This window comes from Rhodococcus quanlei, from assembly GCF_055231015.1.
The window spans coordinates 228,022-285,692 of sequence record NZ_JBUYWD010000012.1; the positions used below are offsets into that span (position 1 = coordinate 228,022).

General features: G+C 65.4%; 42 protein-coding genes, 1 tRNA gene and 1 riboswitch (2 of these 44 only partly in view). Of the genes, 24 read left to right on the forward strand and 19 right to left on the reverse strand.

Annotation, left to right across the window (positions count from 1 at the left end; genetic code table 11):
• Positions 1–493 carry the 5' portion of a methionyl-tRNA formyltransferase gene (locus ACZI8Q_RS11835; RefSeq protein ID WP_463373719.1) on the reverse strand. The gene continues 443 nt to the left of window position 1, outside the view, so 493 of the gene's 936 nt are visible here — the first part of the coding sequence; its start codon is at positions 491–493; the stop codon falls past the left edge of the window.
• A gap of 145 nt (positions 494–638) precedes the next feature.
• Between ACZI8Q_RS11835 and ACZI8Q_RS11840 the strand changes: the two genes are divergently transcribed.
• The 4 genes from ACZI8Q_RS11840 to ACZI8Q_RS11855 all read left to right on the forward strand — a co-directional run bounded on the left by ACZI8Q_RS11840 (position 639) and on the right by ACZI8Q_RS11855 (position 20,012).
• Positions 639–1,442 (forward strand): alpha/beta fold hydrolase, encoded by an 804-nt coding sequence (locus ACZI8Q_RS11840; RefSeq protein ID WP_463373720.1) that lies wholly within the window; start codon positions 639–641, stop codon positions 1,440–1,442.
• A 122-nt stretch (positions 1,443–1,564) separates the two neighbouring features.
• Positions 1,565–18,241 carry an amino acid adenylation domain-containing protein gene (locus ACZI8Q_RS11845; RefSeq protein WP_463373721.1) on the forward strand — a complete coding sequence of 5,559 codons (16,677 nt, stop codon included), beginning with the start codon at positions 1,565–1,567 and terminating at the stop codon, positions 18,239–18,241.
• Between the two features lie 173 nt (positions 18,242–18,414).
• The gene (locus ACZI8Q_RS11850) at positions 18,415–19,764 is read left to right on the forward strand and encodes a lysine N(6)-hydroxylase/L-ornithine N(5)-oxygenase family protein (protein ID WP_463373722.1); all 1,350 of its coding nucleotides are present in this window, start codon (positions 18,415–18,417) and stop codon (positions 19,762–19,764) included.
• Positions 19,761–20,012, forward strand: a complete 252-nt coding sequence (locus ACZI8Q_RS11855) for an MbtH family protein (protein ID WP_463373723.1) — start codon at positions 19,761–19,763, stop codon at positions 20,010–20,012. The genes ACZI8Q_RS11850 and ACZI8Q_RS11855 overlap by 4 nt, the downstream gene beginning before the upstream one ends.
• Positions 20,013–20,117: 105 nt before the next feature.
• Here the strand turns inward: ACZI8Q_RS11855 and ACZI8Q_RS11860 are convergent, their stop codons facing one another.
• The gene (locus ACZI8Q_RS11860) at positions 20,118–21,548 is read right to left on the reverse strand and encodes a threonine/serine exporter family protein (protein WP_463373724.1); all 1,431 of its coding nucleotides are present in this window, start codon (positions 21,546–21,548) and stop codon (positions 20,118–20,120) included.
• A 4-nt stretch (positions 21,549–21,552) separates the two neighbouring features.
• Positions 21,553–21,924: a nuclear transport factor 2 family protein gene (locus ACZI8Q_RS11865; protein WP_463373725.1), complete on the reverse strand. Its 372-nt coding sequence runs from the start codon at positions 21,922–21,924 to the stop codon at positions 21,553–21,555.
• Between the two features lie 72 nt (positions 21,925–21,996).
• On the opposite strand from ACZI8Q_RS11865, the gene ACZI8Q_RS11870 reads away from it, so the two are divergent.
• A tRNA-Thr gene (locus tag ACZI8Q_RS11870) sits at positions 21,997–22,071 on the forward strand.
• A 65-nt stretch (positions 22,072–22,136) separates the two neighbouring features.
• Here the strand turns inward: ACZI8Q_RS11870 and ACZI8Q_RS11875 are convergent.
• The 3 genes from ACZI8Q_RS11875 to rph all read right to left on the reverse strand — a co-directional run bounded on the left by ACZI8Q_RS11875 (position 22,137) and on the right by rph (position 25,902).
• The gene (locus ACZI8Q_RS11875) at positions 22,137–22,706 is read right to left on the reverse strand and encodes an RES family NAD+ phosphorylase (protein WP_463373726.1); all 570 of its coding nucleotides are present in this window, start codon (positions 22,704–22,706) and stop codon (positions 22,137–22,139) included.
• A 69-nt stretch (positions 22,707–22,775) separates the two neighbouring features.
• Positions 22,776–23,282, reverse strand: coding sequence for a hypothetical protein (locus ACZI8Q_RS11880; RefSeq protein WP_463373727.1), 507 nt, complete (start codon positions 23,280–23,282; stop codon positions 22,776–22,778).
• Between the two features lie 64 nt (positions 23,283–23,346).
• Entirely contained in the window at positions 23,347–25,902 is a 2,556-nt protein-coding gene (gene rph, locus ACZI8Q_RS11885; protein ID WP_463373728.1) for a rifamycin-inactivating phosphotransferase, read from the reverse strand.
• A gap of 110 nt (positions 25,903–26,012) precedes the next feature.
• Between rph and ACZI8Q_RS11890 the strand changes: the two genes are divergently transcribed.
• On the forward strand, positions 26,013–26,447 hold the full coding sequence (locus ACZI8Q_RS11890) for a protein-tyrosine phosphatase family protein (RefSeq protein WP_463373729.1): 435 nt from the start codon (positions 26,013–26,015) through the stop codon (positions 26,445–26,447).
• 38 nt (positions 26,448–26,485) lie between these two features.
• Positions 26,486–27,058, forward strand: coding sequence for a DinB family protein (locus ACZI8Q_RS11895; protein WP_463373730.1), 573 nt, complete (start codon positions 26,486–26,488; stop codon positions 27,056–27,058).
• Here ACZI8Q_RS11895 and ACZI8Q_RS11900 read toward each other — a convergent pair.
• The 3 genes from ACZI8Q_RS11900 to ACZI8Q_RS11910 are packed head-to-tail and all read right to left on the reverse strand — an operon-like array spanning position 27,030 to position 28,574.
• Positions 27,030–27,356, reverse strand: coding sequence for a DMT family transporter (locus tag ACZI8Q_RS11900; protein WP_463373731.1), 327 nt, complete (start codon positions 27,354–27,356; stop codon positions 27,030–27,032). The genes ACZI8Q_RS11895 and ACZI8Q_RS11900 overlap by 29 nt on opposite strands.
• Positions 27,353–27,751: a DMT family transporter gene (locus tag ACZI8Q_RS11905; protein ID WP_463373732.1), complete on the reverse strand. Its 399-nt coding sequence runs from the start codon at positions 27,749–27,751 to the stop codon at positions 27,353–27,355. Before ACZI8Q_RS11905 ends, ACZI8Q_RS11900 begins: the two co-directional genes overlap by 4 nt.
• 19 nt (positions 27,752–27,770) lie before the next feature.
• Positions 27,771–28,574, reverse strand: coding sequence for an ABC transporter (locus ACZI8Q_RS11910; protein WP_463373733.1), 804 nt, complete (start codon positions 28,572–28,574; stop codon positions 27,771–27,773).
• Between the two features lie 103 nt (positions 28,575–28,677).
• On the opposite strand from ACZI8Q_RS11910, the gene ACZI8Q_RS11915 reads away from it, so the two are divergent.
• From ACZI8Q_RS11915 to ACZI8Q_RS11925, 3 genes are all read left to right on the forward strand, one after another.
• Entirely contained in the window at positions 28,678–29,139 is a 462-nt protein-coding gene (locus ACZI8Q_RS11915) for a PPOX class F420-dependent oxidoreductase (RefSeq protein ID WP_463373734.1), read from the forward strand.
• Positions 29,140–29,296: 157 nt separating this feature from the next.
• Entirely contained in the window at positions 29,297–30,160 is an 864-nt protein-coding gene (locus ACZI8Q_RS11920; protein WP_463373735.1) for a ParA family protein, read from the forward strand.
• An 8-nt stretch (positions 30,161–30,168) separates the two neighbouring features.
• Entirely contained in the window at positions 30,169–30,675 is a 507-nt protein-coding gene (locus tag ACZI8Q_RS11925; protein ID WP_463373736.1) for a hypothetical protein, read from the forward strand.
• Between the two features lie 21 nt (positions 30,676–30,696).
• On the opposite strand, the gene ACZI8Q_RS11930 is transcribed toward ACZI8Q_RS11925, so the two are convergent.
• The 3 genes from ACZI8Q_RS11930 to ACZI8Q_RS11940 form a co-directional block, all read right to left on the reverse strand.
• On the reverse strand, positions 30,697–31,377 hold the full coding sequence (locus ACZI8Q_RS11930; RefSeq protein WP_463373737.1) for an SIMPL domain-containing protein: 681 nt from the start codon (positions 31,375–31,377) through the stop codon (positions 30,697–30,699).
• Between the two features lie 330 nt (positions 31,378–31,707).
• The gene (locus ACZI8Q_RS11935) at positions 31,708–32,022 is read right to left on the reverse strand and encodes a DMT family transporter (protein WP_463373738.1); all 315 of its coding nucleotides are present in this window, start codon (positions 32,020–32,022) and stop codon (positions 31,708–31,710) included.
• 14 nt (positions 32,023–32,036) lie between these two features.
• A riboswitch (guanidine-III (ykkC-III) riboswitch) is annotated at positions 32,037–32,098 on the reverse strand.
• Positions 32,099–32,120: 22 nt separating this feature from the next.
• Positions 32,121–32,546 (reverse strand): HIT family protein, encoded by a 426-nt coding sequence (locus ACZI8Q_RS11940; protein ID WP_463373739.1) that lies wholly within the window; start codon positions 32,544–32,546, stop codon positions 32,121–32,123.
• Between the two features lie 32 nt (positions 32,547–32,578).
• Here ACZI8Q_RS11940 and purD point away from each other — a divergent pair, with 32 nt between their 5' ends.
• Positions 32,579–33,835: a phosphoribosylamine--glycine ligase gene (purD, locus tag ACZI8Q_RS11945; RefSeq protein WP_463373740.1), complete on the forward strand. Its 1,257-nt coding sequence runs from the start codon at positions 32,579–32,581 to the stop codon at positions 33,833–33,835.
• Positions 33,836–33,842: 7 nt separating this feature from the next.
• Here the strand turns inward: purD and ACZI8Q_RS11950 are convergent, their stop codons facing one another.
• The gene (locus tag ACZI8Q_RS11950; protein ID WP_463373741.1) at positions 33,843–34,469 is read right to left on the reverse strand and encodes a class I SAM-dependent methyltransferase; all 627 of its coding nucleotides are present in this window, start codon (positions 34,467–34,469) and stop codon (positions 33,843–33,845) included.
• Between the two features lie 107 nt (positions 34,470–34,576).
• On the opposite strand from ACZI8Q_RS11950, the gene ACZI8Q_RS11955 reads away from it, so the two are divergent.
• The 7 genes from ACZI8Q_RS11955 to ACZI8Q_RS11985 all read left to right on the forward strand — a co-directional run bounded on the left by ACZI8Q_RS11955 (position 34,577) and on the right by ACZI8Q_RS11985 (position 42,059).
• Positions 34,577–35,746, forward strand: coding sequence for a pyridoxal phosphate-dependent aminotransferase (locus ACZI8Q_RS11955; RefSeq protein ID WP_463373742.1), 1,170 nt, complete (start codon positions 34,577–34,579; stop codon positions 35,744–35,746).
• Positions 35,747–35,811: 65 nt separating this feature from the next.
• The gene (locus tag ACZI8Q_RS11960; protein WP_463373743.1) at positions 35,812–36,441 is read left to right on the forward strand and encodes a TetR/AcrR family transcriptional regulator; all 630 of its coding nucleotides are present in this window, start codon (positions 35,812–35,814) and stop codon (positions 36,439–36,441) included.
• 63 nt (positions 36,442–36,504) lie between these two features.
• Entirely contained in the window at positions 36,505–36,999 is a 495-nt protein-coding gene (locus ACZI8Q_RS11965) for a DinB family protein (RefSeq protein WP_463373744.1), read from the forward strand.
• Positions 37,000–37,016: 17 nt separating this feature from the next.
• Positions 37,017–38,438: an adenylosuccinate lyase gene (gene purB, locus ACZI8Q_RS11970; protein ID WP_463373745.1), complete on the forward strand. Its 1,422-nt coding sequence runs from the start codon at positions 37,017–37,019 to the stop codon at positions 38,436–38,438.
• 72 nt (positions 38,439–38,510) lie between these two features.
• Complete coding sequence (locus ACZI8Q_RS11975) at positions 38,511–38,930, forward strand: HIT family protein (RefSeq protein ID WP_463373746.1); 420 nt, start codon at positions 38,511–38,513, stop codon at positions 38,928–38,930.
• A 92-nt stretch (positions 38,931–39,022) separates the two neighbouring features.
• Positions 39,023–39,907: a phosphoribosylaminoimidazolesuccinocarboxamide synthase gene (locus tag ACZI8Q_RS11980; protein ID WP_463373747.1), complete on the forward strand. Its 885-nt coding sequence runs from the start codon at positions 39,023–39,025 to the stop codon at positions 39,905–39,907.
• A gap of 40 nt (positions 39,908–39,947) precedes the next feature.
• Positions 39,948–42,059: a S9 family peptidase gene (locus tag ACZI8Q_RS11985; RefSeq protein WP_463373778.1), complete on the forward strand. Its 2,112-nt coding sequence runs from the start codon at positions 39,948–39,950 to the stop codon at positions 42,057–42,059.
• Positions 42,060–42,077: 18 nt separating this feature from the next.
• Here the strand turns inward: ACZI8Q_RS11985 and ACZI8Q_RS11990 are convergent, their stop codons facing one another.
• Positions 42,078–42,761, reverse strand: coding sequence for an LppP/LprE family lipoprotein (locus tag ACZI8Q_RS11990; protein ID WP_463373748.1), 684 nt, complete (start codon positions 42,759–42,761; stop codon positions 42,078–42,080).
• A 121-nt stretch (positions 42,762–42,882) separates the two neighbouring features.
• Here ACZI8Q_RS11990 and ACZI8Q_RS11995 point away from each other — a divergent pair, with 121 nt between their 5' ends.
• A complete protein-coding gene (locus tag ACZI8Q_RS11995) occupies positions 42,883–43,374 on the forward strand; it encodes a glutathione peroxidase (protein WP_463373749.1) in 492 nt (163 codons plus the stop codon).
• Positions 43,375–43,457: 83 nt separating this feature from the next.
• On the forward strand, positions 43,458–44,435 hold the full coding sequence (locus tag ACZI8Q_RS12000) for an ABC transporter substrate-binding protein (RefSeq protein WP_463373779.1): 978 nt from the start codon (positions 43,458–43,460) through the stop codon (positions 44,433–44,435).
• Positions 44,436–44,511: 76 nt separating this feature from the next.
• Here ACZI8Q_RS12000 and ACZI8Q_RS12005 read toward each other — a convergent pair whose 3' ends face one another.
• Positions 44,512–45,270, reverse strand: coding sequence for a siderophore-interacting protein (locus ACZI8Q_RS12005; protein WP_463373750.1), 759 nt, complete (start codon positions 45,268–45,270; stop codon positions 44,512–44,514).
• A 75-nt stretch (positions 45,271–45,345) separates the two neighbouring features.
• On the reverse strand, positions 45,346–47,001 hold the full coding sequence (locus ACZI8Q_RS12010) for a (2,3-dihydroxybenzoyl)adenylate synthase (RefSeq protein WP_463373751.1): 1,656 nt from the start codon (positions 46,999–47,001) through the stop codon (positions 45,346–45,348).
• Between the two features lie 155 nt (positions 47,002–47,156).
• Between ACZI8Q_RS12010 and ACZI8Q_RS12015 the strand changes: the two genes are divergently transcribed.
• The 4 genes from ACZI8Q_RS12015 to ACZI8Q_RS12030 all read left to right on the forward strand — a co-directional run bounded on the left by ACZI8Q_RS12015 (position 47,157) and on the right by ACZI8Q_RS12030 (position 51,561).
• Positions 47,157–48,500 (forward strand): salicylate synthase, encoded by a 1,344-nt coding sequence (locus ACZI8Q_RS12015; protein ID WP_463373780.1) that lies wholly within the window; start codon positions 47,157–47,159, stop codon positions 48,498–48,500.
• Between the two features lie 49 nt (positions 48,501–48,549).
• Positions 48,550–48,801 carry an acyl carrier protein gene (locus ACZI8Q_RS12020; protein ID WP_463373752.1) on the forward strand — a complete coding sequence of 84 codons (252 nt, stop codon included), beginning with the start codon at positions 48,550–48,552 and terminating at the stop codon, positions 48,799–48,801.
• Positions 48,798–50,096 carry a wax ester/triacylglycerol synthase domain-containing protein gene (locus tag ACZI8Q_RS12025; protein ID WP_463373753.1) on the forward strand — a complete coding sequence of 433 codons (1,299 nt, stop codon included), beginning with the start codon at positions 48,798–48,800 and terminating at the stop codon, positions 50,094–50,096. The genes ACZI8Q_RS12020 and ACZI8Q_RS12025 overlap by 4 nt, the downstream gene beginning before the upstream one ends.
• A gap of 70 nt (positions 50,097–50,166) precedes the next feature.
• Positions 50,167–51,561: an HNH endonuclease signature motif containing protein gene (locus ACZI8Q_RS12030; RefSeq protein ID WP_463373754.1), complete on the forward strand. Its 1,395-nt coding sequence runs from the start codon at positions 50,167–50,169 to the stop codon at positions 51,559–51,561.
• Here ACZI8Q_RS12030 and ACZI8Q_RS12035 read toward each other — a convergent pair whose 3' ends face one another.
• The 3 genes in view from ACZI8Q_RS12035 to ACZI8Q_RS12045 are tightly spaced (at most 49 nt apart) and all read right to left on the reverse strand, a layout consistent with a single transcriptional unit that may run on beyond the window.
• Positions 51,562–53,061, reverse strand: coding sequence for a condensation domain-containing protein (locus ACZI8Q_RS12035; protein ID WP_463373755.1), 1,500 nt, complete (start codon positions 53,059–53,061; stop codon positions 51,562–51,564).
• Positions 53,058–54,476: a condensation domain-containing protein gene (locus ACZI8Q_RS12040; protein ID WP_463373756.1), complete on the reverse strand. Its 1,419-nt coding sequence runs from the start codon at positions 54,474–54,476 to the stop codon at positions 53,058–53,060. Before ACZI8Q_RS12040 ends, ACZI8Q_RS12035 begins: the two co-directional genes overlap by 4 nt.
• A gap of 49 nt (positions 54,477–54,525) precedes the next feature.
• On the reverse strand, positions 54,526–57,671 hold the 3' portion of the coding sequence (locus ACZI8Q_RS12045) for a non-ribosomal peptide synthetase (protein ID WP_463373757.1). The gene runs 373 nt beyond the window's last position; only the last 3,146 of its 3,519 coding nucleotides appear in the window; its start codon lies off the right edge, out of view — the gene reads right to left on this strand; its stop codon occupies positions 54,526–54,528.

The window sequence follows — 57,671 nt, forward strand, 5'->3', positions numbered from 1 at the left end:
GGTGGAACAGGTCGGTGACGGTGTCGGTCGGGCCGACAGGGGTGGAGCGCTGCAACACGATGTCCCCGGCGTCGAGTTCCTCGTCCATGAGGTGCGCGGTGAGACCGACCTCGTCTTCACCGTTGATGAGTGCCCAGATCAACGGCGAGAAACCCGTGTACTTGGGCAGCAGCGAATCGTGGATGTTGAGGGTGCCGTACTTGGGGGAGTCGAACACGTCCCGGGGCAGCCAGGTGCGCCAGTTGTTGGCGACGATGATGTCCGGGTCGGCCTCTTTCAGCGCGGACTTGAATGCTTCGTCCGGTTTGGTGGCAATATGGACCGGTACGCCGTTTTCGGCTGCCAGATCTGCGACGGAGTCGGCCCACATCTGCTCGTAGACGTGGTCGCTCTTGGGGTGCGTGATGGCCAGGACGACCTCGTGTTCCGAACCCAGCAACGCCTGCAGAGTACGGTGACCCCAGGTTTGGTATCCGAGCGTGGCGACTCTCAACGCACTTCTCCTAGAGATTTGTAGATTGGCGCCGCAGGAACACGACGACAAGCTGAGCATAGGCTACCCAAATACGAGACAGGTCGGCGGACCGCCGCAGGCCAAATTTTCAATGGGTCGGCGGACCGCCGAAAGGAAGGCAGATATGACGATCGCCACGATCAACGGGATTCCCCTGAATTATCAGGTCAAAGGGTCTGGTGACCTCGTGGTGCTCATCATGGGCACCGGTAGCCCGGGGCGAGTGTGGGACCTGCATCAGACCCCCGCGCTGGTCGCAGCAGGCTATACGGTCTGCACATTCGACAACCGTGGCATCACCCCGTCGGGTGAAAGCGTCGACGGAATCACGATCGATCAGATGGTTGCCGACACCGCCGGCCTCATCGAGCACCTCGGACTCGGTCCCGCGCACGTCGTAGGAACCTCGCTGGGGGCGCGTGTTGCTCAGGAACTGACGTTGGCACGTCCCGATCTCGTCCGTAAGGCGGTCTTCCTGGCTGGGCATGCCCGCATGGATCATTTTCAGCAGACGCTCACCGAGGGGGAGCGTGATCTCGTCGACAAGGGCGTCGAGCTGCCGCCGAAGTACCGGGCGGCCGTCACTGCGGTGATGAACCTGTCACCGGCGTCGCTGGTCGATACCAACACCGCTCGCGACTGGCTCGACCTGTTCGAATTCAGTGGAGGCAAGACGTCGGCTGGTGTGCGTGCGCAGTTGGGGATGGATCGGGCTTTCGATCGTCGCGGCGCCTACCGGGCCATCAGCACGCCGGCCCTGTCGGTGGGGTACGCCGACGACCGCATGATTCCCTCGTACCTCTCCCGCGAGGTGGCCGACGCCATCCCGACGGCGTCGTACTACGAGATCCCCGATGTGGGGCACTACGGTTACCTCGAGCAGCCGGAAGCCGTCAACAAAGTGGTCCTCGAGTTCCTGGCGGAATGAACACCGTGTGATCCGTAACGGGTGTGCAATCGGGAGTTGGAGCCGGTGGGTAGCCTAACCTAAAATCCTGTCGGGGAAGGCTTGCCCGCCCAACCAGCGTCGCCACTCACGATCGGATTCACATGTCGCCGGACCACTCGTCCTCAGCTGCACCCGCATTCCCCGGGACACGGACGTCCTTGCCGGTCACCGCAGCGCAGTCCGAGATCTGGACCGGACAGCAGTTGAGGGGCGAAGGTTCGGCATACAACCTGTCGGTGGTCGCCGAGGTTTCCGGACCGGTCGATCTCGCTCGGTTGCAGGACGCCATCCGGGCGACCATCGAGCACGCAGAAGCGCTGCACGTTCGCTTCGGGTTCGTCGGCGATCGGGCCCTCGTCCAGACACCCACGGTGCCCGACGCCTGGGATCTGACGGTCATCGATGTCCGCGGCGCCACCGATCCGCTCGAGGCCGCCAACAGGTGGATGGATCAGGACATGCGTACGAGCGTGAGCCTCGACGCCGACGAACCACTCTTCCGGCAGGCGCTCCTGAGAACGGCAGACGACAACCTCTTCTGGTTCCAGCGCTATCACCACAGCGTGATGGACGGGTACGGCATCAGCCTCCTCGTCGACGATGTCGTCAAGAGATACGAGGGCGATGGCACCAGTTCGGCCGGTTCGTGGTCGGTGTCGCGGCTCGTCGAACTCGATCGTGCTTACCGCGAGTCCGCCAGGTTCGAATCCGACCGCGAATTCTGGCTCTCGCAGGTGATGGACGGTGCGGAGCCACCTCGGTTGCTGCCTGCGACGACGGGGGGCAGTGGCGCTCCCGAACTCGCCACCGTCGAGATCAGCGGCGACGACGCCGATCGTCTGTATGCGTTCGCAGCCGACTCCGGGATCCGCAGAACTCGCCTGCCCATGGCGGTGCTCGTTGCGTACCTGCACCGGACCACCGGTCAGCGCGACTTGACGGTGTCCCTGCCGATGACGGCGCGCGTGGGCCGCGAGATGCGCAGCATTCCCGGAATGGTGTCCACCATCCTCCCGCTCCGGGTTCAGGTCGATCCGGCCACGACCGTGGTGGCGCTTGCGAAGCGCGTGGACGCCACCCTCGTATCAGCACTCCGTCACGGCCGGTACCGAGGAGAGGACCTCGCTCGCGACGTCCGGGACATCGACCCGGACCGGCAAGTATTCGGACCGGGCGTCAACTCGATGATGTTCGAGCACGCGCTCACCCTCGACGAAGCCACCACGAGTGTGCACAACTCCGCGACCGGGCCCGTTGACGATCTGGACTTCACGGTGCGCGGCGGACAGGACGGGGTGCCGATCCGGATCGATCTGCGCGCTCCGCACGGTATGCGCGAAGAACTGCTCGGGCACAAGCTGCGCCTCAAACACTTCTTCGCCCAGTTCGTTTCCGCGCCGTCGTCGGCCATTGCCTCCCTAGACCCCCTCACTGCGCAGGAACGTCACCGGTTGATGGTGGAGTTCAACGACACCGCTACCGGTCAGGTGCGCACGACGGTGGACGAACTGTTTGCGGCATCGGTCGCCGCGACCCCAGATGCGGAGGCCCTGGTTGCCGGGTCGACCCGCTTGACGTACCGCGATCTCGGTGATCGCGTGGCAGCACTGGCCCACGAGTTCCAGATGCGAGGTCTGGGGCCGGAAGGTGTTGTGGCGATCGGACTTCCACGGTCGGCTGAGATGGTGGTGGGAATCCTCGCTGCGATGGCCGCCGGTGGTGCCTTCGTTCCGCTCGACCCGTCCTGGCCGGCCGATCGCCGGGAATCCGTCCTTGCCGAGTCCGGTGCGGAGTTGATCCTCACCGGCCTCGCAGGTTCGGCGGACGACGAGCGAGCCGTCGTCGCCGACCTCGAGAACTGGGCGTACTCACACCGCTCGACCGAGTTCCCTCCGGTGTCCGTGCACGGCGGTTCGCTGGCGTACACGATCTTCACGTCGGGTTCGACGGGGCGCCCCAAGGGGGCGATGATTCGGCACGAAGCGGTGTGCGCCCGGTTGCTGTGGCAGCGCGACGAAATCCTGAACTTCGGCCGGGGGGACGCCTCTCTGTTCAAGGCGCCGCTGGCCTTCGACATTTCGGTGAACGAGATTCTTCTGCCACTGATCTCGGGTGGTCGGCTGGTCATCGCGGAGCCGGACGGCGAGCGTGACGCGCAGTACCTGCTCGACCTGATCGCAGGCGAGCGAGTCACCTTCGTCTACCTGGTGTCGTCGATGCTCGATGTGCTCCTCGACCTGGCGCGGGGCACCGGGGCGCTCGATCACTTGAAGCACGTGTGGTGTGGCGGCGAGGTGCTGACGCCCGGCCTGTTCGAACGGTTCCGCAATCAACTCTCCACGACGCTGTATCACGGCTACGGACCTGCGGAGGCCACCATCGGGGTGTCCCACGTGATCTATCGGGAGAATGCGAAACGGATCGCCACGTCCATCGGTGTCCCGAACCCCAACACGCAGCTGTACGTGCTCGATACGAATCTCCAGCCGGTGCCGATCGGTCACGGTGGTGAACTGTATGCCGGTGGGTTCCTGCTCGGCCGTGGCTACACGGGCGCTCCCGGGCTCACCTCGTCCCGTTTCGTGGCCAATCCCTTCGCTTCGGACGGATCCCGTCTGTACCGCACCGGCGACGTCGCACGGTGGACGTCCGACGGCACCCTCGACTTCCTGGGCCGCGTCGACAATCAGGTCAAGATCCGTGGAATGCGTCTCGAACTCGAGGATGTCGAGGCAGGTCTCAGCTCGCACCCGGATGTGCGGCACAGCGCCGTCACCGTCCGGCAGAGCCCGAACGGCGGAAAGTACCTGGCCGGATACGTGGTTGCCGATCAGGCAGTCGCCGAATCCAGGAACGCTCCGACCGCCGACTCGCTCCGAGCCTGGGCATCCACGAAACTGCCCGAGTACATGGTGCCGTCGGCCTTCGTGGTCATGGCCGAGTTTCCGCTCACCCCCAACGGCAAGGTGGACCGGCGGGCCCTTCCCGAACCCGATCTTGCGACCGCCGGTGAAGGTGTGGCGCCGCGCACCGACGACGAGGCGCTGGTGTGCGAGCTCATGGCCGACGTGCTCGGCGTGGACTCGATAGGTGTCACGGACGACTTCTTCGCGCTCGGCGGTGACAGCATCGTCGCCATCCAGCTGGTCAATCATGCACGCGAGCGCGGAGTGGCGATCACCCCGCGAGAGGTGTTCTCGCTCCGGACCGCGGAGGCGATAGCGAAGGCACAGCAGGGCAGGGCCGCCGTCCTGGTCGACGAACACGATGTCGCGATCGGTGACGTCGGCCCGAGTCCGATCATTGCCAGGACGCAGGTGAACTCGGGTGGCGCGATCGCCGGGTTCCATCAGTCGGTGCTGCTGCGCGTTCCCGCCGACTTCACGATCGAGCACGCACGCGTCGCGCTGTCGGCGGTCGTCGAACGTCACGACGCACTTCGGGCTCGTTTGGTGCGTGATGACCGGTGGACGCTGACCGTCCCGTCCGCGATGCAGACCGCCGACCTGGTTCAAGAGATCGCGGCCGAGCGTATCGACGACGACGTGGTGCGCCGCGTGAGCGCGGACGCAGTCGGTGGTCTGGACCCCGCCAGTGCGGCGATGCTGCGGGCCGCCTTGATCCGCGTCGACGGGCAACCTGGGCGGTTGCTCGTCGTCGCCCACCATCTGGTTGTCGACGGTGTGTCGTGGCGAGTGATCGTCGAGGACCTCGCGCGTGCGGGCCTGGCCGCGATGGCAGGCGCCGAACCGGAACTCGCACCCGTCGGAACGTCTTTGCGTCGATGGACCGAGCTTGTGAACGAGCGAGTGGCTGCCGGAGCGTTCGACGACGAACTGCCGTACTGGCAGGAGGTGTCCGCCATGACGCCCACGCAGCTCGGTTCGCGCGAACTGGAGCCGACGGTGGATACGGTCGCCACGGCGCAGTCCCTCGAGTCGACGCTGCCCGCCGCTATCACGGCGCCACTTCTCACGTCCGTGCCGGCGGCCTTCCGTGGGCATGTCAACGACGTTCTGCTGACCGCGCTCGCCGCTGCGATGCGACGGTGGGGCCGCGGCGAAGGGCCTGTGCTCGTCGACTTGGAAGGGCATGGCCGAGAAGAAGAGCTGGGGCGGGTGCCCGGTGGCCCCGGCATCGACCTTTCTCGAACGGTGGGGTGGTTCACCACGGTGTTCCCGGTGGCGCTCGATGCCGGGACCGGCGATCTCACGTTGCCGAGCGATCTCGGTGGTGCGCTCAAGCGGGTGAAGGAGCAACTGCGCCGCACTCCGAACGCCGGATTCGGGTACGGGACACTGCGGTACCTGGCAGGCCATGACGAGCTCGCGGTGACGCCACCGGTGTTGTTCAACTATCTCGGTCGCGTTACTCGCAGTGACGACACGGACTGGCTGCCGGTCGAGATGAGCGGCGGCGGCGATCCGAACATGCCACTCGGGTACGCCGTGACGCTCGATGTGATTGCACTCGAGGGCCCCGACGGCACGACGTTGCGAACCACGCTCACCTGGGCTGCTGGTGTTCTAGAGCGCACCGAGATCGAGGCGTTCGCACGCGAATGGACCGCCGCTCTCACCGCATTGGCGAAGAGTGCGGAGTTCGGCGGAGCGACACCGTCGGATTTCCCGCTGGTACCCGTCACCCAGTCGGATCTCGAATCCTTCGATTCCGCATCGATCGATTCCAACGTCGTCGATGTGCTTCCGCTGACGCCGATGCAGGAGGGCATCTACTTCCAGTCGGTGTTCGACAAGGCCGGGACCGATCCTTACGTGGTGCAGCAGGTCGTCGAACTGACGGGACCTGTGGATGCGACCGCATTGCACCGTGGTCTCGAGGCCGTCGTGGACAGGCACGCGGCGCTACGGACAGGCCTGCAAGAACTGTTCGACGGAACTGTGGTTCAGGTCGTGCACGACCACGTGCCCGTCCCCCTCGACACCGTCGATTTCCGCGGGAGCGTGGACGTCGACGCCGCCATTCGGCAGGTACTGCGCGCCGAGCGGGAGCGCGGATTCGACTTCACACGCCCGCCGCTGCTCCGCTACACACTGGCGAGAGTCGACGAGTCGAAATACGTTCTCCTGCAGTCCATCCATCACATCGTCGCCGACGGCTGGTCGGTTCCGGTGATGCTGCGTGAATCGATGGCCCACTACGGCGTGGCGGAGGGTGACTCACCGCTGCCACCTGCCACCCCGTACCGCGACTACCTGACTTGGCTCGCCTCTCGTGACCGTGCGGCATCCCACGAGGCGTGGCGGGCGGCGTTGGCCGACGCCGGTGACCGGTTCGAACTGCCGAGCGGCTCGCCCGATCCGGGCGCCGACGGTGAAGTGCGAGTGCAACTGCCGCAGGACGCCACGGCTGCCCTCACTGCAGCAGTTCGCACTCGCGGACTGACGCTCAGCACTCTCGTACACGGCGTGTGGGGCCTGTTGCTGGGCCGCATGACCGGTGCCGACGACGTGGTCTTCGGATCGACGGTGTCGGGCCGCGGCGGTGATCTTCCGGGCATCGAGGGCATGGTCGGGCTGTTCATCAACACCGTGCCCGCGCGGATCCGTTTCGCGGCCACGGAGAAGGTCTCCGACGTACTGTCCCGGTGCCAGGGCGAACAGTTGCTGCTGCTCGACCACCAGTATCTGGGCCTGCCGGAACTACGTCGCGTGGCCGGGTTGAAGGACTTGTTCGAAACCTTGGTGGTGTTCGAGAACTACCCGATCGGAGACGACGGCATCGCCGACCCCACCGGCACGGTGCACATCACCGGCATCGACTTCGACGAGAACCCGGCCTACCCGCTGACGCTGATCGTGGTGCCGGGTGATTCGCTCACGTTCGACCTGAAGTACGACGTGACTCGTATCGACTCGGAAACGGCACACCGTGTGGCGAACGGATTGATCGCGTACCTCACCGCAGTGGCGGAGGACATGGACCGTACGGTGGCGGAGGTGCCGTTGGCGCGGCTGACGCACGGTGCGGCTCGTTCCGGTGCCGTAGACGTTCCTGCCACCACAGTGAAGGCGCTCCTCGAAAAGCAGGCACTGCGCACCCCGCACGACCCAGCCCTGCTGTTCGAGGGTGAACGACTCGACTACGCGCAGCTGCATCGTGATTCGAATCGGTTGGCGCATCTGCTGATCGAACGCGGTGTGACACCCGAGTCGGTCGTGGCCATCGCGCTGCCGCGTTCCGTCGAGCTGATCGTGTCGATTCTTGCTGTGGTCAAAGCCGGTGGCGCGTACCTGCCGCTGGACACCGGATATCCCGCCGACCGCCTTGCTCACATGCTCGACGACGCGGCACCGGTCTGTGTACTGACCGATGCCGTAGTGCGGCTGCCGGACACCGACGTCCCGACCATTCCGGTCGATCGTGCGGCGCTGCAGGAATATTCGGCAGAACCCGTCGACGTCGATTTACGCCCCGATCACCCGATCTACGTCATCTACACGTCGGGATCGACCGGTCGGCCGAAGGGGGTGGTGGTCCCACACCAGGGCGTGGTGAATCGACTCGTCTGGGGTCAGTCGGTCAGCCCACTGGCAACGTCCGATCGGGTGCTGCAGAAGACACCGTCCAGCTTCGACGTGTCCGTACCGGAGTTCTTCGGGCCGTTCACGGCTGGAGCCGCGCTGGTGGTGGCGAAGCCGGATGGTCACAAGGACCCCGAGTATCTGTCCGGGCTCATCCGTTCGGAATCGGTGACGCGCACACACTTCGTGCCGTCGATGCTCGAAGCCTTCCTGACCGAGCCCACGGCCGCGCAGTGCACCAGTCTGCGGGTGATCAACTGCAGCGGTGAGGCGTTGCCGGTCCACGTGGCACGGCGTGTGGCCGAACTGCTTCCGGACGTCGAGGTCGACAACATGTACGGCCCCACCGAAGCGTCGGTGGAAGTCACCCGGCACGCGTCTGTCCAGCATGTGCGGGCCACCGCACCGTCCGTCCCGATCGGCTCGGCCGCGTACCGGACCGCACTGTACGTGTTGGACAGGTACCTGCAACCGGTGCCGCAGGGATCGCCGGGAGAGCTGTATCTGGGGGGACCACAACTGGCACGCGGCTATCTCGGCCGCCCGGCTGTGACGAGCGACCGCTTCGTCGCCGACCCGTTCGGGCGAGATGGTGCTCGCATGTACCGAACCGGCGACCTTGCCCGCTGGAACGACGACGACGTTCTCGAATACCTCGGACGCTCCGACTTCCAGGTCAAACTGCGGGGCTTCCGCATCGAGCTCGGTGAGATCGAGGCACAGCTCGCACAGTGCCCTGGCGTGTTGCAGGCCGTCGCGCTCGTACGCTCCGATCGTCCCGGCCATCAGCAGCTCGTCGGCTACGTCGTCGGCACTCCGAACTTCGACGATGTCCGGGCACGACTCCGAGGCGCATTGCCCGAGTTCATGGTGCCCACCGCATTCGTGACGCTGACGGAGCTGCCGCTGAGCCCCAGCGGCAAGCTGGATCGCAAGGCGCTTCCGGCGCCGGAACTGCCCAGAAGTACGGATAGGCAGGTGGCCGCCACCACGGTCGGCGGTGTGGGCGCTGCGCTGGCCCGCCACTACGCGGAGATCCTCGGCCTGGACACCGTGAGTACCGCGGACGATTTCTTCGCACTCGGCGGCGACAGCATTCTCGCTGTTCGGTTGGTGAATCTCGCCCGGCGCGACGGCATCACCATCACGCCGAGGCAGATCTTCGAACAGCGCACCCCCGAGGCACTCGCCCGGTTGGTGGGCGACGCTGCGGCCGAGGCGATCACCGTTCCGGCAGAGTCCGGTGTCGGAGAATTGCTGCCGCTTCCGGTGGTTCATCGCCTGTCCGAGTGGAGTGGTGGCAAGGACCGCTTCAATCAGTCGGTTCTGGTGCGCACCCCCGCGATGACGCACGAGACGATCTCGGCGACGGTCGACTCCGTGGTCGCGCATCATGATGGATTGCGTCAGCGTCTGACTCGTCACGCACTCGGCGTGTGGTCTCTCGAGATCACCGAGCATGCCGCCGTGCCGGTGCGACGGGTCGAGACCGTCGGCCTCGACGAGCAGACGCTGCGCGAACTGGTCACCACCGAATCGGAAGCCGCAACCGAGCAGCTCGACCCGAACGCCGGAACCATGCTGTCCGCAGTGTGGTTCGACGCCGGGGCAGGGGAGCAGGGTCGGCTTCTGCTGGTGGCGCATCACCTGGTGGTCGACGGTGTCTCGTGGCGGGTGCTGCTCGAGGATCTGGCCATGGCGGCGGTTGCAGCTGCTGCCGGTGAGACACCGGCGCTGGACCCGGTGGTCACACCGTTGCGGACCTACTCGCGCATCGTCGCGCTCCAAGCGCAGGAATCCTCCCGCCTCGCGGAGCTCGAACGATGGGCAGCGGTCACCGCGCCCGGCGGCGACCTGATTCCGGACGTGGTGGGGCACGCGGTGGTGGGCAGTGGCGCCCGACGCACGTTCACCGTGGACGCGGCGACCACTGCCGCCGTCCTCACGGCAGCGCCGGCAATGGTGAACGCGGACGTCACGGATGTCCTGCTCGCAGCACTTCGACTGTCGGTCACCGAGTGGTTCACGTCGAAGGGTCGTCGAGGCGATCTGCTCGTCGATCTCGAACGTCACGGCCGCGAGGAACTCGCTGCGGGCGTCGACCTGTCGCGCACCGTCGGCTGGTTCACGAATGTTGCACCTGTTCGTCTCGCGGACGGTGACGAGGCTGTGACCGTTCTGAAGAACGTCAAGGAACATCTGCGCGGCGCCCCGGACGGCGGCATCGGCTACGGCATGCTCCGGTACCTCAATGCGCGCACCACCGGCGCGCTTGGCAAGGGCTCGGAGTCCCAGGTGCTGTTCAACTACCTGGGCAGAATGCCGGCCGTGGGCGACGGGCCGTGGACACTTGCCCCCGAATCGGATGCGTTGTCGACGGACCCGGACGTGGATCTCGGCGGACCGTACCGACTGGTGATCAACGCGGTGTGCGAGGACGGTGCCGAAGGACCCGAGATGAGGACCGTGTTCGCGTGGTCCGATACCGACCTCACCGTCGCAGATGTCGACGCACTCGGTGACGGCTGGATCGATGCCCTGCGCCACCTGGCGGCCGCAGCGAACAGCCATTCCGGGCCGTCGCTGCTGACGCCGTCCGATGTTCCGCTGACGGACCTGAGCCAGACCGACATCGACCGCATCGTCGCGGACAGTCCTGCCGGGGTCGACACGGTGCTGCCGCTGTCTCCCCTGCAGGAGGGCCTGTACTTCCAGGCAACACTGGACGACGGTGCGGACATCTACACGGCACAGTTCTCGCTGGACTTCGGTCACCGTCTGGACGTCGACCGGTTGCACGCCGCACTGCGCACACTGCAGCGCCGAAATCCCATGCTGCGCGCCGGGTTCGTCTCTGCAGGTCTGTCCGAGCCCGTGCAGTTCATCAGCGCAGGTCTCGATGTGCCGGTCGTCGAACACGATCTTCGGCACCTCGACGAGGACGAGCGAGAGGCGCGTGCCGTCGAGTTGGGTGCCCAGGACCGCGCAACCCCGTTCGACCTCACGTCGCCCCCGCTGTGGCGGGCGATGCTGTTGCGCCTGACCGACGACCACGACCGTCTCGTGGTCAATCGGCAGTTCCTGTTGTGGGACGGCTGGTCCAACGGCCTCGTAGTCAGTGCGTTGCTCGGCCTGTACGAGTCCCGTGGCGACGACACCGGGTACGCCGAACCCGAGGGCACGTTCGAGGACTACCTGCGTTGGTTGGCCTCTCGTGACCAAGGCGCGGCCGAGGCGGCGTGGTCCGGCGCACTGAGTGGCCTCGACGAGCCGACGTTGCTGGCCAATCCGGTCAAGGGGGAGCCGCAGCTGCCGCAACGCCGTGACCGGGTGTTGTCTCAGGACCTGAGCGAGAAGCTACGCACCGTGGCCCGAGGCGCCGGCGTCACGTTCAACGCGGTGCTCAACTCGGCGCTCGCGGTGACGATCGCGACGGCCACCGGCAACAAGGATCTGGTGTTCGGTACAACGGTGGCGGGGCGTCCGCCGGAGGTCCCGGGCATCGACGCAGTTGCCGGTATGTTCCTCAACACCGTGCCGGTGCGCATGACGTTGCGGGCCGACGAGACCGTCGCGGATCTGATGCGCCGCACCCAGGCGGACCGACTCGCGTTGGGCCAGTACGACTATCTCGGATTGGCGTCCATCCAGCGCAGTTCGCCGCATCGCCAGTTGTTCGACGTCCTGTACGTTCTCCAGAACTTCGTGGACGAGAACCAGGTGTCGGCGCTCAACGCGGCGCACGACATCAGCGGTGGCGACAGCATCGACCACACGCATTACCCACTGACGGTCGTCGTCACGCCCGGTGCGTCGGTGAAGGTGAAGTTCGAGTTCCATCCGGACGCGATCGACGCCGACCGAGTGGAGGCCATGCTCGAGCACTTCCTCGGATTGCTCGAGGAATGGTCGCGGTCCGTCGACGGGCTGGTCGCCCGCGCTCACGTCCCGGCGTTGCCGAAGGTCGAGGACACCGACCATGCTCTGCCGGAGAGCACGATCGCGGACCTCTTCGGTGATGTCGCCCTCTTGCAGCCCGACGAGACCGCACTGGTCTTCGGGGAACGGTCGATGACCTACGCCGAACTGGACGGCGACATCAACCGGATGGCGCGACTGCTGCTGGCTCGTGGTGCGGGTCCGGACAAGATCGTCGCGCTCGGGCTGCCGCGCACAATCGACATGGTGGTGGCATTGTTCGCAGTGCTGCGCACCGGATCGGCATATCTGCCACTCGAACTCGACCATCCGCAAGAACGTCTCGTCGGGATGATCGAGGATGCTCGCCCCGTCGTTCTCCTGACGACCTCGGACGTGGCGGGCTCGCTCGCGGCGGCACCCGTGGATACCGTTCTGCTCGACACGCAAGAGTGGTGGTCACTGCCCGCCACGACATTGTCGCCGGAAGAACTGGGATCGTTCGCCCCGGGTACCCCGGGACGGCTGGAACACCCGGCATACGTCATCTACACCTCCGGTTCCACCGGCAGGCCCAAGGGCGTCGTGACGGCATACCGTGGCCTTACGAACATGCAGTTCAATCACCGTGATGCGATCTTCGAGCCGGTGATCCGTGCGACGGGCGGTCGGCGACTTCGGATCGCGCACACGGTGTCGTTCGCATTCGACATGTCGTGGGAGGAGCTGCTGTGGCTCGTGGAAGGCCACGAGGTGCACATCTGCGACGAGAACCTGCGCCGTGACGCCGAGGCATTGGTGGCGTACTGCGACGAGCACTCCGTGGACGTGGTGAACGTGACGCCCACGTACGCGCAGCACCTCATCGAAGAGGGACTGCTCGATGACGGCGACGGACATCATCGCCCGCCGCTCGTGCTGCTCGGCGGCGAGGCCGTGTCCGACGCCGTGTGGAATCATCTGCGCGACACGGACGGAACGTGCGGCTACAACCTGTACGGACCCACCGAATACACGATCAACACCCTGGGTGCCGGCACGGGTGACAGTGCAACTCCCACCGTGGGTAAACCGATCTGGAACACACGGGCGTACGTGCTGGATTCGTGGTTGCGCCCCGTTCCGGACGGGGTTCCGGGCGAGTTGTACATCTCCGGTGTCGGCCTGGCTCGCGGCTACCTGAATAGGTTCGCGCTCACGTCTGAGCGGTTCGTCGCCGACCCGTACACACCATCCGCACGTATGTATCGGACGGGTGACCTCGTGCGCCGAGGAGCGGACGGCAACCTCGACTTCCTCGGGCGTACCGACGACCAGGTGAAGATTCGCGGTCACCGCATCGAACTGGGTGAGGTTGCGTCCGTATTGGAATCGCTGGACGACGTACGGCAGGCTGCGGTCGTTGCCGCCAAGGGTCCGGGCGGTTTCGACCGTTTGGTCGCCTACGTCGCCCCTGTGCGCGGTGTGCGAGTCTCTGGACTCGTCAACCACTCACAGGCACTGCGGGCACTTTTGCCGGACTACATGGTTCCCGCGGCAATCATCGAGATCGACTCGCTGCCCATGACGGTGAACGGCAAGCTCGATGTCAAGGCGTTGCCTCCGGCGTCGACGGTCCTCGGTGCGGGGTCGGGTGAGCAGGTCCGCCCGGAGAACGCCACCGAAGAAGCCCTGGCCGAGTTGTTCTCGACGATCCTCGACATTCCCGTACCGGGCGTCACCGAGAACTTCTTCGATCTGGGTGGGCACTCGTTGCTCGCGACCCGTCTCATCAGCCGTGCCCGCGCAGCGCTGTCGGCCGAACTGGTGATGCGGGATCTGTTCGAGGCTCCGACGGTGCGTGAGCTGGCGGCACGCATCGACAGCCGCAGCGCGTCGTCGAGGCCGGTCCTCACCGCCGGGCCGCGTCCGGAGACACTGCCGTTGTCGCCTGCGCAGCAACGACTGTGGTTGATCCAGAAGATGGAAGGCGGCTCGGCAGCGTACAACTTCCCGATCGTCTTCCGGTTGGACAACGCACTCGATCCTTCCGTGTTCGCCCAGGCACTCGGGGACGTGGTGGATCGTCACGAGTCGCTCCGAACGGTCTTCACCGTGCACGACGGCGCACCCGTTCAGCAGATTCTCGACGACGCCGCACCGTCCGTCGACGTCGTCGAAACAGATGACGCCGGACTGTCGGAGGTACTACGCACGGCAGTGGGCCGGCCGTTCGATCTCGAGAACGAGATTCCGGTTCGTGCGACGATCGTTGAACTACAAGACGGTGAGCAGGTGCTTGCGATCGTGCTGCATCACATCGCGACCGACGAGTGGTCGGACCGACCCTTCACGCACGACCTCATGACCGCCTACGCCGCCCGTGCCGCCGGGACGGCGCCGACCTGGAGTCCGTTGGCGGTCCAGTACGCCGACTACACGCTGTGGCAGCAGGAACTTCTGGGCGACCCGAATGTTGTTTCCAGCCTTGCCGCCAAGCAACTCGACTACTGGGGTTCGGCTCTGAGTGGGATTCCGGACGAGCTGGCGTTGCCCACCGATCGCACCAGGCCGCCGCGGCCCACCTATTCCGGTGGTGCCGTGCAGGTGGTGCTCGGCGACGACACCACGACGTCGTTGCGTGAGATCGCCGGCGACTCGGGCACCAGTATGTTCATGGTTCTGCACGCGGCGTCGGCAGCCCTGCTGCACCGGCTCGGTGCCGGCGACGATCTGCCGTTGGGTGCACCTGTGGCGGGACGAAGCGAACCCGGTCTGGACGAGCTGGTCGGGTTCTTCGTCAACACGGTCGTGCTGAGAACCGATGTGTCGGGCGACCCGACGTTCGCGCAGTTGCTGGATCGGGTGCGTGAGGTGGACCTTGCTGCATTCTCGAACGCCGACATTCCGTTCGAGTCCGTGGTGGGGAAGCTGAATCCGTCACGTACAGCGGCGCGGAACCCACTGTTCCAGGTGATGGTCGGCTATCACAGCAGGCGGGACGAGACTGTCGGCGGCCGCGGGTTGACCCCGCTCTCGGTGGACGAGCACACCGCCAAGTTCGACCTGGTGTTCGACTACACTGAGTATCTGCCCGACGGGAACGGTCCGGGACGAATGGAACTGCGCCTCGAGTACAGCGCCGACCTCTTCGACCGGACCACGGCCGAAACCATCGTGTCCAGGCAGGCGAACCTGCTCGATGCGGTGGCTGCAGACGCGAGTGTCCGAGTCGGCGATGTCGACGTGTTTCTCGCCGGTGAGCGCGATCTGGTGCTGAATACCTTCAACGACACCGACTGCGAGGTGCCGGAGGAAACGTTCCACCAGGCATTCCACCGCAACGTCCTGGCCACCCCGAACGCGATCGCCGTCGTCGACTCGCACGGTCGGTCGACCTATGCCGCGCTGTCGGCGCGGGTGGACCAGATCGCAGGACTGCTGTATCGACGTGGCGTGCGCGCCGAAGATGTGGTGGGCCTGGCGATTCCGCGTTCGGCCGAGTTCGTGGCGACGGTTCTCGCGGTTTTGCGGCTCGGCGGCGCCTACCTGCCGTTGGATCTGAACCACCCCCGCGAGCGAATCTCGTTCATGCTCGAGGACTCTGCCGCCGCGGTGCTGGTGAGCACGATGACCGAAACGCAGCGGATCGACGAGGTCCCAGGACTCGTGCGGGTGCTGATCGACGACCCGTCGACAGTGGCAGAGCTGCGCGGTGAATCCGCGCAGAGGGTCCCGGCGGAGCCCGAAGGGCTCGATCATGCCGCGTACGTGATCTACACGTCCGGTTCGACGGGCAAGCCGAAGGGTGCCGTGCTCACCCACGACGGCATTCCCAGCCTGGTTGCCACAGCGCAGGAACGGATGCGCCTCGAGCAGGGCTCGGTGGTGATGCAGTTCGCGTCCGTCGGCTTCGACGTCGCGGTGTTCGAGCTGGCGATGGCGTTGTGCACCGGTTCGCGGTTGGTGATCGTGCCGGACGAGGCGCGTGTGGCCGGGCCGGAGCTCACCGACTTCATGGATCGCCATCAGGTCAGTCACGCGATCATTCCGCCGTCGCTGCTGGCGGCACTTCCGCCTGACTGTCTGATTCCGGAAGGGTGCACGGTTCTGGTCGGAACCGAGACGGTGCCACCGGAATTGATCGGCAAGTGGGCCGGCAGGCTGAACCTGCTGGCGGCCTACGGCCTCACGGAGGTCACCGTCAACAACACGTTGTGGCAAGCCGAGCCGGGATGGAACTCGGTGGTGCCCATCGGTATTCCCGACCCCAACGAGCAGGTCTACATTCTCGATTCCCGGCTCGCCCCGGTCCCACCCGGGGTTGCCGGTGAGTTGTACCTCGCCGGCCGTGGTCTGGCACGCGGCTACCTGGGTCGTCCCGATCTGACGGTGTGCCGGTTCGTGGCGAACCCGTTCGGAACCGAACGTATGTATCGAACCGGAGACCGTGCGCGGTGGCGCCGCGACGGCAACATCGACTTTCTCGGACGTGTGGACGAGCAGGTGAAGGTTCGGGGCTTCCGCATCGAACTCGGCGAGATCATCGCAGCACTGGGTTCGCACCCGAAGGTGAATCAGGCGGCCGCAGTGGCAGACCGCGAAGGAGATCTTGTCCGTCTCGTCGGCTACGTGACCGGGCCAGGTGACCTCGATCCGATAGAGATCCGCGAGCACGTCGCGAACTCGCTGCCCGACTACATGGTTCCGTCGACGGTCATGGTGCTGGGTGGTGCGCTGCCGCTCACGCCCAACGGAAAGCTCGATCGCGAGGCGCTGCCGACCCCCGACTGGTCGGATCTGGTCGGGGACGCTGCCCCGCAGACCGAGACTCAGATCTCGATTGCGGCTGCAGTTGCCGAGATTCTGTATCTGCCGAACGTCGGAATTCACGACGACTTCTTCGATCTCGGTGGGCACTCGATGGCATCGATGAAGTTGGTGGCCCGCATTCGAGAACGCTTCGGTGTGAGTATCGGAATTCGGGACGTGTTCGATGCTCCGACCGTCGCAGGTCTGGCGCACCTCGTCGACGCAGGTGGTGACGGTGGTCGTCCGGCGCTGACGTCGGCCGTGCGCCCCGAAACCCTGCCCTTGTCCGGACCGCAACGCACGCACTGGAATCGGTACCGGACTGCCGGAGAAGGAGTGCACGCCGATCACGCGCTCGCGCTCACCCTGACAGAACGGGTGAATCCCGAGGCCCTCGCGCAGGCACTCGACGACGTCTCGTCCCGGCACGAGCCGCTACGGACGGTGTATGTCGAGGTCGATGGGCATGTGGTGGCGCAGGAGGCGGTACGCCCGGTCCTCGAACTCGAGGACGTGGGTGACGGCGACCTGCACCGTCGGGTCTTCGAACTCGCCCAGCGTACGACCGATCCGAGGGAACAGCCGCCGCTGCGTCTGTGCCTGGTCTCCGGCTGTGATGGCACACAGGTGTTGCTCGCGGCGATGCAGTACATCGCGGTGGACGAGTGGTCGGTGGTGCCGCTGCTGAGTGACCTGCTCGGCGCGTACGCCTCTCGTGTGGAGGGTGAGGAGCCGGCGTGGGAGCCTCTGCCCGTCACGTATCCCGACTTCGTGGTGTGGTCGAAGGAGTTGCTCGGCGATCCGGGCGATCCGGACAGCGAGCACACTCGCCAGCTCGATTACTGGCGTGGCAGATTGGCCGATGTACCGGCTCGCCTCGAGCTGCCGGCGTCCGGCATCACGGAGCGGCGCGCGGAGTTCGTCTCGCTGGAGATCGATGCCGAACTGCATCGGGGTATCGATGCGGTGGCCTCTGCGTCCGGGACGAGCATGTTCATGGTTCTGCAAGCGGCGCTGGCGAAGGTGTTGACCCGCAACGGGGCAGGGGAGGACCTTCCCATCGGTTCCCTTGCGGCGGGACGAACCGAGGCGGCTCTGGAAGGGCTCGTCGGCTGTTTCGCCGACTTCTTGTTGCTGCGAACCGACACCAGTGGTGATCCGGCCATGCCGGAACTGTTGTCGCGCATCAGGGAGAGCAACCTCCGGGCGCTCGAGCATCAGGACGTTCCGTTCGCGGACGTCACGGCAGCAATGGGTGACGCGGATGCTCTTCGTCCACAGGTGCTGCTGATTCATCATCAGCAGGCCCGTTTCGGTGATCTCGGGGCCTTGGGTGGCTTCTGGCCTGTGCCCGTGGGTGTACCCGAATCGGATCTGACGCTCAGTTTCTACGAGCCGGTCGGTGACGGACCTGTGCATGCCCACTTCACGTTCTCCTCGGATGTACTCGATCCGGGGGTCGTCACGACCTGGGCAAACGAGCTGTTGTCCGAGGTGAGGGCGGCAATCGGAGGACTAGAATGACCGGCGGTGATCGATATCGCACTTCAGGGATATGAGGGGACCCTTATGAAATCGACGAACGTTGGTACCCTCCTTCTGGCCAGGGTAGGCTTCACTATCTTTCATGGAACGCATACGGCGGCAGCTGAGTCGAGGGTGGCTCAGGTGGGGCGGCCGAGGATGGACGACGAGCAATGAACGAATCGCCGCGTGCGAGCGCCGGCAACCCGGATGAGGTCCGCGACATCGTCGGAATCGGGTTCGGCCCCGCCAATCTTGCGCTGGCCATCGCGGTCGAGGAACACAACGAGACCTGCCCGCCCGGTGAACGGCTGACCGCCCGGTTCTTCGAACGGCAGGACTCGTTCGCGTGGCACCCCGGAATGTTGCTCGACGGCGCCACCATGCAGATCGCCTTCCCCAAGGACCTGGTCACGTTCCGCAACCCGACCAGTCGATTCACCTTCTTCTCGTACCTGTTCGATCGTGGACGGTTGGTCGACTTCGTCAACCATCAGACCTTCTTTCCCACGCGGCACGAGTTCAACGACTACCTTCAGTGGGCTGCAGGCCGAGTCGACGCCGATGTTCGGTACGGAACCAGTGTCGAGGGCGTGCGTGGCATCCGTGGTGACGACGGAATCGTCGACCGCTTCGAGGTCACCGCATCGGACGGGAGCAGCGTCGTTGCACGCAACGTCGTCGTCGCTGCCGGACTCCGAGAGCGCATTCCCGAGTGGGCAGTCCCGTCGGACCGGTGCTTCCACAACCACAAGTTCCTGTTCCACCTCGAGAACATGCCGGAGCCGGTTCATCAGCGCTTCGTGGTGCTCGGCGCCGGCCAGAGCGCCGCAGAGATCGTCCAGTACCTCCACACCAACTATCCGCGGGCCGAGGTCCACAGCGTGTTCGCACGGTACGGGTACAGTCCTGCCGACGACAGCCCGTACGCCAACCGCATTTTCGATCCCGAGGCAGTGGACGAATTGCACGGCGCCTCGGAAGCGGAGCGGGTGCGGATCATGGAACTGCACCGCGCCACCAACTACTCGGTGGTCGATCTGGACCTGATCAACGAGCTCTACGCCACCGAATACCAGGAAATGGTCCGGGGTGCGCGCCGATTGTTCATGCGCCGCGCCTCCGAGATCGTCGAGGCCACGGAAACCGCGGATGGGGTCGAAGTCGGTGTCCACAGCACGATGGACGGGCTCACCGACACGCTGACCTGCGATGCCGTGGTGTTGGCCACCGGATTCACGCCCGCGCCGCTCGGCGAGATCCTCGGAGATCTCGCTCCGGATGAGGCCCAGCCCCCGGTTGTCGGTCGAGATTATCGATTGGCGGTTTCCCCGGAGGTATCCGGGGGAATCTATCTACAAGGCGGCACCGAGAAGACACACGGACTCACCTCGTCTCTGCTGTCGAACGTCGCCGTGCGGGCAGGGGATATCCTGGCCTCTGTTCTAACCAGGCGTGACCAGACGGACACGCTTGCTAGTGTGAGACCAAAGGACACGTACGTGACAAGCGAGGCGAGATGAGCACTAACCCTTTCGATGATGAAGACGGCCGCTTCTACGTGCTGGTCAATGACGAAGAGCAGCACTCACTCTGGCCTACGTTCTCGGAGGTTCCCGCCGGATGGCGTGTGGTGTTCGGCGAGGAGAGCCGCGCAGCGTGCCTCGAGTACGTAGAGAAGAACTGGACCGACATGCGGCCCAAGAGTCTGCGTGAGGCCATGGAGGCCGACGAGAAGTCCGGCGGCCGCCACAGCGTCGACAAGAGCTGACGTCGACACGAGCTGACGCGAACCAGCACAGCACCGAGCGGATCGGGGGCAGGGGGATCGACTCCTGCCCCCGATCCGCTTTTCGTGTGATCGGCAGCCGCCCGGTCAGGCGGCGCGGCTCCTCGACGCCGGACGCTTGCGTCGGGTGAACGTGGGTCGGCGGATCGAATCCTCGAACTGCAGGATGCGGGGGCGGCGCAGGGTACGTGCCATCCATTCGCCGAGAGTCACCCCTGCGGCGAGAGCACAACCGATACCGAATGCGGACAGCATTGCACTCAAGCCGATGATCGGGTCGTCGTTCAGCAGTGCATACAAACCGCGATACAGCGCCAAGCCCGGCAGCAGTGGCGTGATGCCGGCGACGGCGACGACCAACGGTGGGGTCAGTGAACGGCGTGCCAGCAGGCCACCGGCGAAACCGACGACGGTGGCAGCGACTGCCGAGCCGATTACCGGCCCGATTCCGAGTAACTCCGTTACCGCGTAGACGGTGGCTCCAGCGAAGCCGCCCATCCACGCCGCTGTGAGAGCGCGTCGCTCCGCGTAGCAGGCGAGCGCATAGCACAACGACGCGAACGCGCCCGCCAGGATGAAGATGGGCATGCGGGCGAGGTTGGTGGACTCCACGTTGATCGGCGGCAGTGTCGAGCCCAACATCCCCGTCAATCGCAGAGACAGACCGACGCCGGCAATGATCCCACCGGTCATCATCACCACTTCGAAAAAGCGCGCGGCGGCCGTGATCGGAGCCCCCATGATTGCATCCTGCACCGAACCGACCAGTGACAGTCCCGACAGCAACACCACGACACCGGCCGCAATGATCTGTGCCGGCCTGATGTCGATCCCCAGTTGGTTCTGGAACGTATACAGCGTGGCAGCCGGCGTGGCAGCGACAAGTCCGCCGACGAACTGCTGGAAGAAGAACGGTAAACCGATTCGGTTGAGGACGCGGTTGAGTCGGTGGATCACCACCGTTGTCAGAAATGCGATCGAGGCGACCGGCAGGCTGCCGCCGAGGAGTACGGACACAGCCGCTGCCATCCCTGCCCACGCCAAGGTCGCCATCCACCGGTTGTACGGGTGCGGCGCCGTGGTCACCGCCGTGAGTTCCTCGTGCGCGACGTCGGGCAGAATCGCCTCCCGCCGGATGCGCCGCGTCAAGCGGTCCACCGCGGCGAGGCGGGTGAAGTCCATCGAGCGGTAGCGCACGATCCGCATGGTGCTGGCCGGCGGCAATGTCGGTCCACGGTAGGCGGACAGGACGATCGAGTTGTACGTGACGTCCACATCGCACTGCGCCAGACCGTAGGTGGCGGCGATGAACCGAACCTGCTCGGCGACGTCCATCGCGGACGTACCGGATGCCAACAGGACCTCGCCGACGCGGACGGCGAGGTCGAGTACTTCGGTGACGCGCGCATCATCGGTCAGGTCGATCGGCTGCAGCGGCGCCGGCGCCGATGTGACCCTGTCGATGGTGGCGCGGCGGGAACCTGCGAGGCGGTTCAGTAACGCAGTGAAGTCGGCCATACGCTCAGATGATGTCTTTCTCGGACAGGTCGGTGGCGGCGAAGGCGGCCGCCAGGGTGTCGTGGCGGAACGTGGAGGTCACTTGGTCGTGGACCACCCGGAACGCCGAGGCAACATTATGAGTCGTTTCGGGGTCGGACGCCCAACTGGCCTCCTGTTCGACCACCACGACACCGTCGTGGACATACATCCGCCCGGGTTTCAGAGTTATGCCCGCCGCGCCGGCCCACTCCTCGAGCGCGGTGAGCCCCTGTGTCGCACCTTTGGGCCCGCCGAGTTCGATGTCGTCGCTCGACAGTGCGACCAGTGTCTCCACGTCGCCGGAGTTGAGAGCTTCGTGCCAGGCGAGAACCGTTGCGATCTCCGATGTACTCATGCGACAACGCTAACCAATGTGGGTGGGCGATACCTGAGTAAAAGCATTGGATATGATGAGCGCGCTCCACTCGCCTCCTTAGCTCAGTGGTAGAGCACTCGCCTTGTAAGCGAGCGGTCGTCCGTTCAATCCGGACAGGGGGCTCCACGCAAAGGCTCCGACCAAGTGGTCGGAGCCTTTTGCCGCTGTTCGCATCGCTGATTGCCGTGGCCTCAGAGGCTGCCAGGGATGTCGAGCACCTCGATGCCTGTCGTGGCCTTCAATAACTTCCACAGGTCCGGGCGGTCGGGAAGCACGTCGGTACCCAGGACCGTGAAGTCGGTGGGAGCTGCCACCGTGCTGGTTTGGTCCCCGCGCAGGGTGAACAACGCGAAGCAGGCGTCCGTGTGGGCCAGGTCGTGGCGTGCCCAATATCGGATGCCGTCGAAGCCTGCCGCACGGAGCGCCTGCGCCCACTGCTGAGTGAGGTCGTAGTCGGGCGTCGTTGAAATTTCCGCTGTCATCCCGAACCGAATCGCGGCGTTCGACGTCGTGTCGGCGACGTGCAGGTCGCGTGTGACTGCCAGTGTGGAAACGGCGCGATCTGCGATCTCGGTGCTTGGCACGAGCTGGATACCGACCCATGTCTCGAGCAGGGTGATCAGCGACGTCTCTGCCACGTAGCACGTGCCGTCAGGGCCGGGAAGGTCGAAACGCCCACCAAGCCCGGTGCCGAACCACCACGGGGCGAACCTGGCCCGGTGCGTGCGGTAGGTCGTTGTCTCGGAGGGCACGATGGTCACAGGGAACCGCCCCCCGGAGCGCGTCGGGGGACGGTGGTGGGGTGAGGTGTTGCGTGGCTCGCGAAGCCCTCACGAAGCGAGTCGATCGGAGGCCTGCCGGGCGAGCCTGACGACCTCGACCGTGTCACCGTCGAGCAGGGCTTGTCGCGGTGTGCGGCCGGAGAGTTCGGGCTGCAGGCTCGACATCCACGAGGCAAAGGTCCAGGCGTGCCCGTCGGCAGGCGCCCACGCCTTCAACACCTCCTTGATCCCCCGGATCGGGACGTGCGGGGCGGTGTCGGTCAAGCCGCCCGACCAGTAGCCGACCGTTCCGTCGGCCGCTGTCAGCCGCAGCACCCGGCTCTCGCGCACTGCTTGGCTGAGTGCTTGCTTCGACCATCCGGTGACGTCGACCGCCTGCTTGTGGGTCAGGATCGGACCAACGTGGTTCTCCCAGACGCGGCGAGCCGTCAGGTTCGACAGAACGGTCCTCACACCGGCGGCGACGTACTGCGCGTCGTCGTCGTCGAGCTGCTCGGTGGCCATTCCGCTCGCAGCCAACTGGTCGTCCACTACCTTCTTCAGGGGAGTGCTCATACCCTCATGATCCTTGGTCAAGTAGGTCAAGTCAATAAGGTCAAGTGGCACGTCCGCTGGTAGCTCACTCCTCCAGAATCTCGACGTGCCCGTTGGTTCCGTCGACCCTTATCCGCTGTCCGTCGCGGATCAGAGTGGTGGCGTGCTCCACACCCACAACGGCCGGAAGCCCGTACTCGCGTGCGATCACCGCGCCGTGCGTCATCAGTCCACCCACCTCCGTGACCAAGCCCGCGACGGCGACGAACAGAGGAGTCCAACTCGGGTCGGTGTAGGCGGTGACGAGGATGTCACCCGCTTCCACGTCGGCTTCGGTCATGTCGAGCACGACGCGGGCACGGCCCTCGACTGTTCCGGTGGAGACGGGCAGCCCCACCAACGCGCCGTCCGGCACATCGTCTCGCCGGTAGGCGCCGGTGAGGGCTTCTCCGTCCGAGGTGAGCACCCGCGGTGCCCGGAGCGCCCGATACGAGTGGAAGGCGGCCCTCCGCTCGTCGATGAGCTCGTCGCACGGTTGGTGTGTGAGGACGAGTTCGCGCAGTTCACCGAGCCGCAGGTAGAAGATGTCCTCCTGCTCCCGGAGTACGCTGGCGCGTACCAGAGTCTGCGCTTCGTGCAACAGGGCCTTCTTGTGTTCGAAGTAGTGGCTCACCATGGCGTACTTCGGGTACTCGCGATACCCCGCGAAGGTGCGCAGGCGATCGATCATCCGCGAAGTCTCCTCGGCCTTCGCTTCGCCGTCGGGCAACTCGCGCAGCCGCTCGAGTAGTTCGTCCGTCTTGTTCCGGGCTGCACACGCGCCGTCCTCGAAGCGTCGTTTGCCTTCGCCCGGTTCGAAGTTCGCGACGTTGCTCACGATCGTGGGCACGAGCGCGGTGGGCCGCTCGCTCCAACGCGGTCTCGTGATGTCGATCTCCCCGACACACCGCATGCCGTACCGGTCCAGGTACGACTCGATCGCTGCCCGTGCCTGCTGGCCTCCGGTGCGCTTCGCGAGTTCGTCCAGGAACTGTGCGTCACCGAAGCCGGCGGTTTCGAAGCCTCCGTCGTCCACGTGGCGGAGAAAGCTCACCACCTCCGGATGTGGCCGCATTGCATCGGCGACATCCAGCAGGTCGAGGCCCATCTCCGAGGTGACGTTGTGCGGAACCGATTGTGTGAGCACGTCGGCCGCATTCTTTTCCCCCAGCCACTCCTGCATCCGATCGCCGAGCCACGTAGTGGTGTCGATGATTGCCGTGATCACCTGCATGCTCCGGGGAAGGAACAGGCTGGTCCGTAGGCTGGCAACGTCGGCCTCGATGAAGTCGACGAGTTCCGATCCGGACTTGGTTCGGATGTCGCGCTTCAAGGCTTCGAGGCGGGCCTCGCTGTGTGCGATCAGCTCCGTCACGATCGCCGGGTCGGTCTCGATGGGGTCTGGAGTGTGTGCTTTCGGTGCTGCACCGGGCGAGTCGTTCGGACGGGTCCGGACGAAGCCGTCACGGCCCAGGACGGTCTGCAGCGCGTCTCCGATCAGCGGGTCGGAGCTGCCGAGAGCTGTCACCAGCCCGTCGCGGGTCGCAGCCGATCCCAGAGTCGGCGTGACATCGACGAACAGCCGTCCGCCCGCATCGACCATCGCAGCCGGGCTGGTCAGCTTCCAGACGCAGATGCCCAGGGGCTTCATTGCGTCGGTCATCATCTGCTGATGCCCGACGGACACGTACACGTGGTTCTGGCCGTCTTCGGCCACGGGAATCGGGAACAGCGTGGTGATCGGCCGGCTCTGGACGATATGGAAGCCGTCGTCGTCGAGGCACCATTCGATGTCCTGCGGACTCCCGAAGTGTGCTTCGATCTCCCGGCCCAGCCGCTCGAGTTCCACGACCTGCGCGTCGGTCAGCACCGGCTGTTCGGTGGCGCCGGCCCGGTCGATGACCACGCCGCCGCGAATCTTGTAGCCGTCCGCGTTCACGGTGCCGGACACCAACGCCTCCCCGAGGCCGAGGCCGGCATCCACAGAGGTGACCGTCCGATCGCAGGTGATCGGGTCGGCGGTGAACAGGATCCCGGACGCCCGTGCAGGAACCATCCGCTGTACGAGCACAGCCATGTGGACCGTGCGGTGATCGATGCCGTTGCGCAGCCGGTAGGTGACGGCTCGCTCGGTGAACAGTGAGCCCCAGCATCGGCTGACGTGTTCGAGGATCGCTGCCGATCCCACAATGTTCAGGTAAGAGTCCTGCTGACCGGCGAACGATGCGCTCGGCAGGTCCTCGGCTGTCGCGCTGGACCGGACCGCATAGGCGCCGTCCTCGCCGAGAGCGGAATGCGAACGGATGATCTCGGCAGCCACCTCGTCTGGGATCGTGCACTTTTCGATGGCGTCGCGGATGTCGGCGCACAACGTGGCGATAGCCTCCCGGTCGTCCGCTTCGAGGCGTGACAACCGTTCGATTCGGTGCTCGATCGACGGCGTTGCGGCGATGATCCGTCGGAAGGCGTCTGTCGTCACGCAGAAACCGTCCGGTACGTTGACGCCGTCGAGTCGGGACAGTTCGCCGAGGCCTGCCCCCTTGCCGCCGACGACCGCGATCTGTGTCCGGTCGACCTCGCGGAAGCTCCACACGTAGTTCATCCACCCGCTCCTAGCCTGCTGTTCTGGCGTTTCGCAGCGATTATGGGCCGAAAATCCGTACCTCATGAGAGCCCCGGATCGTGTATAAAGTGAAAAGGGGAAGGGGAGCGGTGCCAATTCTCTGGGACGACGAGACACCAGGGGTGCTGCGTCTGCCCTCGGGACGTCGCGTGCGCGGCCGTGGGCTCCGCCGATCTTCTGTCGCAGGCCTGGAACCGTCGTTCGGCCTGTATCTCACCGGCACACGGCCGGCACCCCTGCCCTGGGAGTCCCGCTGGATTCGGTGGCCCGACTTCTGGCTGCCATCCGACCGGGAGTTGTTTCGGGTCAGCCTCGTGGAGCTGTGGGAACGTTCCGAGCAGGAACGGGTCGAGATCGCCTGCAGCGGCGGATATGGCCGTACCGGAACCGCATTGGCGGCCCTGGCGGTGTTGGACGGCGTCGCCCCAGGTCATGCTGTCACCTACGTGCGTGAGCACTACTCGAGGCGGGCCGTCGAGACACCGTGGCAGCGACGTTTCGTGAAAGCGTTCCGGCCGAATTAGGGCGACGGGTGTCCGCGATCGGGCCTAGCGTGATCGTCATGGGTATTCGATGGAATGACGAACTGGCCGATCAACTCGACTGGCACTGGCAAAACCAGTTGCGTGAACGGCTGTCCGGCCTGACCGACGACGAGTACTTCTGGGAGCCGGTCGAGGGCACGTGGAGTGTGCGACCGCGCGGGACGTCCACCGCCTCGATGCAAGGCGGCTCGGGGGAGTGGACGATCGACTTCGCGTTTCCCGAACCCTCGCCCGCGCCGGTCACCACCATCGCGTGGCGGTTGGGGCACATCATCGTCGGGGTTCTGGGTGCGCGTAATGCCGGGCACTTCGGTGGGCCGCCGATCGATTATCAGTCGTTCGAATATGCGGGAACGGCCGAGGGTGCGCTGGCGCAGCTCGACGAGCAATACGCCGCCTGGTTGTCGGGTGTGCGGTCGCTGGGCGAGGACGGTCTGGCGCGTCCGTGCGGCCAGGCGGAGGGTCCGTACGCCGAGATGTCGATGGCCAAGCTCGTCCTGCACATCAACCGTGAGGTCGTTCATCACGGTGCGGAGATCGCCCTGCTGCGGGATCTGTACGTCAACCGTGGTTCGCGCCCAGTTCGATGAGCAGCACACCGCACGCGATCAGTGCGATGCCCATGCCCATCGTCTTGGTGAGTGGGTCGCGGAACAGCACTCGTGCGGCGATGGCGGTGAGTGCGACGCCGGTGGCCGCCCAGATTCCGTAAGCCACGCCGATTGCCATTCCGGCTCCGAGTGCCGCCGCGAGGAAACCGAACGATACGAGGTAGCCGCCGACGATGGCGGGTGCCCACCGTTTGTCGCGGAGTCCGTCGGATTGGCGAAGCGACAGGGTGGCCGCGAGTTCGCAGAGGATCGCGCATCCCAGGTAGAGCCAGCTCATGAACCGGCCCGCTCGGGTCTTGCGGCTCGCACCTTCTCAGCCTGTGCCTTTTCCTGCTGTGTCCTCTTCGTCAAGGCCTTCTCGGAGCCGGTCTCCACGACCAGGACCCCCGCGGCAACCACGACGATGCCGAGACTCATCACCCAGGTCAGGGGGTCGCCGAACAGGAAGTGGGCGAGTATCGCCGTCAGTGCGACGCCGCTGGCCCCCCAGATTCCGTACGCAACTCCGATCGGTGCTCCTTGGCGAAGCACGGCGGCCAGAAACCCGAACGAGACCAGGTAACCGACGACGACGAGCGCCAACCAGGCCGACTGATCGAGCGACCCGCGCAGCGCGAGCGTCCCCGACACCTCGAACACGATGGCACCCGCGAGACAGAGCCATTTCCTCATGTCGTCGCCTGCATGCGACTCACTCGGGTCCGAGGGGATAGTCGAGCGAGGGTCGTTCGCCACGTCGCAACCAACGTCCAGGCAAACGGCCTGCCAGGTCCCCGAGTGGGCCGACAGCGGCACTGAGCAAGTTGACCGTGTCCTGCAGCACGTCGATGCTCGAACTCATGCGTTGGATGTTCGGCGCCAGCGAGCTGAGTGTCTCCGACAGCGCGACGATCTGATCGAGCGGACCATCCTTGGCGATGATGCGCTCGAGCGCACCTTGGTCGGCCAGCAAGACTTCCAGGATGCCGTCCTCGGCAAGGGCGCGGTCGACGAGGCCTCCTTCGGCAGTCAGGCGTTCCACCGCGCCGTCTTTCGCGGTGAGGCGTTCCAGGGGTCCATCCACCGCGGTCAAACGGTCGAGCAGTCCGCCGGGAGCGAGGAGGCGCTCGAGTGCGCCGTCCTCCGCAAGGATTCGTTCGAGTGGCCCGCCGGGGGCGAGGACGCGTTCGAGGGGACCGCCGGGAGCCAGCAGTCGTTCCAAAGTGCCGTTCGGTGACGTCAAACGATCGACCGGTCCACCCGGTGCCAACAGTCGATCCAGGGGGCCGCCCGGCGCCATCGCCTGGCCCAGCGGGCGATCGCCCGACGTCAGCGAAGACAACTGCTGGATCATCTGGAGTGGATTACCGGACGTCGAATGTGTGGTCACGGTCGTATTCGCTGGGGCCACCGCACTGATCGCGCTGTTCAACGTGATCTCGGCGACACTCAGTCCGGCTTCGGCGGCGGTGAGCCCGATTCGCACGGGAGCGAAGACCAAAGACACCAGATTCATGCAATTACTGTAACCGTTCACACACATGCAAACACATCCATGCAACGCGGATTCGATGCCGCCGAGTGGGAACACATCCGTAGCCGGGACGGTTCCCTGACACATGAGCAAAGATGATCGCGGCAGCACGAGCGACGACGACATTCTTCTCGAATTGGCGGCACAGCAGAACAAGGCAGTGCTCGCCACCGTCAAGCGTGACGGGAGGCCACAACTGTCCAACGTGTTGTACGCCTGGGACCCGGACACTCGAATCGCACGGATCTCGGTCACCGCGGACCGTGCGAAAACCCGCAATGCTGCACGAGACTCACGTGTGTCGTTGCATATCAGTGCACCCGACTTCTGGAGCTACGTCGTCATCGAGGGCGGTGCCTCGCTCAGTGACGTCGCAGCCGACCCGCACGACGACGCCACCGACGAACTCGTCGACGTGTTCCGCCGGGCAACAGGCCAGGAACACGAGGACTGGGACGAGTTTCGACGAGCGATGGTGGCAGATCGTCGTCAGGTGCTGCGTGTGCACACCACCCATTTCTACGGAATGCCCCACCTCCCCCTGTGAGTGGTTGACGAGTCTCTGCACTCCTCGGCCACGCACAGGCGATGGCGCGTCTGGGCATGTCGGACACTGCGGATATTCTCGTTTAATTGCTGGAGGATGGCACGAACCCGCTCGTCGGCGTCGGTTCGAACGATGAACGGGAGCAGGGAGCGCGCGCATGACCCACGTGGTCGCCACCATCAACCTCAAGGGCGGGGTGGGCAAAACAACAACCACCGCGGCGCTGGCGGAGGTGCTCTCAGCCGAATTCGGTCAACGGGTGCTGCTCATAGACCTCGACCCGCAGACCAACCTGACCATGATGATGATCGGGGAGCGCCGCTGGGGTGAGTTGGATGCGCAGGGCCTCACCCTGGCCACGGTGTTCGAGCGTGCGTTGACGGGCACCTCGGCGCGGTTCGACATCGACCCGTTGATCGAGCGGGGTGTCTCACCGCTGAGCAAAGTCGACACGGTCGATCTTCTGCCGTCGTCGTTGAAACTGATTGCGCTGCAGGACCGTGTCGCGGCGCTGGGGGAGGGCGTGGACGGTGACCACACGGAAATCCTGCAGCGTGCCCTCGGTGGCGTGCTCGAGCGGTATGACTACGTGCTGATCGACTGCCCACCGAACCTGGGGGCGATGACGTTGAACGGCCTGCGCTTGGCCGATGGCTACCTGATCCCGACAATCCCCGATGTGATGTCGACGTACGGCATCGGCCCGGTTCAGGAGCGGATCCGGCAGTTCGCCACGGAATGGGGCCAGCCCATTGTCGAACTCGGTGTGGTCGTCACCAAGTACCGGAAGGTGTCCGCGGTGCATCGCAACACGATCGACGACCTGGTCCGAAATCGGGAGATCTCCATGGTCTTCCCGTCTCTGATCCCGGACGCGAATCAGATTGCCGCTGCTGCAGAGTTCGCGAACTTCGGCACACTTCGGCAGAAGTACGGCTCGGATGGCCAGTTCACGGCTCTGCGTGACCTGGCTCAAGATTTCATGGCGACGGCGAAGATCAAGCTCGCCTGGTCCCGATAGGAACGAACGTGGCAGATTCTCGAGACATTTCCGTGGATGAGCTGAAATTGCGGAGGGCGACTTCCGAGGCGGAGTCCGCGCTGATCAAACTCGGTTCGGCGGATTCCGGCGTCGCCATGGCGCTGTCGCGTCTGGTGCAGGCGGTGGCCGATGAGGCGGCGCGCACACCCCGGTTCGCGAAGATATTGGCCGCAGCGTTGGCCGCCGACGGAGAACCGCCGGTCACGGGGGCTGTGACCGCGCGCAAGAAGGCTCCACAGAAGAAGGCCCCGGGAAAGAGGACACAGCGGTCGAAGGGCTTACTCGACCCGTTCGCGGTGTTCGAGGTGTCGGGCGAAGCGGGTCTGCGTGCACGCCTGGGCACACTGACCGTGGACCAGCTCAAGGACATCGTCGCCGAGCACTCCATGAACTACGACAAGGTCGCGATGCGGTGGAAATCCGCGCCGCGGCTTGTCGATCGGATCGTCGAGCGTGTGGAGGCACGCTCCACCAAGGGCGACGTTCTCCGGTAGATCAGATCCGCACCTTGATCTTCACCAGGCTTCGAATTGTGCATGCACGTCAGCTCGGAGGGTGATGTTCTCCGGCTTGATGGTCACCAGGTTTATCTCAGGACCCCCACCAACCCCACCGGGGTAGATGCGGGATCCCAGCGAGCTGTCGAGGCCACTTGCATCCACGCCAAGCAATCCTGGGTCGGCGATGGCCACGGGGTTGATCGTGCTGCGACCGATGCTGGTTGCGTAGGCAGTGGCCTTCGCCTTGGCGTCACGCACAGCGAGGTCGCGCACGTACGTAATATTCTTGGCCCGGCTCCGGGTTGTCAGCGCCCAGTTGAAGTGCCCTACGCTCACGCCGTCGGTGTCCGAGAGTGAAGCTACGAAGGCGTCGATCGCGTCGAGCTTGCTGAATTTCACCTCGATGGCTGCCGCGGACCGATAAACGTACGGCAGTTGCTCCCCATCCCTATTGCTCGGTCGGTGCCGGGACTGCCTGATTTGGTCCAAGGACCACCAATTGATCGGGCCGTGATCGCTGTCATGGAGGTCGGTGATCTTGCGGGTCAGATCTTGAACGAGTTGGGTCGTCGGCGCCCATGCACGCTCGGCAGTGGAGCCGTCGAACTGAACGGACAGCGAAACCGTGCAACGCTCGGGTGCATAGGTGGCTTCACCGTGGCCGGCGACGGTGATCTTCACAGGACTGGTGTGCATAGGTGAGAAGTCTGCCATGCCGGTCACGGCAGCTATTTCCGGATCTGGGACTGCTCTCCGAGCGTCGTCCCGGCCCCGCCGGCTCCTGTGCCGTCCTGCACGAGCCGCACTTCCGGATCGACCTGATCCCCGACGGTGCCAGGTCGGGCTCAGTGGAATGTATCGGGATTCCGCTGCCCACGCTGCTCACTCACATCGGCTCGGACAGATCCCTTCAAGTTCCGTTCGTTCAGAGCCAGTTGGGAAGGCTGTCCCGGGCGATGAATCTGCCTCGATGAGTGGTTTGACGAGTCCCGAGACTCGCCGGCCACTCACGGGCGGCGGAGCCGCCTATGTCAGGGCTTTCAGTCCGATGACACAGCCCACGATCCCGACGATCAGCAGGATCTTGACGAGTGAGGCCGATTCGGTGCCCGTCATCATCGCGTAGGCGACCGTGAGTGTGGCGCCGATACCCACCCATACCGCGTACGAGGTGCCGGTGGGCAGGGTGCGCATCGCATACGCGAGCCCGGCCATCGACAGCGCCAACCCGATCCCGAAGGTGAGGGACGGGGCGAGTTTGGTGAAGCCTTCGGACTTGCCGAGCGCTGTAGCCCAGACCGCCTCGAGAACCCCGGAGACGACGAGAACCAGCCATGCCATGTGCGAACACTCCTGCTGCACCGTCTTGTCGCTGGCCGGGTACGGTGCGCTCGTCCGGGTGTCCGTTCGACCCGGCCAGGCTAGCAAGATTCGGAAGGTCAGTCAGGAACGTTCCCGCTGTGACCTTGCTCGCGTAGCGCCGCCTTGATCTTGGCGGCGGCCTCGTCCATCGACTCCGGCGACGGGTCGGTGTCCGCCCCGCTGATGTCGAAATCGCCCATGGTGTACGCGGGGAAGACGTGCACGTGCAGGTGTGGAACCTCGAGTCCGGCGATCAGCAGTCCGGCCCGCGGTGCGTCGAATGCAGGACGGACGGCCCGCCCGATCGTGCGCGCAACCGCGGTCACCTTGGCGAACAGTTCCCCGTCGACGTCCTGCCACTGGTCGACCTCCTTGCGGGGGACGACCAGGGTGTGGCCCTGGGTGACCGGGGCGATGGTGAGAAACGCCACGACGTCCTCGTCCTCCCACACGAACCGACCGGGGAGATCTCCGCTGATGATTGCGCTGAATACGGAAGCCATTCCCAAAGGATAGGTGCCGTAAGCTGACGGCCGTGCGCGTACTCGTAATCGGCTCCGGAGCCCGTGAACATGCCCTCCTTCTCGCCCTCGCCCGCGATCCGGGTGTCGAGGCGCTGATGTGTGCGCCCGGCAACGCCGGGATCGCCAAGGTTGCCGAGCAGTATCCTGTCGATGCGTCGTCGGGCGAGGCCGTGACCGCTCTGGCCAAGGAGGTGTCGGCGGACCTCGTCGTCATCGGCCCCGAGGTGCCGCTGGTGCTCGGTGTCGCGGACGCTGTGCGGGCAGCCGGGATCGCGTGCTTCGGGCCGTCTGCGGACGCCGCCCGCATCGAGGGCTCGAAGGCCTTCGCCAAGGACGTCATGGCGGCCGCAGGTGTGCGAACCGCGCACAGTGAAATCGTCGACAACCCCGCCGAGCTCGACGCGGCACTCGACCGCTTCGGACCGAACTGGGTCGTCAAGGACGACGGGCTCGCCGCAGGCAAGGGAGTGGTCGTCACTGCCGACCGTGCGGTTGCCCGCGACCACGGCGCCGAACTCCTCGAAAGCGGGCACCCTGTCCTGCTCGAGTCTTTCCTGGACGGACCCGAGGTGTCACTGTTCTGCCTCGTGGACGGCGAGACCGTCGTCCCGCTGCTCCCCGCGCAGGACCACAAGCGCGTCGGCGACGGTGACACCGGCCCCAATACCGGTGGCATGGGCGCCTACACCCCGCTGCCTTGGCTGCCGGAGGAAACTGTCACCGAAATCGTCGACACCGTCGTCAAGCCGGTCGCCGCCGAACTGGTCAAGCGTGGCAGCGGATTCTCCGGGCTGCTGTACGCCGGTCTCGCGATCGGATCGAACGGCCCCGCCGTCGTCGAATTCAACTGCCGGTTCGGTGACCCCGAGACCCAGGCCGTGCTGGCGCTCCTCGAAACCCCGCTGGGGGAGGTTCTGAACGCCACCGCCACCGGAAGACTCGGCACCGTCGGCGAACTGCAGTGGCGCGACGGTGCGGCCGTGACCGTCGTGGTTGCCGCCGAGAACTACCCCGCCGCGCCCCGCACGGGTGACGCGATCGTCGGATCGGACGGGCACGGTGTGCTGCACGCGGGCACGAAACTTGTCGACGGCAACGTGGTCTCCGCCGGTGGCCGTGTGTTGAGCGTCGTCGGTGTGGGCGACGATCTCACCGCCGCCCGCAACGACGCCTACGCGAAGATCGAGACGATCAAGTTGGCGGGCAGCCACTTCCGCAGCGACATCGGCCTCGCCGCCGTCGAGGGAAAGATCACCATCCCGAACTGATCCGCGTTCAGGCGGCCGAGAACACGGCCACTACGAAATCGGAGCGCTCGGTGAAGGGCCTCAGGTCCCACGTCGAGAGCAACACGTCCTCGGTGAGGCCTGCCGCGGCGGCGTCCTCACGGAACTCCGTGAACTCGTAACCTCTGTTTGCGCCGAATCCGATCACCGCTCGGCCGGAGGGTGCGAGGTGGCGAGCGAACCCGGCCAACACCGCTCGGCGAGTGGACGGTGCGAGAAACGTCATCACATTGCCGGCACACACGATGACGTCGAAATCGGCGTCGACGCCACGGGCAGGAAGGTCCAGCTCGGCCAGATCACCGACGAGCCAGGTGGGGCCGGGGTGGTCTTCGTTCGCAGCCTCGATCAGTACCGGATCCACGTCGACGCCCACTACCCGGTGACCCGCTCGATGTAGATGTCCGCCGAGTCGGCCCGGTCCGCACCCCGCATCGAGGACCCGCCCGCCGCGTCCGAGCATGGCGTCGATCATCCGAGCCTCGCCGACGATGTCCGCACCCTCGTCCGCCATCTTGCGGAAGCGTTCGACGTACCACGTCGAATGGGTGGGATCGGCCGCGGTGATCTCTTCCCACTGACTCGGTGTGCGCTGGTCGGGTACACGTCCGTTCATCGCCGGTCCTCCTCGATTTCGGCTCACCCACCTGGTCTTCGCCACCGTATACCTCCGTGGGTCACCCGGCGGTCCCGGTCGGCGGACTGCGCGCTAGCGTCGAGCACGTGCGCCACGAATCCCAGCGGTCTCGTATCCAGACGTTCCACGTCATGGACGTGTGGAAGGCGGCGGTGCAGCGGCAACGAACCCACGGGGACGTACTCACCCTCGCGGCCGGCCAACCCTCCACACCGGCACCTGTGCCGGTGCGTCGCGCGACGCACGAGACCCTCGACGAGCATCTCCTCGGCTACACCGAAACCTTTGGGATTGCCGAACTTCGTGAGGCGGTCGCGCAGTATCACTCCGACGAAGCGTCGATCGTCGTGGACGCGGACGATGTCGTCGTCACCACCGGGTCGTCCGGTGCGTTCACGTTGATCTTTCTGGCCGCATTCGACGTCGGTGACACGGTCGTGGTGGCCCGTCCCGGTTACCCGGCCTACCGGAACACGCTCGCCGCCCTCGGCTGCAACGTGGTCGAGCTGGACTGCGGCGAACAGACCCGATTCCAGCCCACCGTCGCCATGCTCGAGGCTCTACCCGAAGCCCCGGCCGGGCTGATCGTCGCAAGCCCCGCGAACCCGACCGGAACCGTCATCGATCCGAACGAACTGGCCGCGCTGGCGCGCTGGTGCGACGACCACGGCACCCTGCTGATCTCGGACGAGATCTACCACGGCATCGCGTACTCGGGGCAGGAGACGAGCAGCGCCTGGGAGACCTCCCGTGAATCGGTGGTCATCGGATCGGTGTCCAAATACTTCTCGATGACGGGGTGGCGGCTGGGCTGGATGCTGGTCCCGGAGGGGCTGCGGCCCGCGATGCAACGGCTGGCATCCAACATGACGGTCTGCCCGCCCGCGATCTCGCAATACGCGGCGGTTGCCGCGTTCACCGACGAGTCGCGTACCGAACTCGACGGCCATGTGCGGAGGTATGCGGCGAACCGGAAGCTGCTGCTCGAGGGGCTGCCCCGGCTGGGTATCCCCGATCTGGCACCTGCCGACGGCGCGTTCTACGTCTACGCCGACATCGCCCATCTACTCCGCGACGGCGAGGACTCGACGGCGTGGTGTGCGCGCCTGCTGGCGTCTACGGGTGTGGCGCTCGCTCCTGGGGTCGACTTCGACACGTCGAGAGGCGACCGGACGGTTCGCTTGTCGTTCGCCGGGTCGACCGCCGACGTCGAAGAGGCTCTCACCCGATTGGACGGCCATCTCGGTGGCCGCTGACAGGACCTTACGGTCTGTCTGCCAATCCGCACTGTTGGCACGGCGTCTGCTGGCACGATGAAAGGGTGTCCTCAGCTGCCACCCCCAAAGGAGAAAGGCGCCGTCAGGCGCTGGTGGAGGCTGCCGCCGACTTGTTGCTCGAAGGTGGATTCGACGCGGTCCGGCACCGATCGGTGGCAAGCCGGGCCGCCCTCCCGTTGGCGTCCACCACCTACTATTTCGAGTCGCTGGACGACCTCATCGCATGCGCTGTGGAACGCAACGGAACCCGCGACCTCGACGCCATGCGGTCGCGCGTCGGCGAGATCGTGCACCATCGACGCAGCAGCTCCGAAACTGCCGACCTACTGGTGGAGCTGTTGGTCGGACCCTGCAATCCCGACGAGGCCGATCGTGAACGGCTCATCACGCGATACGAGAGATTCGTCGCCTGCGCCCGCAGCGCTGCGCTGCGCGACGTGCAACGGCGGCTCGGGACACAGGTCAACGACGCCCTCACCGACGCACTCACCCGGTCCGATCGAGACGCTCGGGAAGGCACGCTTCGCAAACTCGTCGCCATAGTCGACGGGGCGGTGGTCAGTTCTCTCGCCGAACACGACCTGGATCCACGAGAACTTGCCCGCCGGATCCTGTCGGACGTGCTCGACATCGTGGCGCCGCTCGTCGACCATCCGGCGGCGGAAGGCGTATGAACTGTAGGACCGCATGAACTGTAGGACGATGTCTGTCGGACCGTTCGGGTAGGACTGTTGCGTATGGAGCGACTCACCCCACCGATGAACGCAGGCGAACGCGAAACCCTCGAAGGGTGGCTCGACTTCCACCGCGCCACACTCGCACGTAAATGCGAAGGGCTGACTGACGAGCAGGCCGCTACCGCCTCGGCTGCGCCCTCGGACTTCACACTGACCGGACTGGTGCAGCACTTGGCGGAAGTGGAACGGAACTGGTTCCGCCGGGTGCTGGGTGAGCAGGTTCCACCGGTCCACCCCGGGCAGCCGAACGGGATGACCGGTGGGTTCGATGTCCAAGCGGGTGCAACGCTGGCTTCTGCCCTGGACACCTGGCAGGTCGAGGTGGCTGCGGCTCGGGCGGCGAGTGCCGGACGCGAGCTGACCGACCTCGGCACTGTTCATGGGCAGTCGGTGAGCCTGCGCTGGATCTATGTCCACATGATCGAGGAGTATGCACGGCACAACGGGCATGCCGATCTGCTCCGCGAACGCATCGACGGCACCACCGGGGTGTAGACGTAAACTGTGACCTTGTGAGTCGCATCCCGAACGTCCTTGCCAACCGTTACGCCAGCCCCGAGATCGCCCAGCTGTGGTCACCGGAGTACAAGATCGTGCTCGAACGGCAGCTGTGGTTGGCGGTGCTGCGTGCGCAGGCAGACCTCGGTATCGCGGTTCCCGCACAAGCGCTCGCCGATTACGAGCGGGTGCTCGAGCAGGTCGATCTCGACTCCATCGCCGACCGTGAGCGGGTCACCCGTCACGACGTGAAGGCGCGGATCGAGGAGTTCAACGCACTCGCCGGCCACGAGCAGGTCCACAAGGGCCTCACCTCCCGCGATCTCACCGAAAACGTCGAGCAGCTGCAGGTTCTGCGTTCGCTCGAGCACGTGTACTCGCACGGAATTGCCGTCGCGGCTCGGTTGTCGGAGCGTGCGGCGCAGTACAGCAGCGTCGTGATGGCCGGTCGGTCCCACAACGTCGCCGCCCAGGCCACCACACTCGGCAAGCGCTTCGCGTCGGCCGCTGATGAGCTGCTGGTGGCGCTCACTCGGCTGCGCGAGCTGATCGACCGCTACCCGCTGCGCGGAATCAAGGGCCCGATGGGCACCGCCCAGGACATGCTCGATCTCCTCGACGGGGATGCGTCGAAGCTCGAGGCCCTCGAGCAGAAGGTGGCCGAGCACCTCGGCTTCGCGCACGTGCTCACCAGCGTCGGTCAGGTGTACCCGCGTTCGCTCGACCACGACGTGTTGTCGACGCTCGTTCAGGTGGCGGCCGGTCCCTCGTCGTTCGCCCACACTATTCGTCTGATGGCCGGACACGAGCTGGTGACCGAAGGCTTTCAGCCCGGCCAGGTCGGGTCGTCCGCGATGCCGCACAAGATGAACACCCGCTCGTGCGAGCGTGTGAACGGTCTCCAGGTGGTGTTGCGGGGATACGCGTCGATGGCAGCGGAGCTGGCCGGGGCGCAGTGGAACGAAGGTGATGTGTTCTGCTCGGTGGTGCGCCGAGTCGCGTTGCCGGATGCGTTCTTCGCGATCGACGGACTGATGGAGACGTTCCTGACGGTGCTGTCCGAGTTCGGGGCGTACCCGGCCGTCATCGAGAAGGAACTCACCCGCTACCTGCCGTTCCTGGCAACCACCCGAATCCTGATGGCCGCAGTGCGTGCGGGTGTCGGCCGCGAGAGCGCGCACGAGGTCATCAAGGAGCACGCCGTTGCCGTTGCCCTCGCGATGCGTGAGGAGGGCAAGGAGCCGGATCTTCTCGACCGTCTCGCCGCGGACGAGCGACTGCCCCTCGACCGCGCTGCACTCGATGCCGCACTCGCCGACAAGACCGCGTTCATCGGGGCTGCCGACGCCCAGGTCGCCGCAGTGGTTGCCCAGGTCCAGAAGCTCGTCGACGCCAACCCCGAGGCCGCGGCTTACACCCCGTCCCCGATCCTGTAGGCGGCTCCGCCGCCTGTGAGTGGTTAACGAGTCTCTGGACTCACTACCCGCACACCAGCACCGGAGGTGCCTGTGAACTGCATTTTTTGTGACATTGTCGCCGGGCGTGCCGATGCGAGCATCGCTTACGAGGACGACGACGTGATCGCGTTCATGGATATTCGTCCGTGGACGTCGGGGCACCTGTTGGTGGTGCCGAAGCGGCATGCCAGTGGTCTCGCCGACCTGGACCCGGCGGACGGGCAGAAGGTGTTCGCCGCCGGACACAAGGTGGCACGTGCGCTGCGCGGCGGACCCGTAGCGGTGGAGGGCGTCAACTTTTACCTTGCCGACGGCGCTGTGGCGGGACAGGAGGTATTCCACGTCCACCTGCACGTGCTGCCCAGGATGCGCGGCGACGGGTTCGGTTTACGCGGTGTTCCGCGGTCTCCGAGCAGGGGAGAACTCGATTCGGCGGCCGAGCGAATCAGGGCTTCCCTCGTGCGTGAGTGACGAGGGTGGAGACTCGCAGACCACGCACAGGCGGCGGAGCCGCCCGAGGCACCGGCGGCGGAGCCGCCCCGCGACAGTTAGGGTGGAAAATCGTGCGCCCATCATTGTCTTCATATGCCCATCTCGCCGGTGGCAAAGTCCGCGACCTCTACACGATCGACGACGAGCATCTGCTGCTGGTCGCGAGTGATCGGATCTCGGCCTATGACCACGTTCTGGACACGCTGATCCCCGACAAGGGACGTGTGCTCACCGCGATGAGCGTGTTCTTCTTCAACGTCATCGAGGGCAACAACCACCTGGCGGGTGACCCGGACGACGACCGGATCCCCGAAGAGGTGCTGGGGCGGGCGCTGGTCGTTCGCAAGCTCGACATGGTGCCGGTCGAATGCGTCGCGCGTGGCTACCTGACCGGCTCGGGTCTGGCCGACTACCAGAAGACCGGTGCCGTGTGCGGCGTGAACTTGCCCGAGGGCCTGGTCGAGGCCAGCCAGCTCCCCGATCCGATCTTCACCCCCGCCACCAAGGCGGATCTGGGGGAGCACGACGAGAACATCAGCTTCGAGAAGGTGATCGACAAGGTCGGGCAGAGTCTTGCCGTGAAGCTTCGCGACGACACACTCGACATCTACGCTCGCGCCTCCAACTTCGCCACCGACCGCGGGGTCATCCTCGCGGACACCAAGCTCGAGTTCGGCCTGGATGCGGGGGGCAACCTGGTCCTCGCCGACGAGGTGCTCACCCCCGACTCGTCCCGGTACTGGCCGGCGGACAGTTACGAGGAGGGCAAGGTTCAGCCGAGCTACGACAAGCAGTTCGTACGTAACTGGCTGACGAGCCCCGAGTCGGGTTGGGACCGAAACTCGGGCACCCCACCCCCGCCGCTGCCGCGCGAGATCGTGGACGCGACCCGCGCCCGCTACATCGAGGCATACGAACGCATCTCCGGTCTGTCGTTCGACGATTGGGTGGGCTGACGCCGTGACGGAGGAGAAAGTGACCGACCAGCACGAGAAGTTGACTCCGCCTACCGCCAAGAAGATTCCGGCCGAACGCCATCATCACGGACACACGTTCGTCGACGACTACGAATGGTTGCGCGACAAAGAGTCTCCCGAGGTGATCGAGTACCTCGAGGCGGAAAACGCCTACACCGATCAGCAGACTGCTCATCTGGAGCCGGTGCGGGAGAAGATCTTCCAGGAGATCAAGTCTCGCACCCAGGAGACCGACATGTCGGTTCCGACGAGGATCGGGCAGTGGTGGTACTACGCCCGCACCGTGGAGGGGCAGCAGTACGGAATGCAGTGTCGGTGCCCGATCTCGGGTGACGACGACTGGACGCCGCCGGAGCTTGCCCCGGGCATCTCGATGCCGGGTGAGCAGGTGCTCTTGGACGCCAACAAGGAAGCGGAGGGGCACGAGTTCTTCGCCCTCGGTGCGTTCTCTTTGAGTCACGACGGGACGTTGCTCGCCTATTCCGTGGATTTTGCCGGCGACGAGCGTTTCACGATGAAATTCAAGAACCTCGAGACCGGTGAAATGCTTCTCGACGAGATTCCCGGCACGGCACCCGGTGCCACCTGGGCTATCGACCACCGTCACATCTTCTACATGACGGTGGATGACTCGTGGCGACCCGACACCGTGTGGCGGCACCGACTCGGCACCACCACGGACGAGGACGTTCAGGTTTTCCACGAACCGGACGAGCGTTTCTGGGTGTCGTGTGGTTCCACTCGCAGCGAGAAGTATCTGATGATCTGGATCGGGTCGAAGATCACCAGCGAGGTTCTGGTTCTCGAATCGGCCGATCCGGAAGGGGAATTCACGGTCGTACTGCCCCGCCGCGACGGCGTGGAGTACGCCGTCGAGCATGCGGTGGTCGGGGGTCAGGATCGTTTTCTCGTCCTGCACAACGATGTCGTGGACGGTGAGAAGGCCGACAACTTCATGTTGTCCGAGTGCCCGGCCGGCGATCCGAGTGCGCTCACCACGCTTGTCCCGCACCGCCGTGACGTGCGGCTCGAGGACGTCGACGCGTTCTCCGATCATCTGGTGCTCAGCTACCGGCGCGAAGCGTTGACCCGAATCGCGTTGTGGCCCATCACCGGAAGCGGGTACGGGGAGCTCTCCGAGGTCGAGTTCGACCAGGAGCTCTTCAGCATCGGCCTCAGTGCCAACCCCGAATGGACGCAGCCGATGCTGCGGATGGGGTTCACTTCGTTCATCACTCCCGGCAAGGTGTACGACTTCGACCTGAAGTCCGGTGAGCTGATTCTCCGGAAGTCGCAGCCGGTGCTCGGCGACTTCGACGCCGACGCCTACGAGCAGATCCGAGACTGGGCGGTCGCCGGAGACGGAACGCGTATCCCGCTCTCCATCGTTCGTCGCCGCGGCGTCACCGGTCCCGCCCCGCTGCTGCTGTACGGTTACGGCTCCTACGAGGCCAGCATGGACCCGGCGTTCTCCGTAGCGCGGCTGTCGCTGCTGGACCGCGGAGTCGTGTTCGTCGTCGCGCACGTTCGCGGCGGCGGTGAGATGGGCCGGCACTGGTACGAGAACGGGAAGACGCTCACCAAGCGGAACACGTTCACCGACTTCGTTTCGTGTGCACAGCATCTGGTCGATGCCGGACACACCTCGCCCGACCGGATGATCGCGGACGGCGGTAGCGCCGGCGGATTGCTCGTGGGTGCCGTCGCGAATCTCGCACCGGAACTCTTCACCGGAATCCTGGCGAATGTTCCGTTCGTGGACCCGTTGACGTCGATCCTCGACCCGTCTTTGCCGCTCACTGTCATCGAGTGGGACGAGTGGGGAAACCCGCTCGAAGATCCCGAGGTGTACGAGTACATGCGCTCGTACAGTCCGTACGAGAACGTCGAGGCCAAGGACTACCCGAAGATTCTGGCCATCACCAGCATCAACGACACACGCGTGCTGTACGTGGAGCCCGCCAAGTGGGTGGCGAAACTCCGCGACACGAAGACCGGAGACTCCGAACTGCTCCTGAAGACGGAAATGAGCGCCGGACACGGGGGCGTCAGCGGTAGGTACGCCCAATGGAAAGAAGTGGCATTCGAGTTCGCGTGGATCCTGGATACCTTGGGACTGGTCGAGGCATAGTCATTCGCCGTACGAGGGTCATTCGCCGTAGGAGTCGAGCATTTCCTGTGGAAGCGGCTGCTGCATGACGACGCGGGAGCCGTTCCACGTGTAGGTGATGGTTGCCGGACCGCCGGACGGGCAGCAGTTCGCGTCCTCGGGCGCGAGCCAGGAATAGTTCACCGATACGGAGTTCTCAGTGGTATCGGCGACCGTGGTGTACGCGTAGGCGTTCGAGGTTGCGGTGCCGAGGTAGGTGTTGTCATGGAAGAACAGCACCTGTGTCGGTGAGCTTACCGTTCCCATCGGAGTCTGTGCCAGGACGTACTCGAGTGCAGGGCAGTTCCCCGCGGGTGGATTGCTGGACTCTCCGGCAATCCACCCACCCCCGCCGGGTGGCGGGCTCAGCGACGCGAGTGCCGACGCGACGACCTCGGAATCGACGCCGCGACATTGGTCGATCACGGGTTCATCGGCCGCCACGGAGTGCGGGTTCGGCGCGGGCTGTGCGGAGGGCGCGGGCTGTGCGATTTGCGCGGACGGAGAGGACGGGGCGGGCTGTGCAGACGGCGCGGGCTGTGCCGAATGCGCGGACGGTGCGGACGCCGCAGGCTGTGCGGACGGTGCGGACGCCGGTGATGGGTCTGCGGTATCTCCGTTGCAGGCGGACAGAAGTGCTGCTGCGGTCATCATGATCAGAGCTGTGGTGGATCGCGCGGTCATGGTGCCTCCTGATTCGACCGTCTTGGAGGATGCGTCATTGTGTGTTCGGATGTTCGAAGCGTGTCGTTACCTAAGTTCGCCGAATCGTGATCGAACACGACTTCTTCGCTACGTTGGACGTATGACGACTCCAGTGCAGAACATCGGCATCAACACTCTCGGCGGCGTCCCGACGTCGCTCGGCGAATACGACGGGCGTGCGGTCCTCGTGGTCAATGTGGCGTCCAAGTGCGGTCTCACACCGCAGTACACCGCGCTCGAGAAGCTGGCCACCGACTATGCGGATCGCGGACTCACCGTGCTCGGTATCCCGTGTAACCAGTTCATGGGTCAGGAGCCGGGAACGCCGGAGGAGATCGAGACGTTCTGTTCCACCACGTACGGCGTCACGTTTCCGCTGCTCGAGAAGATCGAGGTGAACGGTGACGGCCGTCATCCGCTGTACGAAGAGCTGACGAAGACCGAGGATGCCGAGGGCAAGGCCGGCGACATCCAGTGGAACTTCGAGAAGTTCCTCATCGCCCCCGACGGCACGGTGTCGAAGCGATTTCGTCCGCGCACCGAGCCCGACGCGCCTGAGATAGTCGAGGCCATCGAGGCAGTGCTTCCCTAGCCGATCGTTTCATCCGACCGCGGCTGTGATATAAGGAAAGCCTTAGTTTACTGGCAAGGTGGAAGGTGTGTGCAGTGCGCAGGATGAAATGGATCGCGGTTGCCGCGATGGGGGTGTTGGCAATGAGCGCATGCTCTTCCGGCGCTCCGGCCGAGGAGGGAACCTCGGCAGACGCGACTGTGGTCGAGCATTCGTTCGGCAGTACCGCGGTCGAGGGTACGCCCGAGCGGATCGTCGCTGCGGGCAGTCAATGGGTGGATGCCCTGCTGGAATTCGGCGTGCAGCCGGTGGCCTACCTGTCGGCAGCGGGTCGAGGTGACGACCGTGGGCTGTACCCCTGGCAGCAGGACCTCGATCCGGAGGCGAAGGAACTCGACCGGGCGGCTGCCAATTACGGCGCACCACCGCCGGTCGAGGAGATCGCTTCCTATGCACCGGATCTGATCCTCACCCTCTCGACGAATCTCGACGAGCAGTCCTATGAGCAGCTCTCGGGTATCGCGCCGACGATCCCGTCGATCACCGATCGGGGGGTGGACCCGTGGGAAGACCAGATCGAGGCGCTGGGCCGAGTTCTGCACATGGAAGACAAGGCCACCGAGATCATCGAGACGCGAAACGGTGAGATCGACGCGCTTGCCGAGCGGCTGCCAGGCTTGGAGGGTAAGACGGCAGTTCTCGCCCAGTTCATGTTCGGTGCGAACCAGTTCGTGCTCGTCGCCGACCCTGAAGACGGTGCCGCGCAGACATTCCAGCGATTGGGCATGACCCTTCCGCCCAGTCTTGTGGAAGAGGCGGGTGTGAGTAATGGGCGCGTGATTCTCAGCCCGGAGCGTGTCGATGCTCTCGTCTCCGACCTGCTCGTTCTGCTGCCGAGAGGTGGCGATCTCGAAGGTCTCCAGGCATTGCCCGGATTCTCCGATCTACCTGCGGTGAAGAATGGTGGTCTTGCGCTCGTCGACTTCCCGACCGTCGTTGCCTTCAATACGCCGTCGAGCTTGTCGCTCGAATACGGCCTGGGCAAGATCACACCACAACTCGAATCGGTTGCGGGAGCCTAGAGGTCCGTTCCGACGGTGGCGCTGTTCGTAGTGCTGCGGCGCCACCGTCGCTTGCCGATCGTGCCCGTTGTGCGAGTCAGGAAGGCTCCGCGTCGGCCTGCCAGTACGCCTGCGCCTTCACACTGCGCTTGCCCAACTTGTAGTCCTTCTTGAACACAGCGGATATTGCGCGGGTGGTGGTCCCGTCGAGCGCAACCCACCCGAAGTGATCGGATGCGTCGAACGCCGCGGACTTCACCGCTTCGACGATGGCTTCGCCGTCACCTTCGCGGGAAATCCAATGCACGGTGTCCTGCGGGCGGGAGCGCAGCGGCAGCGAACGATCGCTGGCGTGGGTGTATTCGAACCAGATCGTCGCCGGTGCGTCGGAAGGCGAAGCCGAGATGGCGTCGAGGAGTGAATTGATCGCCGGCAGTGCGGCGGGGTCACCGGCCAGCAGCCAACCCTTCGGTGCCGGATCCGGGATTTCGAATTTGGAACCCATGAACGTGCATCCGATGCCGTCCCCCGGCTCGGCTTCGAGCGCCCACCTGGCCGCAGCGCCATCGTGGATCGCGAACTCGATGGAGAAGGTGTCGCTGTCGGGGTTGGGGTCGACCAGTGTGTACCCGCGCTGGTGCATCTTGCCGTGCTTGTTCTCGAACCAGATGCGAACCCACATCGTCGGATGTGTCGGACGGTCTGCGAGCAGTCCACCGCCGTTGAAATCCAACTGGATGTATTCGTCGGTGATCGATCGCTTGCCGGTGACCGTCAGGACGTAATCGGCGCCCCCCATGAGCTTGAGGACGGCACCTTCCCAGCCACGGCCCTTGGTTGTCACAGCGTCTGCCATGTTCATCCTTCGTCGTAGTCGGCCTATCTCACATGGAAGCGCAGCCTACCCTGCATCGAGGGAGGTCGTGCCTTTTCAGTCGGTGCCCACCGAGGCGCGCAGCGCGGCCTTGTCGATCTTGCCGACTGCGGTGACCGGTAGTCCGGTGACGATGCGCAGCGTGTCGGGGAGCTTGAACGGTGCCAGTCCACGGCTGGTCAGGAACTCGCGCAGTTCGGTGAGCTCGAGTGCTTCACGACGAGGGTGTGAGTGCGAGAGGACTATTGCCGCACAGATCTTCTCGCCCAGCGTGTCGTCGGGCAGGCCGACCACCCCGGCTTGCCGGATCGAGGGGTGAGCGAGCAGATTCTCCTCGACATCATCGGCCGCGACGTTCTCTCCGCCGCGCAGGATGGTGTCCTTGATGCGGCCGGTGACTGCCAGGTGGCCCGACGGTAGCCGCCGCACTCGGTCCCCGGAGCGGTAGAAGCCGTCGGGGGTGAACGATCGTGTGTTGTGCTCGTCCGCACGGTAATACCCACGAATGGTGTACGGGCCGCGGGTGAGCAGTTCGCCCTCCTCGCCTTCGGGAACATCGCAACCGTCGGCATCGACGATCCGCACTTCGTCGAACTCCGACATCGGCGACCCCTGGACCTCGTGTACGAGCTCACGCGGGTCTCCCAGCCGGGTGTAACAGATCAGGCCCTCGGCCATCCCGAACACCTGCTGGACCACGTTGCCCAGCGCGGCGTCGAGCGCCGCGGCGTCGGCCTGGGCGAGTTTGGCCCCACCGACCTGCAGCAAGCGGAGCGAACTGATGTCTGCCGGTTCCCATTCGGTGGCTGCGCACCACAGCTGCGCGAGCCCGGGAACGAGGGCGGTCACCGTGACGCGGTGCCGCTCGATGAGGTCGAAGGTGTGATCCGGGCTCGGGTTGTCGGTGAACACGGTGTGGGCGCCGACCGTGATGGTTCCCAGTATCCCGGGGCAGCACAGCGGAAAGTTGTGGGCGCCCGGCAATGCCACCAGATAGGTGTCCGTGGCGGTCAGTTGAGCTACCTCGGCCGACAAGCGTGCGTTGAGGTCGTAGTCGTTGTGAGTCCGGGCGATGAGCTTGGGGAGCCCCGTGGTGCCCCCGGACACCAGAAACAACGCCGGTAGGTCGGGGTCGACGTCATCGGGTAGTGCCGCCGTGGGATCGGCGTCCGGTATCGGTGCGAATCGTCCGGGATCACCCGAGATGAACACCGATTCGACACCGGGAACGCGTTCGACGAGTTCGGCTGCGAGCTCGCGGAAGTCGAAGCCGCGACGACCGTCCTCGCCGATGTAGGCCACGGCCCCCGCCCCTGCGGCGAGATGTGCGATCTCGGAGATCCGGTGTGCCGGAAGGGCCATGACCGGGACGACCCCGGCGCGCAACAGTCCCATCAGGTTGACGGCGAACTCGGCGGTGTTGTTCTGCTGGAGGATCACTCGCTGACCGGGCAGCAAACCAGCTGCGGCGAAACCGGTGGCGCGGCGCAGAGTAGCCCGTCGAAACTCGGCATAGGAAAGGGTTTTCGGGCCGTCCAGCGATGCATCTGTGATGGCCGGTGCATCCGGCGTCCGTTCGGCAGCGAGGTACAGGCCATGCCACAAGGGTCGGTCGCGGAAGAGTCCTGACGCCCTGTAACGGTCTGCCGCCTCCGGCGGGTGGGGGGCGAATCCGATTCTCAGGTCGGACAGGGCATCCGGGTCGCTCGACATGTAGGGAATTCAAACACAGACTGCATTAGGGAAGCCTTACCAGGGTGTCGGAGGGCGCCCCGCATCACCGTCGTTGCGAACATAGTTTAGGCTGTCCTAAATATCTTGATCCCAACCGTTCAGAGGGAAAGCCGCTGCCATGTCGTTGATCGCCAATTCCGGGGCCGGGGGTCCGTCGACCCTGGCAGCCGAGCCCGGGGCCACACACGTCCGAAGCACAGAACGAAGCCGAAGCGGCACGAGTGTGCGCAGCCTGGGCGGCGTCGCGGGAGTTCGGTGATCACGTGGTCTACGAACGCGACAGCCGGTGGACCTTCGCGGCAGGGGTGCGTGCACGTGTCGTGCTCACCGCCACAGAGGTCGTCGTCGAAGAGGGGGACCGGCGCACGGTCACCGCGTGGCGCAGTGATCCGTCTACAGCCATCGCCGACGCACTGGCCTCGTTCTCGATGACCAGGTGGCGCATCTACGGGTGGGTCGGTTTCGACTTCTGCGCACCGCACCACAACCTGGCCGACCGCGTTGCCGACGACTCGGTCCTTGCTCATCTGATCGTCCCGGAATTCGAAGCCTTCGTCGATGCCACCGGTATCGACACCGGCTCGGCCAACCCCGAGCAGTCGCGCAGATTGACCGAGATCGCCGAGCACCCAGCCGACCTCGGTCAGACGCGCCCGGTCGAGGTCGATATCGATGTCGACGGCTACCGGGAGCGGGTGGCCACCGCAGTGGACGAGATCGTCGGCGGCCGATATCAGAAGGTCATCATCTCGCGCGAGGTCGAGATCCCGTTCGATGTCGATATCCCCGCGACCTACGTGCGTGGCCGTGCGGAGAACAATCCGGCACGTTCGTATCTTCTGTCTCTTGGTGGACTGTGCGCCGCGGGGTTCAGCCCCGAGATCGTCGTGGCGGTGGACGGGGACGGCACGGTCGTCACCGAGCCGCTCGCCGGTACCCGCGCCTTCGGCCGTTCGCAACAGCAGGACTCGGATGCCCGCGCCGAGCTGGTCTCCGACTCGAAGGAGATCGCCGAGCACGCGATGTCCGTACGCGCGTGCTTCGAGGAAATCGAGTCGATATCCGAGCAAGGTAGCACCAAGGTCACCGAGTTCATGGAGGTTCGGGAGCGAGGTAGCGTGCAGCATCTGGCCTCGACTGTCTGCGGGAGTCTTGCCGACGACGCGAGTCCATGGCGTGCGCTCGCCGTCGTGTTTCCCTCGATCACCGCATCGGGTATCCCGAAGGATGTTGCCCTCGAAGCGATCTATCGTCTGGAAGGACAACGGCGAGGCCTCTACTCGGGAGCCATCCTCACCGCGTCGTCGGACGGCGACCTCGAGGCAACCCTCGCACTACGATCCATCTTCGCGACCGCGGACCGTGCCTGGCTGCGTGCCGGCGCCGGTGTCGTGGCGCAGTCGACGCCCGAGCGCGAGTTCGACGAGACCTGCGAGAAGCTCGGTAGCGTCGCTCCCTATGTGGTTCCGGCACAGTGATATCCGCGAAGCGGCAACAGCACCGAGTTTCACCTCGAAGGAGTAACGAATGAGCGACCGAATTACCGAAGAGTTGCAGGGAATCCTCGAAGAGGATCTGGATGTGGCTGTCGGCGGGATCAACGAATCGTCCCTACTGATCGACGATCTGGGACTGGACTCGGTGGCGTTCGCCATCGGTGTCGTCGCGATCGAGGAGCGCCTCGGCGTTCAGCTCACCGAGCGGGAAATCTACGAGAGCAGGACGGTGGGGGACCTCGAAAGTGTGATCCGCGCCAAGTTCAGCGGCGTTCCGCAGTGAGCACCTCCGCCGAGTTCGACACGGCGCGTGGATCCGACGTCACGGAATTCGGGCCCCCCGACTTCACCTATCTGCACATGGACACGAAGAGTCGTCCCATGCACTGGGCGATGGTTCTCGAATTGAAGCAGGACGGCCGGCTGCTGACCCTCGACGAGGTACGGGCACGGGTGCGGGAACGGGTCGGCCTGTTCGATCTCTTCCGGGTCGGTGTGCAGGGTGGACGGTGGCGTAAGCCGCAGGTGGTGCTGGCCGATGACGTCGATGTCGAACGGCACGTCACCGCCGGCGAGTTCACGGATCGACCCGACCTGCTCCGGCGGCTGGCGGAACTGCTCGAGAAGCCGTTACCGCGCCCCGACCCGTTCTGGCACATCACGCTTTTCACCTCGCGCGACACCGGGGAGCAGATGCTCGCGCTACGCGTTCATCACAGCCTTTCCGACGGCATCGCCGGCGCCGCGTTCGCCGCGTTGCTGGCCGACGGTACGGACGAGGAACTGTCGGAGTTCGAGCGGTTCGCGACCTCGCCTCGATTCCGCGTCGGCGAGATCGAACCGGAGGTCATGCAGGAATCGAAGGCGGCTTTCGGCGAGCAGTGGGAAGCCGGCCGTACCGGCCGTGGATGGCCGAGCCTGACGCGTTCAGGGCAACGGCAGGCCGGGTTGTACGGCGCCTCCACCCGAACGCTGCGCCGGGCCGCGAAGCGCCACAACGCTACCGTCCACGAATTCCTGCTGGCGGCGATCGGGCGCACCCTGAGCATTGCCCCACCCGAGAACATGACTCGGCAACCCGAGGTCATCCGGGTGACGCTGCCCGTGACACTCGATGCATCCTTTCGGCACACCGGCAACGCTGTCTCGATCTCGTTGCTGAACCTGGCAGGTGACGAGGCCGACCTCGATCGTCAGATCGACCGCTGCCGGTCCGAGCTGGCCTTCGTGGCGGATCGGCGACCCGAGCTGTCGATGGCCGCAACCGATGACGGGCCGCAGATACCGTGGGCGGCGATGCGCGGCATCGTCAATGCGTCGATGACGCGGATGAGCCCGGACGTCCACATCGGGATCAACCCCGGCTTCACCCGGGCCCGTGCGGTTCTCGGGAAGCCGATCGAGGCGCTTACTCCGCTATCGCCCTTGGCTGGTTACTCGTTCTCGGTGACGGCACTGATACTCGGAAATCGGACCTCGTTCGGCATAGTCACCGATCCTGCCGCGCTGCCCGGGTACGCCGATACCTTCATCGACCAGTTCGACAAGGTGATCGCCGAGGCGGCGGGCCCGGCCTGATGCCGGTTTCTGTCGGACCTGCGAGGTAGGCTTTCGAACACAGGTTCGATTCGGGGGTTGGGGGGTGGGTATGGGTATCGCGGCGAGTCTGGATGCTCTCGGCTGTGCGGCCGGGGATCTCCTCGACGGCGATCTCACGCCGCTGTCCGATGATGAGGTGGTCGAGACCATCCGCCGACTCGAAACGACTGTTCGCCGGTTGGGTGCGGTGTCGGATCGGCTGGTCGTCGACACCGTCGAAAGGTCTGTTCCCGCGCGTCTGGGCTACAACAGCCCGAACAAACTGCTCGTGGACGTGATTCGGGTGTCGGCGTCGGAGGCGTCGGCACGAGTGTCCCGCGCCCGTGATGCCGGGACCTGGCACACGGTGGGCGGCGAGGCGTGTGCTGCGGCTCTTCCGGAAACGGCGGCCGCCAGGGCCGACGGGGCGATCGGCAACGATCACCTGCGTGCGGTCAGCCGCACCCTGCGGAAGGTGCCCCGCAACATTTGCCGTTCCGAACTCGCGACGGCGGAGAAGATTCTGGCCGACTGCGCCCGCGGCGGCACCCCGGAAGATGTGGAACACGCCGGACACAGGTTGCTGGCGTATCTGAATCCGGACGGCAGCCTCACCGACGACCGCGATCGGGCGCGCCGACGCAGTCTGCACGTGTCCGCACAGGACTCGGAGTTGATGTCGAAGATCTCCGGTGAACTCGACCCGACCACCCGGGCCCTCCTGGACCCGGTGTTGGAGAAGTGGGCACGGCCCGGCATGAACAACCCCACCGACCCGCACTCCCCGACAGGGGACGCCGAACAGCCCGGTATCGACCGCCAACAGTTGGCGGCCGCCGCCGCCCGCGACACCCGCACCACCGGGCAACGCAACCACGACGCATTGGCGGCGATGCTGCGGACCGTGCTGTCCTCGGGGGTGCTCGGCGCCCACCGTGGGCTGCCGGCCACCACCATCATCACCATGACCCTCGATCAACTCGAAAAAGCTGCGGGTGGGGTGGCCACCACCGCCACCGGCGGGCTGCTGCCCATCGTCGACGCGTTGACGCTCGCCGAACGATCGCATCCGGTGCTGGCGGTGTTCGATCACCACGGGCGGCCATTGCACCTGGGCCGCACCTCCCGTCTCGCGTCCGTCAATCAGCGGCTGGCGCTCATCGCCGCCGACGCCGGCTGCACCCGGCCCGGCTGCGTGGCCCCACCCACCCGGTGCGCGGTCCATCACGTCCGCGACTGGCGCCGCGGTGGCGGCACCGACATCGACAACCTCACCTTGGCCTGCGACGCCTGCCATGCCCTCGTCAACGACTCCGAGAACGGATGGGCCACCCACCCATCACGTCGACGAACCACCTGGACCCCGCCACGACACATCGACCCCGCCCGTCGGCCACGGATCAACCACCGCCACCACCCACACGAACTGATCACCGAAACCTCCGACGACGAAGACGTCCCCTAACTAACTCATACGATCCGAGTCTCCACCGCCCAGCAAGGCTGGTTCGAGCAGCTCCGCCACTGGGGCATCGAGCGATGTCGGGATATCGGCGACGAGCCCGGCAACAACCCGTGCGGCACGGCGAGCGTAGGCAGTATCGACGACATCGGTTCGATACTCGATGTCCAAGAGCACTCGGTCGTCCTCGCCGATCTCGAACGCGAGGGCCAATGGGTAATGGACGACTTCCTTGAAGACCGTTTCGCAGGTGACCTGGGCACCGTCGGGCATCGGTATCCCGCGCAGTGGCGCATTCTTCACCAGCGCCATGACCTCGGCCACCGGGAAGCGCCCGCCTCCTGTGCGAAGTGCGGTGAGGATGGTTCCGTAGTCGACGGTGGAGTACTCCATCGCCTGATACACCGTCGAAACAGCCTGGCGCAGAGCATCTCGCGTGTCCGACTTCGGGTCGAAGCGGAAGCGCATGGGGACGACATTGCCGCTGTATCCGACACGATCGGGCCGGTGGCCCGGTTGCTGGTTGTCGGCGGGTACCAGGAGCACATGATCTGTTGCGCCGGTCAGGGCTGACACGCTGAGAGCGCAGACAACGATGAACAGCGCATTCGGTGTCGCGCCGACCTCTCGGGCGATCGCACCGAGCGCCGCGACGTCCGCCGGTTCGATCGGCTGAGTCAGGCGTGCGCCCGGGCCTTCGCCCATGACCGACAGCCAACTCTCCTCGGCGCTGCTCTCGGGTAGCGATCCGGACAGTGGATAACGAATACCCTCGCCCGCCCAGGTCGCCCGTGCATGCCGCACCGCGTCATCGGCTGTAGCGACCGGACGGGCGGTGAGTCCTCCTACGGTCCCATCTGTCTCGACGACCGAGGTACCCAGCCCGGAACCGGAAACCAAGGCGTTCAGAAGAGGTGGCAACGCGGTCTCGTCGCCGGCGATGTGATGCAGAACCAGCACCATCGACACGCCACCCCCATCTCCCGAGGAGTAGACGCGCACCCGCAGTGGCGGCTCCTGCCTCAACCGGAAGGACGCCTTGGTGAGGGTCTCGGACTCGGCGAGTGCGACCTCACGGTGGGTGCGGCCGCTGATTTCGGTGGTCTCAGCCTGGTCGGGCATCGCGCCCCATTCCCAGATCTGCCCGGGCACCACCCAGCGGCCCTCCCACCGCACCGGCTTGCGTCGCGGCGTACCGTCGTCGTCCACGCAGACAACAGAGCTGATGACCTCGGAGGAGTCGACCAGACGCGTCACGGACGCGACCACGGAGTCGAGCGAGTAGGTGTCCCCGAAACCGAGAACGACGCCGTAGTTGTGGGATATGGATTCCGGGTCCAGCTCGTAGATCTTCCACATGCGCCGCTCGGCGATACCGAGCCGACCGTCCGATGGTTCCTGTTGCGTTGCTGCAGCGCTCGTCGTGTCGCGGTCGTTGGTGATGCCGGCGTCGGCCAGGCGGCTTCGCATGCGTTCGAGCTGCTGCGCTGTCAATACGTTCATTGCTTCTCCTGGCCTGCGGTTGTGGATTGCGTCGGGTCTGCGGTCGCCAGAATCTGGTCGAGGCACTCGTGAAGCCGCGACACCGTTTCGTCGGTGAACAGATCCACCTGATAGGAGATCTGGACGTCGGTGCGGTCGGCGTGCAGGAACGCTTCGACGGTCAGCGGCAACGACGTGCACCCCTTGTCGGCGAGCTGCCAGCGGGTGCTGCAGCCGGGAAGCTGGGGGCCGTCGATCTGCTGATCCAGGAACAGCACCAGTGAGTCGAACGGACGCGCGGCGGCGCCGTCCGTGACGCGCTGCGCTGCCCGTACCTGATGCTCGTAGGGAAAGGTTCGGTGACCGAACGCTGCGTGGGAGATCGTGCTGATATGGGTGACCAGATCCGCAAACGTTCCGCCTTCGGTACCGATGCGCAGGGCGACCGAGTTGCTGAGATTGCCGATCAGCAACTCCATTCCGGCCTCTTCCCGGTTCGCCACCGCGGTCCCGATGACGATCTCGTTGCGCCCGGTGATGCGCCGAAGTGCCAGATAGTAGGCGGCGAGAAACACCGAGAACGGGGTCACGTGCAACGAGAGCTGAATCGCCCGTAGGTTCGCATCGGCCCGTGCGCTGAGCTGACGGTCCGACCGGGCGCCACGATCGGACGGCGCGGCCGGGTCGTGGTCGTAGGGCAAGCGCATGGTCTCGACTCCGCCACTGAACTGTTGCTCCCAGAATCGGGTGTCGGCGGTGTGGTCGGCCCCGTCGAATCGCTTCTGCTCCCACTCGGCGAAATCTGCGATCTGCAGAGCCGGGGGCGCCGCTTCCGGCTCTGCCCGGTCGCCGATGTTCGCCAGATAGGCGCGCTCCACGTCGCGCGAGAGCACAGGCATCGTCATGCCGTCCCACGCGATGTGCTGCATGGCGATCACCACCGCCAGCCTCGGTTCGTCCGAGTCGTCCGGCGGCAGCGCCGCGAAGGTGAGCCGCAACGACGATTCGGTGTCGAGATCGAAGGGCTCGGCTGCGGCCTCGGCGACGAGAGTGCGCAGCCGAGCATCCGCGTCGGTGGCTTCTAGCAGGTCCTGCCACGACATTCGTGGTGGGAGATCGTCGTGGATTCGCTGAAAGGGCACACCGTCGTCGTCGCGGTGATACGTGGTGCGCAGTACCTCATGGCGGCGGACCAGTGCGAGAAAGGCGTGCTGCAGTGCGCTGCCGTCAACGCTTCCGGTGAAGGTGAACGCCAGACAGATGTTGTTGGCCGTCGTGCCGGGGAACAGTTGTTGATACGCCCAGATGCCGCGCTGGCTGAACGACAGTGCGGCCCGGGACGGATCGCGCCGAGGCGAGATGCCACGACCGGTGGTGATCCCGTCCTGGATCAACCGTGCCCGCATCGCCTTCTGGAGCTCCTCCAGTGAACTCAACTACCCGCCCTTTCGTGATCGGGGCAACACCGCCGGACTGAACGCCGAATCACGCATGCGCCTTCGCCATATCGGAGTCGGGAGCAGGATCGGGAATGCCGGTGACGTCCAACAGGATGCGGGCCACCTGCGTCAGCTGACCGGTGATCGTCTCACGCTCACCGAGTACTGCGGCGAGACCACGGACCGTTCGTGCACCGAACACGTCGGTGACGCCCACACCGTCGACCGCCAGCAGCCCCCGCACGTTGGCGACGAAGGTGGTGGCCAGTACGGAGTTTGCCCCGGCATCGAAGAAGTCGGTGGTCACCCCGAGCCTCTCGATGCCGAGCACCTGGGCGGCGATGTAGGCAAGGGCAGCCTCGATCGCGTTCTCCGGTGCGACGTATTCCCGCTGCGTAGCTCCCTGGAATTCACGCTCGATACCGTCGCGTACCGCGGCGCGATCCACCTTGCCGTTGGCGGTCAGCGGCATCTGTTCCAGTGAATGGACGAGGTCGGGAACCATGTATGCCGGTAGCAATTCGGCAAGAGCCTTCGACACCACTTCTGCCTCGACCTTGCCGGTCACTGCCAGCGCCAACCGGTCCGCGACGATGGCGGCGACGGCCTCGCCCACGCCGGACAGGCTCTTGGCCGCGGACTCCACTTCGCCCAGTTCCACCCGGTACCCACGGATCTTGAGCTGATGATCGGCGCGGCCGAGGAATTCGATGGTGCCGTCGGGCAGATAGCGAGCCAGGTCGCCCGTGCGGTACCAGCGGATCGAATCGAAGGTGACGAACCGGTCCCGCGTGCGTTCCACGTCCCCCCGATACCCGTCTGCGACGCTCGTCCCGCCGATCCACAGTTCTCCGGTGACCCAGTCGGGGCAGTCTTCCAACCGCTCGTTGACTACTCGGCAGTGCACGTTGGTCAGGGGGCGACCATAGGGAACGGCCGTCCAGTCCGCAGGGAAGTCGTCGGTGACCTCGTAGACAGTGGAGTGGATCGCGGTTTCGGTGGTTCCGCCCAGGCCGGCGAAGGTCAGTCCCGGAACTCGGGACCGCATCCGCTGTGCCAGTGCCGCGTCGACACGATCGCCGCCGGTGATCACGGTGCGAAGGCTCCCGAGTTGCTCGTCGGTGGCGACGTCGAGCAGCATTCCGATCAGTCCCGGAGCGCAGTTGAGTACCGATACCCTATGTGCTGCAACAGCTTCGGACCATGCTGTGGCGTCGCGGACTTTCTCGGCATCGATGCAGACCAATGCCCCGCCGAGTGAAAGCGGGCTGAACACGTCGAACACCGACAGATCGAACTCGAGCGCGGACAGGCCGATGGTGCGGTCGTCGGAGGTCAATCCGAACTCGGCGGTGATCGCGTCGATGGTGTTCGCGGCCGCGCGATGACTGACCTCCACACCCTTCGGTTCGCCGGTGGAACCGGAGGTGAACAGGACGTAGGCGAGTTGGTCGGGGTCCGGTACGAGCGCACGCTCGGCACGTGGCCCGGCTACGGCGTCGTCGAACACGACTCGAGCGACGCCGTCCGGCAACTCGAGGGAATCGTCGCCGATCACGGCCCTGACAAGGCCGCGCGAGAAGATCCGATCCCTGCGTGCCCGTGGCTGATCGGTACCGACGGGAAGATACACGGCCCCCGCGGCGAGTGCGCCGAGCACTGCGACCACTTGCCGGTGCCCCTTCGGCAGGATCACCGCGACCGTGTCGCCCGGGCGAGTACCGGAGGCAGTCAGGGCGTGTGCGAGTGACAGCGCCTGCTCGGCCACCAGGCGGTAGCTCATCTCTTCGCCGTGCGAGGTCACCAACGCGGTGCGTTTCGGGTCTCGGGCCGCCTGGTCGAAGAACGACCCGTGCAGGCTGCGCGGGATGATCGAGGGCGCGGCCGGATCGGTGGCGTGCTCGCGTGCCTCGCGCTGCGCTGCCGGTAGTGCGATGGACAGCGGTGCGTCCCAGTCGGCCTCGGCGTGCACGAGTTCGTCGAGCAGCCTGCGGAACTCGGTGAACATGGCATCCATGACACCGTCGGGAAGAGCGTCACGACGCACATCCCAGTTCACCAGCAGACCGCCGTCGAGTTCGACGACCTGCGCGTCCAGATCGACCTGCGGTCCCTGCGACAGGATCCAGACCGGTCGACCGAAAGATCTCGTCACTCGATCGGAGAAGAGTTCGCCGAGGCCGAGACCCGAGGTGAACACCACTGACGGGGTGACCGCGCTGCCGCGCTGGCGGCCCAGATCCCGTAGTACGTCGAGGCCTGCGTAGGTGGAGTGGGCGCCGCAGCTGTGCAACTCGTGCTGCAGCCGGCGGGCACGCGCCACCAGCGATTCGGTCTCCCGTGCGTCGATGTCGACCAGCACAGAATTGGTGAAGTCACCGACCACCTGATCGATCTCGTCGTGCAGCGGCTCGCGGTTGAACAGCGGAACGTTGAGCAGGAACCGCTGCCTCGTCGACCAGCGGGCGATCACCTCGGAGAACACCGCAGCAAGCGTCACCGCCGGGGTGAGGCCATGGCTGTGGGCGATCCGGTACAACCGCTGCTTCTGGTCGGGTTCGAGGCGGTGGTGGTGGCGCACGCTGCGCGCCGGGGCGGGGCGGCGTGCCTCCGGGATGGTGGGCAGCTCGGGGGTGTCGGGCAGCGTCGGCAACTTGTCGGTCCACCACCGGCGGGCGTTCTCTCGCTCTTCGGCGGGAATGCGATCGCCGTGCTCCGCGAGGTAGTCGCGGAACGTGTAGCCGACCGGCGGCAGGGCATCGTCGGACTCGTAGGCTGCGGCCAGGTCGTCGAGGATCCGGCGATAGCTCATCGCGTCCGCGGCGAGCATGTCGACATCCAGGTGGAGCCGGTGCCTGCCGTCGGGCAGCAGGGTGAGCACGAACTCGACGACATTGCCGCCCGAAACGTCCAGCATCTGGTGGCTCATGCGTTCGCGCATCAGTTCCAGTTCGGTATCGACGTCCACATCGGCCCCCGCCCCGGACTCGCCGCGCAAGTCCACTACAGCGAACACGGGCTTGGGCGGATCGGCCAGGATCCGCTGGTGTCCGGCGTCGTCGAATGCAGCCCGCAACATGTCGTGCCGTGAGACAACCCGAGCAACAGCGCGTTCCAGTCGTCGAGGATCGAGGTCTGCGCCGTCGAACTCCACGTACAGATGCGCGGCGATACCACCGAGAGCTTGCCCGT

What these genes read in the sequence shown, in the direction of transcription:
- ACZI8Q_RS11840 (WP_463373720.1), top strand. Translation starts at nt 639, where the DNA reads ATGACGATCGCCACGATCAACGGGATTCCCCTGAATTATCAGGTCAAA.
- ACZI8Q_RS12010 (WP_463373751.1), bottom strand. Translation starts at nt 47,001, where the DNA reads ATGTCGAGCGACCCGGATGCCCTGTCCGACCTGAGAATCGGATTCGCC.
- ACZI8Q_RS11915 (WP_463373734.1), top strand. Translation starts at nt 28,678, where the DNA reads ATGAGCAAAGATGATCGCGGCAGCACGAGCGACGACGACATTCTTCTC.
- ACZI8Q_RS11850 (WP_463373722.1), top strand. Translation starts at nt 18,415, where the DNA reads ATGAACGAATCGCCGCGTGCGAGCGCCGGCAACCCGGATGAGGTCCGC.
- ACZI8Q_RS11895 (WP_463373730.1), top strand. Translation starts at nt 26,486, where the DNA reads ATGGGTATTCGATGGAATGACGAACTGGCCGATCAACTCGACTGGCAC.
- ACZI8Q_RS11940 (WP_463373739.1), bottom strand. Translation starts at nt 32,546, where the DNA reads ATGGCTTCCGTATTCAGCGCAATCATCAGCGGAGATCTCCCCGGTCGG.
- ACZI8Q_RS12020 (WP_463373752.1), top strand. Translation starts at nt 48,550, where the DNA reads ATGAGCGACCGAATTACCGAAGAGTTGCAGGGAATCCTCGAAGAGGAT.
- ACZI8Q_RS12030 (WP_463373754.1), top strand. Translation starts at nt 50,167, where the DNA reads ATGGGTATCGCGGCGAGTCTGGATGCTCTCGGCTGTGCGGCCGGGGAT.
- ACZI8Q_RS11920 (WP_463373735.1), top strand. Translation starts at nt 29,297, where the DNA reads ATGACCCACGTGGTCGCCACCATCAACCTCAAGGGCGGGGTGGGCAAA.
- ACZI8Q_RS12005 (WP_463373750.1), bottom strand. Translation starts at nt 45,270, where the DNA reads ATGGCAGACGCTGTGACAACCAAGGGCCGTGGCTGGGAAGGTGCCGTC.
- ACZI8Q_RS11990 (WP_463373748.1), bottom strand. Translation starts at nt 42,761, where the DNA reads ATGACCGCGCGATCCACCACAGCTCTGATCATGATGACCGCAGCAGCA.
- ACZI8Q_RS11900 (WP_463373731.1), bottom strand. Translation starts at nt 27,356, where the DNA reads ATGAGCTGGCTCTACCTGGGATGCGCGATCCTCTGCGAACTCGCGGCC.
- ACZI8Q_RS11905 (WP_463373732.1), bottom strand. Translation starts at nt 27,751, where the DNA reads ATGAGGAAATGGCTCTGTCTCGCGGGTGCCATCGTGTTCGAGGTGTCG.
- ACZI8Q_RS12000 (WP_463373779.1), top strand. Translation starts at nt 43,458, where the DNA reads ATGAAATGGATCGCGGTTGCCGCGATGGGGGTGTTGGCAATGAGCGCA.
- ACZI8Q_RS11935 (WP_463373738.1), bottom strand. Translation starts at nt 32,022, where the DNA reads ATGGCATGGCTGGTTCTCGTCGTCTCCGGGGTTCTCGAGGCGGTCTGG.
- rph (WP_463373728.1), bottom strand. Translation starts at nt 25,902, where the DNA reads ATGAACTACGTGTGGAGCTTCCGCGAGGTCGACCGGACACAGATCGCG.
- ACZI8Q_RS11855 (WP_463373723.1), top strand. Translation starts at nt 19,761, where the DNA reads ATGAGCACTAACCCTTTCGATGATGAAGACGGCCGCTTCTACGTGCTG.
- ACZI8Q_RS11860 (WP_463373724.1), bottom strand. Translation starts at nt 21,548, where the DNA reads ATGGCCGACTTCACTGCGTTACTGAACCGCCTCGCAGGTTCCCGCCGC.
- ACZI8Q_RS11950 (WP_463373741.1), bottom strand. Translation starts at nt 34,469, where the DNA reads ATGAACGGACGTGTACCCGACCAGCGCACACCGAGTCAGTGGGAAGAG.
- ACZI8Q_RS11845 (WP_463373721.1), top strand. Translation starts at nt 1,565, where the DNA reads ATGTCGCCGGACCACTCGTCCTCAGCTGCACCCGCATTCCCCGGGACA.
- ACZI8Q_RS11930 (WP_463373737.1), bottom strand. Translation starts at nt 31,377, where the DNA reads ATGCACACCAGTCCTGTGAAGATCACCGTCGCCGGCCACGGTGAAGCC.
- ACZI8Q_RS11880 (WP_463373727.1), bottom strand. Translation starts at nt 23,282, where the DNA reads ATGAGCACTCCCCTGAAGAAGGTAGTGGACGACCAGTTGGCTGCGAGC.
- ACZI8Q_RS11965 (WP_463373744.1), top strand. Translation starts at nt 36,505, where the DNA reads ATGGAGCGACTCACCCCACCGATGAACGCAGGCGAACGCGAAACCCTC.
- ACZI8Q_RS11865 (WP_463373725.1), bottom strand. Translation starts at nt 21,924, where the DNA reads ATGAGTACATCGGAGATCGCAACGGTTCTCGCCTGGCACGAAGCTCTC.
- ACZI8Q_RS12035 (WP_463373755.1), bottom strand. Translation starts at nt 53,061, where the DNA reads ATGAACGTATTGACAGCGCAGCAGCTCGAACGCATGCGAAGCCGCCTG.
- ACZI8Q_RS11910 (WP_463373733.1), bottom strand. Translation starts at nt 28,574, where the DNA reads ATGAATCTGGTGTCTTTGGTCTTCGCTCCCGTGCGAATCGGGCTCACC.
- ACZI8Q_RS11995 (WP_463373749.1), top strand. Translation starts at nt 42,883, where the DNA reads ATGACGACTCCAGTGCAGAACATCGGCATCAACACTCTCGGCGGCGTC.